Here is a 57,671-nt window from a genome sequence, read left to right on the forward strand (position 1 = left end):
TCGATCGCGGGGTCGTCGGAGCAGAGGAAGAGCAAGCGCTTGTTGGGGGGGCGGGGGCGGTCCGGCGGGTGCGGCCGGGTGCGCCCATACCGCCACGGGTCCACAGTGGACCGCGGCTCGGCGCCGACCCAGTAGTGCCGGTGCCGGAACGCGGTCTTCGGCACCGGGACCAGGGGTCCGGGCGGGATGACGGCGCTCCAGTCGACGTCGGCGCCGCGGGTGAACAGCTCGCCCAGTGCGGTGAGCGCGGTGCGCACTTCCGGCCGGTTCCGCCGCGTCAGCGCCACGCCGGCGACGCCGAGGGGGCCCAGCAGCCCGGTCAGCACCCCGCCGGGGCCGAGTTCGAGGACCGTGCCGGCGTCCAGCGCGCCGACGGCGTCGGCGAACCGGACGGGCTCGCGCACCTGGTCCACCCAGTACCGCGCGGTCTCCGGCAGCGGTCCCCCGGTCATTCCGGAAATCACCGGGAACCGGGCGGGGTGGTAGGTGAGCCCGGCGGTGACCGTGGCGAACTCGGCCAGCATCGGCTCCATCAGCGCGGAGTGGAACGCGTGGCTGACGTCGAGGTACTTGGCTTCCACGCCGAGCACGCGCACGGCGTCCGTCACGGCGTCCCGCGTTCCGGAGAGCACAAGGGACTCCGGGCCGTTCACCGCGGCCACCGACACCTCGTCGAATCCGCGGACCGCTTCTTCGTCCACCGGAACGGAAGCCATGACGCCCTCACCGGCAGGCAGGGCCTGCATCAGCCGGGCGCGCGCGGCGACCAGCACCGCCGCGTCGGGCAGCGTGAGGACGCCCGCGGCGCACGCGGCGGCGACCTCGCCGATCGAGTGGCCGACCACCGCTCGCGGCCGCAGGCCCCAGGACGTGACCAGCTCGAACATCGCGAGCTCAACGGCGAACAGGGCGGGTTGCGCGCGAACGGTAGCGTCGAGGTCCTCGCCGCCGAGCACGATCTCGCGCACCGAAAAGTCCAGGTGGCGATCCAGTTCGGCGCACGCCGCGTCGAACGCGTCCCGGAACACCGGGAACGTCTCGTGGAGCTCGCGGCCCATCCTCGGCCGCTGCGAGCCCTGCCCGGCGAAGGCGAACGCCACGGCCCCGTCGCCGGCCTTGCGTCCGCGGGCACCAACCAGCGCGGCAACGGCCTCATCAGGACGATCGGCGACGACGGCCAAGCGGTGTTCCCACACCGATCGCGTGGCAGCCAAGGACCGCGCGGTGGCGACCAGCGGCGCCCCGGCGAGGTGGCCGGAAAGGCGGGAAGCCTGGTCCACCAACGCTTCCTCGCTGCGAGCCGAGAGCACGAGCGGGACCAGCGCATCGGGTTCGGGCTGCGGCTCGGCGGTGTCGACGGCTTCGAGGATCACGTGCGCGTTCGTGCCGGAGACGCCGAACGAGGACACCCCCGCCCGCCGGGCCGGGCCCGTCCACGGCACCGGATCGGTCAGCAGCTCGACCGCGCCGGCGGTCCAGTCCACCTTGCCGCTCGGGTGTTCGGCGTGCAGGGTGCGGGGCAGCACGCCGTGCCGCATCGCGAGGATCACCTTGATCACCCCGGCGACCCCGGCCGCGGCCTGGGTGTGCCCGAGGTTGGACTTCACCGAGCCCAGCAGCAGCGGCCGCGCGCGGTCCTGGCCGTAGGCCGCCAGCAGTGCCGTCGCTTCGATCGGATCGCCGAGCACGGTCCCGGTGCCGTGCGCTTCCACGGCGTCCACTTCGGACGGTTGCAGTCCGGCGTTCGCCAGTGCCTGCCGGATCACGCGCTGCTGCGCCACGCCGTTGGGCGCGGTGAGGCCGTTGGAGGCACCGTCCTGGTTGACCGCCGAGCCGCGCACGATCGCCAGCACTGCACGGCCCGCGCGCACGGCCTCGGACCGCCGCTGCACCACGAGCACGCCGACACCCTCGGCCCAACCGGTCCCGTCGGCCTCGTCGGCGAACGACCGGCATCGGCCGTCCGGGGACAGCCCGCGCTGCCGGGAGAACTCCACGAAGACGTCCGGAGTGGTCAGCACGGCCGCCCCCGCGACAAGAGCCATCGCACACTCCCCCGCCCGCAGCGCCTGCACTGCCAGGTGCAATGCCACCAGCGAGGACGAGCAGGCGGTGTCGACGGTGACGGCCGGGCCCTGGGCACCAAGCACATAGGACAGCCGCCCGGACAGCACGCTGGAGGCGGTGCCCGTCAGCAGATAGCCCTCGGCCTCGGCCGCACCGGCCCCGTACCGCTGGGCCGAAGCCCCGACGAACACGCCCAAGTCGCTGTCGCGCGTCGTCACCGGGTCGATCCCGGCGTCTTCCAGGGCTTCCCACGAGGTTTCCAGCAGAAGCCGCTGTTGGGGATCCATCGCCAGCGCCTCGCGTGGGCTGATGCCGAAGAACCCGGCGTCGAACGCCCCGGCGTCGGCCAGGAACCCGCCGTGCCGGGTGGCGGAGGTGCCCGCCGATCCGGGGGCGAACAGGGATTCCAGGTCCCAGCCGCGGTCGTCCGGGAACTCCGTGATCGCTTCACGGCCATCGGCCAGCAGCTCCCAGTACCGCTCGGCGCTGGTGATGCCGCCCGGCAGGCGCACGCCGAGCCCGACGATGACGATCGGGTCGTCGTCGGCCGGTGCGGGCCGCGTCTCCTCCGGCGGGATTTCCGCCGAGGTCAGGCGAGTGCGCAGCGCTTCGGCGAGCGCGGCGGCGTCGGGGTGGTCGAAGGCGATGGTGACCGGCAGCGTGACGCCGGTCGTGGCGGCGATCCGGGTGCGCAGCTCGACCGAGGTCAGCGAGTCGAACCCGGCGTCGCGGAACGCCCGGCGCGGGGCGATGTCTTCGGGCGAGTCCAGGCCGAGCACGGCCGCCGCCTCCCGGCGCACCAGCTCGACCAGCAGTTCGCGCTGCCGCACGGGGTCCAGCCCGGTCAGCGTGCGCTCGAGCTCGGTGGCGGGCGCCGCGTCCACCGGCGCGGCGGCCCACCGGTTCAGCAGCGGGCTCGGCCTGGCGGCGGCGAACATCTCCGTGAAGCGCGGCCAGTCCATGTTCGTGACGACGGCGGTGGCGCGCCCGCTGCGCAGCACGGCGTCGAGTTCGGCGAGCGCCCGCTCCGGCGCCATGGGCAGGATCGCCCGGCGCCGCAGCTGCTCGGCGGCGTCACCAGTCGTCGCCATGCCGCCGTCGGCCCAGGCGCCCCAGGCGATCGACGTCGCGGTGAGCCCGCGGGCGCGCCGGTTCTCGGCGAGGGCGTCGAGCTGGGCGTTGGCGGCCGAGTAGGCGGCCTGCCGGGCCGATCCCCAGGTCCCGGCGATGGAGGAGAACAGCACGAACGCGTCCAGGGACCGGTCGCCCAGCACCGCGTCCAGCACGGCCGCGCCGACGGCCTTGCCCGCCAGCACCTCGGCGAACGACTCCCGGTCGTGGTCGAGGACCGGGACCAGGTCCCCGGCCACGCCCGCGGCGTGCACCACGGCGTCCGGCGGGTACTGCTCGACCACCGCGGCGACCGCGGCCCGATCGGCGACGTCGCAGGCCACCGGGAGCAGCCGCGGATCGTCGCTGGTCCCACCACTGCGGCTCAGCAGCACCGCGCGGTCGGCGCCGCGGTCCAGCGCCCAGCGCGCCACCCGCAGACCGAGCGCGCCGGTGCCGCCGGTGACCAGCACGGTGCCGCGCGGGGTCCAGCCAGGACCGTCGTCGACGGCGGTCGACGGAACCAGCCGCCGGCCGAAGGCCCCGGTGGCGCGGACCGCCACCTGGTCCTCGTCGCCGCCGAGCACACCGAGAACCGCGCCCACCGGCGTTTCGGGCGGCAGGTCGACCAGGCCGCCCCACCGGTCCGGGTGCTCCAGCGCGACCACGCGGCCGAGCCCCCACACGGCGGCCGCGGCCGGTTCGGTCATCCTGTCGGACGGGCCGGTGGCCACGGCACCCCGGGTCACCACCCAGATCGGGCCGGAGCCCGAGCGCAGCGCGTCCTGCACCGCGGTCAGCACGAAGAAGGGGTCGTTCGAGACGACCAGCACACCGTCGGCCGACCCCTCGGTGACGGCGTCGAGCCCGGCGGCGGCCAGGGCGTCGGCGGCCCCGGGCTCGCCCACGACGAGCCAGCAGCCGCCTGTCCGCGGGCCGGGAACCAGGCCCTCCCAGGTGATCTCGTACCGCCACGGGCTCGTCTCCCGCCCCGCGGCACGACCCGGCGGCAACCAGTAGCGCCGGTGCTCGAACACCGTGGTCGGCACCGGCACGGTGGCCGCCTCCGGGATCAGGACGGTCCAGTCGACTCGCCCGCCGTGCTCGAAGACCTCCGTGAGTGACCGCCGGAACCGCCGCGGGCCCCCGTCGTCCCGGCGGAGCGAGCCGAGCACGGCGGCGTCGTGGTGCCCGGCGTCGTCGAGGGTTTCGCTGATCGCCGAGGCCAGCACGGGGTGCGTGCCGCATTCGAGGAACAGGGAGAACCCGTCGTCGGCGAGCGTCCGGACCGCGTCGGCGAAGCGGACGCGCGAACGCAGGTTCCGCGCCCAGTAGCCGGGCTCGAGGTCGCGCACCCACTGGTTGTCCACTGTGGAGAGCCACGGGATCTTCGGGCGGCGGGCGGTGACTCCGGCCAGCGCGGCGGAGATCTCGCCGGCCACGGCGTCAACCTGGCTGGTGTGCGAGGCGTAGTCCACCGCCACCCGGCGGGTCCGGACACCCTCGGCCGCGTACCGCGCTTCCAGGGCGTCGAGCGCGGCCGGCGCCCCGGCGAGGACGACCGACCGCGGTCCGTTGACCGCCGCGATCTCCACGCCCTCGGGCAGCTCGCCGGGTGACGCCGAGACCGACAGCATCCCGCCGCGCCCGGCCAGCCCGGTGGCGATCACCTGGCTGCGCAACGCGACCACCTTCGCCGCGTCCGCCAGCGACAGCACACCTGCGACGCAGGCCGCGGCGATCTCGCCCTGCGAATGGCCGGTCACCGCGTCGGCGTGGAGCCCGTACGACTCCCACAGCGCCGCCAGCGACACCATCACCGCCCACGACACCGGCTGCACCACGTCGACGCGGTCGAGTTCGCCACCGAAGACGACGTCTCGCAATGACCAGTCCACCAGGGGCGCAAGCGCTTGCGCGCACTCGTCCATCCGCGCCGAGAACACCGGCTCGGACTCCCACAGCTCGCGGCCCATGCCCACCCACTGGGCACCCTGGCCGGGGAAGACCAGCACGGTCTTCCCGTCCCCGGCACGGGCTCCTTCGACCGTCCGCAGCTCGGCGACGGCGTCCGAAGTGGACTGCGCGAAGACGACGGCCCGGTGCTCCCACAGCGTCCGGGTGGACAGCAGCGAGCGCGCGACGCCGGTCAGGCCGGGCTGTTCTTCGTCGAGGAAGTCGGCCAGGCGCGCGGCCTGCGCGGCCAGGCCTCCGGCGGTGCGCGCCGACACGACGAGCGGCACGGGTCCGGCCGGAGTGGGCGGTTCCGGGCGCTCGGCGGCCGGGGCCTGTTCGAGGATCACGTGCGCGTTGGTGCCGGACACCCCGAACGAGGACACCCCGGCCCGCCGGACCGGCGTCGCCCACGGCGTCGCCGAGGTCAGCAGCTCGATCGCGCCGCTCGTCCAGTCGACCCGGTCGCTGGGCCGGTCGACGTGCAGGGTGCGCGGCAGCACGCCGTGCCGCATGGCCAGCACCATCTTGATCACGCCGACGACCCCGGCCGCGGCCTGCGTGTGGCCGAGGTTGGACTTCACCGAGCCGAGCCACAACGGCCGGTCACGCTCCTGGCCGTAGGCGGCGAGCAGCGCCGTGGCCTCGATCGGGTCCCCCAGGACGGTGCCGGTGCCGTGCGCCTCGACCGCGTCCACTTCGGACGGTTCGAGCCCGGCGTTGCGCAGCGCCCGGCGGATGACCCGCTCCTGAGCGGGCCCGTTCGGCGCGGTCAGGCCGTTCGACGCGCCGTCCTGGTTCACCGCGCTCCCGCGCAGCACGGCCAGGATCTCCCGGCCATCGCGCCGGGCGTCGGAGAGCCGTTGCAGTACGACGACCCCCACGCCCTCCGACCAGCCGGTGCCGTCGGCGGCCTGCGCGAACGACTTGCACCGGCCGTCCGCGGAAAGCCCTTGCTGGCGGGAGAACTCCACGAACACGTCCGGGGTGGCGAGCACGGTCGCGCCGCCCGCCAGCACGAGCGAGCACTCCCCCGACCGCAGGGCCTGCGCGCCGAGGTGGAGCGCCACCAGCGACGAGGAACAGGCCGTGTCGAGGGTGACCGCCGGGCCGTGCAGGCCCAGCAGGTAGGACACGCGGCCGCTGGCGACGCTGCCCGCGCTGCCCGTGCCGAGGAAGCCTTCGAGCTCGGCGGGCTGCGGACCTCCGGCGTAGTCGTGGTACATCAGCCCGGTGAAGACGCCGATTTCCTTGCCGCACAAAGCCGTCGGGTCGATGCCCGCCCGTTCCAGCGCCTCCCACGACGTTTCCAGCAGCAGCCGCTGCTGCGGATCCATCGCCAGCGCCTCACGCGGGCTGATGCCGAAGAAGCCCGCGTCGAAGTCACCCGCGTCGTGGAGGAAGCTGCCGCGCCGGGTCAGAGAGGTGCCGGTCCCGTCGCCGAACAGGCGGTCCAGGTCCCAGCCGCGGTCGACCGGGAAGTCCGACACCGTCTCCCGTCCTTCGGCCAGCAGGTCCCAGAACGCCTCCGGCGTCGACACCCCGCCGGGCAGGCGCAGGCCCATGCCGACGATCGCGATCGGCTCGCCGGCGCCGTCGGCTGCCTTCTTCAGCCGTTCGTTCTCCTGCAACGAGGCGCGCAGGGCCGCCACGAGCCGTTCGTTCTGCGCCGCGGCATCCATCACAGGTCTCCCAACGCACGGCGGATCAGGGCTTCCGCGTCCATGTCGGCGAGTGCCGCCGCTTCGTCCACGACCGGTTCTTCGGTCACCGGCGCACCGAACAGCTCAGCCTGCAGCCGGTCGCCGAGCGCGGCCGCGTTCGGGTGGTCGAACACCGCGGTCACCGGCAGCCTGGCCCCGGTCGCGGCGCCGAGCCGGTTGCGCAGCTCGACCGAGGTCAGCGAGTCGAACCCCAGCTCCCGGAACGCGGTGCCCGCCTCGATCGGACGCGCCCGGCCGAGCACCACCGCGGCTTCGCGCCGGACCAGGTCGGTCACCGCCGCCCGCTGCCGCGGTTCGTCCAGTTCGGACAGCCGGTCGAGCAGATCCGTTTCCGGCGAAACGGTTTCGTGCCGGTCGGGCACGAGACCACGCCACAGCGGAGAAAGCGCACCGGAGCGCAACGCCACCCGGTCCGGGAGCACCGGCACCACGACCGGGGCGTCCAGCCGCAGTGCGGCGTCGAACATCCGCATGCCGAGCGCGTTCCCGATCGGCGCGACCCCGGCCCGCACCATGCGTTCCCGCTGGGCGCCGGTGAGGTGCCCGGTCATCGCGCTGGACTGTTCCCACAGGCCCCAGGCCAGGGACATCCCGGCCCCGCCCGCGGCCCGCCGCCGGGTGATCGCCGCGTCGAGGAACGCGCTCGCGGCGGCGTAGTTCGCCTGCCCGGCGTTGCCGAGCACCCCGGCGGCCGACGAGAAGACGATCAACGCCGTGCCCGAGTCCCGGGTCAGCTCGTCGAGGTGTGTGAAAGCGTCGACCTTCGGCTCGAACACCCGGTCCACCGCGGCCGGGTCCAGCGCGGTGACGAGCCCGTCGGCGAGCACTCCGGCGGCGTGGACGACGACGTCCGGCGTGGTTTCGGCGAGCAACGCGCGAACTTGATCGCGGTCGGAGACGTCGCAGGTGCGGGTTTCGAAGCGGTCACTCGTGCCGCTGCGCGAGGCCAGCACGATGTCGCGCACGCCGTGTTCGGCGGCGAGGTGCTCGGCGACGAGCGTGCCGAGGGTCCCGGTGCCGCCGGTGATCAGCACCTTCGTGCCCGCGCCAAGCAGGCTGTTCCCGCGCGCCCCGGCCGGGGCCAGCCGGGGCGCGAAGAACTGTCCAATCCGGACGCCGACCTGGTTCTCCCCCTGGGCGTGCGCGGCCGCGGCGATGGCGGCGGGGTCCGCCCCCGGTCCGTCCAGCAGGACCAGCCGTCCCGGGTGCTCGACCTGGGCGGCGCGGACGAGCCCCCACACCGCCGCTTCGGCCGGGTCGGTCAGCGCCTCGCGGGTGACGACCACCAGCCGCGTGTCTTCGCTGTCGGACAGAAGCTCTTGCACGGCTCGAAGTGCGCCGGTCACCGCGTGCCGCGCCCGGACGGCGTCGGCACCCGGTCCGGGATCGACGTGGTAGACCCGCCAGTCACCGGCTTCGCTCGGAGACAGCGCAAGCGGTACCCAGTCGAGCCGGAACAGCTCCACCGACCGCAGGTTCCCGACCTCGACCGGCCGGCTGGTCAGCTCGGCCAGCGTGAACACCGGGCTTCCCTCGAAGTCGACGGCCGTGACCTCGCCGCGGCGGATCCGCACGCGCAGCTCCCGACCGGCGCCGTGCAGGCTGAGCCCCTGCCAGGCGAAGGGCAGCTCGATCCGGCCGTCCTCCCGGGCGGTGCCCAGCGCGGCCGGGTGCAGGGTGGCGTCGAGCAGCGCGGGGTGGATCGCGAAGCCGGTCGCGTCGATGTCGATGGGCAACGCGACCTCGGCGAACAACTCGTCCCCGCGGCGCAAGAGCGAACGCACCCCCTGGAACGCCGGTCCGTACTCGTAGCCGAGACCGGCGAGCGTCGCGTCGAGGTCGTCCACCGGTTCGGCGTCCGGCGGTGGCCACGCGAACGTCTCGCCGGTGACGCCGGACGCGGTGAGCGTGCCGGCGGCGTGCCGGGTCCAGCGGCCGTCCGCGTGCTTCGCGTGCACGCTCACCGGACGTCGGCCGTCCTCCTCCGCGCCGATCACGACCTGCACCGGCACCGCGGCCGCGTCCAGCACGAGCGGCGACTCGACCACCAGTTCCTCGAGCACCGGGCACCCGGTGACCCGGCCGCCCTGCAGTGCCAGTTCTGCCCACGCCGCCCCGGGCACCACGACCGCCCCGCCGATCGCGTGGTCGGCCAGCCACGGCTGCGCTTCGAGGGACAGCCGCCCGGTGAGCGCGCCGCCGCCGGTCTCGGGGTGCTCGGCGAACGCGCCCAGCACGGGATGCGGCACCGGTTCGAGCCCGGCACCCGTCACATCTGTCGCGGCCTTGGCCGCGGTCCGCCAGTAGCGTTCCCGCTCGAACGCCGTCGTCGGGACGTCGACCAGCGGCGCTTCGGGCACCACGCGGCGCCAGTCGACGGGCCCGCCGTGCACGAAGACCTCGGCCAGGGACCGGACGAACCGGCCGGGGCCGCCGTCCTCCCGGCGCAGCGATCCGACGGCGACCGCGTCCGGCACGGTCTCCAGCACCGCGGCGGTCAGCACCGGGTGCGAACTCGCTTCGACGAACAGGTCGAACCCCTGGGCGCCCAGTTCGGTGACGGCCGCCGAGAACCGGACCGGTTCCCGCAGGTTCCGCACCCAGTAAGCGGTGTTCACCTCCCCGACCCACTGGACGTCCACAGTGGACATCCACGGGATCTCGGGGACCGTGGCCTTCACCTCGCCGAGCCGGGCCAAGATCTCGTCCGCCACTGTGTCCACCTGAGCGGTATGCGAGGCGTAGTCGACGTCGATCCGCCGCACCCGGACACCGTCTTCGCGGTACCGCCGCTCGACCTCGTCGAGGACCGCGGAGGCGCCCGCCAGCACCACGGATCGCGGCCCGTTCACGGCCGCGATCTCCACCCCCTCCGGCACGTCGCCCGGGGCGACCGCCACCGACAGCATGGCCCCGTGCCCGGCCAGCCCGGCGGCGATCACCTGACTGCGCACGGCCACCACCCGCGCCGCATCCTCCAGCGACAGCGCACCGGCCACGCACGCCGCCGCGATCTCCCCCTGCGAATGCCCGACGACCGCATCCGGCGTGATCCCGCACGAGCGCCACAACGCGGCCAGCGACACCATCACCGCCCACGACACCGGCTGCACCACGTCGACCCGATCCAGGGCACCACCGAACACGACGTCCCGCAGCGACCAGTCCACAACGGACGACAGCGCCTGCTCGCACTCGGCCATCCGCGCGGCGAACACCGGCTCGGACTCCCACAGCTCCCGGCCCATGCCCACCCATTGCGCGCCCTGCCCCGGGAAGACCAGCACCGGCCGGCGAGCACCGGCCGCGACGCCGGTGAGCACGTCGGCGGTCGGGCGTCCCGCGACGAAGTCGTGCAGTGCTTCCTCGGACAGCGCGACGGCCCGGTGCGGCCACGAAGGCCGTCCGGCGGCCAGGCTGAACGCGGCCGCCTCGGGGTCGTCCAGTCGGGCGATCCCGGCCGCCTGCTCGCGCAGTGCCGCCGCGCTGCGGGCCGAAACGACCAGCGCCGGGACTGCGACGGGCTCCGGCTGCTCGCGCACCGGCGGCTCCTCGATGATGACGTGCGCGTTGGTGCCGGAGACTCCGAAGGACGACACCCCGGCTCGCCGGTGCTCGCCGGTCCAGGGCACCGCCGAGGTGAGCAGTTCCACCGATCCGTCCGCCCAGTCGACCTTCCCGCTGGGCCGGTCGACGTGCAGGGTGCGGGGCAGCACGCCGTGCCGCAGGGACAGGATCATCTTGATCACCCCGGCCACGCCGGCGGCCGCCTGGGTGTGCCCGACGTTCGACTTCACCGAACCGAGCCACAGCGGCCGGTCCCGCTCGCGGCCGTAGGTGTTCAGCAGCGCTTGGGCCTCGATCGGGTCGCCCAGCGCGGTGCCGGTGCCGTGCGCCTCGACGACGTCCACTTCGGACGGTGCCAGTCCGGCGTTGGCCAGCGCCTGCCGGATCACCTTCTCCTGCGCCGGGCCGTTCGGCGCGGTCAGCCCGTTCGACGCGCCGTCCTGGTTCACCGCGCTCCCCCGCACCACCGCCAGGATCTCCCGGCCTTCGCGTTGGGCGTCGGAAAGCCGTTGCAGCACCAGTACTCCCACGCCTTCGGCCCACGCGGTGCCGTCGGCCGATTCGGCGAACGCCTTGCACCGGCCGTCCGGGGACAGCCCGCGCTGGCGGGAGAACTCCACGAAGACGTCCGGCGCCGCCATCACCGTGACACCCCCGGCCACGGCCATCGAGCATTCGCCCGACCGCAGCGACTGCGCCGCCAGGTGCAGCGCCACCAGCGACGACGAGCACGCCGTGTCCACGGTGACCGCCGGGCCATGGGTGCCCAGCACGTACGACAACCGTCCGGAAAGGACACTCGACGCGGTGCCGAGCAGCTGGTAGCCGTCGGACTCCGCCGTGGTCCCGTAGGCCTGCGTGGCGGCGCCGAGGAACACGCCGACGTCCTTCGTGCGCAGGCTCGTCGGGTCCACTCCGGACCGTTCCAGCGCTTCCCACGCGGTTTCCAGCACCAGCCGCTGCTGCGGGTCCATCGACACCGCCTCGCGGGGCGAGATGCCGAACAGCTCGGCGTCGAACCACGCCGCGTCGTGCAGGAACCCGCCGTGGCGCGGGGTGCAGCCGTCCACGCCGAACAGCCGGTCCAGGTCCCAGCCGCGGTCGGCCGGGAACTCCGACACCGCGTCGACGCCGTCGGCCAGCAGCGTCCAGTAGTCCTCCGGTGTCGCCACCCCGCCCGGCAGCCGGACCGCCAGGCCGACGATCACCACCGGGTCGTCGTCCACTGTGGACGTTTGCACCGCGGCGACCTCGGCCGCGCCGGTGAGCCGGGTGTGCAGGAACTCGGCCAGCAGCACCGGGTTCGGGTAGTCGAACACCAGGGTCGCGGGCAGCGTCAGCCCGGTCCGGGCGGCGAGGCGGTTGCGCAGTTCGATGGCGGTGAGCGAGTCGAACCCGGCGTCGCGGAACGCCCGGGTCTCGTCGACGGCCGGGGTCGCGAGCACCGCGGCCGCCGCCTCGCATACCGCGCGCCGCAGAGAAGGCAGGTCACGCGGGACGTCGGGACGCTCCTCCTCCGGCGCGCCCAGCGCGGGCAGGCCGTTCCCCGACGGCTTCACGGCGACCAGGGCGGCGTGCTCCGACGTCACCGCGAGATCGAGCAGCCGCAGCCCTTCCGCGGCCGACAGCTTGCCCACGCCCGCGCGTTCCAGCCGCCCGGTGTCGGCGGCGTCGAGGCGTCCGGTCATGGCGCTCTCGGGCGCCCATTGCCCCCAGGCCAGCGACACGGCGTGGCGGCCCGTCGCCCGGCGGCGCGCGGCGAGTGCGTCGAGGTAGGCGTTCGCGGCGGCGTAGTTGGCCTGCCCGGCCGAGCCGAGGACACCGGCCGCGGAGGAGAACAGCACGAACGCGTCGAGGTCGCCGGCCAGCTCGTCGAGGTGCGCGGCCGCGTCGGCCTTGGGCCGGAGCACGGTGTCGAAGGCGTCGTCGTCCAGGGCGGTGATCGTGCCGTCGTCGGTGACGCCGGCGGCGTGCACGACGGCGGTGACGGGCACTTTCGCGAGCAGCGCCCGCACCTGCTCGCGGTCGGCGACGTCGCAGGACACCATCGTCACCGTAGCCCCGGCCGCCTCCAGCTCGGTGCGCAGCGAGGCGTCCTCACCACGCCGGGACGCCAGGACGACGTGGCCGACGCCGTGGGTCGTGACCAGGTGCCGGGCGACCAGCGAGCCGAGGGTGCCGGTGCCTCCGGTGATCAGCACCGTGCTGTCGCGCCGCCACGGCGTGCCGCCGGTCGCGGCGACCTCCCGCAGGTGGGGCACCAGCACCTCGCCGCCGCGGATCCGGAGCTGCTCGGCGCCCCCGCCCAGCGCCCGCCGGAGGACGTCGGCCTCGGTGCCGGGGTCCAGGTCGGCGAGCACGAACCGGCCCGGATGCTCGGTCTGCGCGCTGCGGACCAGGCCTCCCACCGCCGCGGCGACCGGGTCGACGTCGGCGTGCTCGGTCACGACGACCAGCCGCCCGCCGTGCGCGTCGGCGAGGAACCGCCGGACGGTGCCCAGCACCTCGGTCAGCACCGCGCGGAGGTCACCGGCCGGCGCGCGCCAGATCTCCCGCTCCGAAACGGCGGGTCGGCCGTCGACGGCGGCACCCGGGTGGCCGGGTTCCCACCGCACCGCGTGTAGCGGCGGTTCCGGCCGGACGCGGCCGTCGGTCAGCCAGTAGTGCTGCCGGTCGAACACCGTCTTCGGCACCGGGACGAGCGTGCGCGGAAGGACGGCGGTCCAGTCGACGTGGTGCCCGCGCGCGAACGCGGTCGCGGCGGCGGTCAGCGCGCTCGCCACCTCGGGCCGCCCACGGCGGGTCAGCGGCACGGCGACGACGTCCGCCAGCACCCCGGACAGGGCGCCGCCGGGCCCGAGTTCCAGCACGGTCGTGACCGGGCTCGCGGGGGCACCGGTCATGGTCGTCATCGCGTCGGCGAACCGCACGGTGCGCCGCACCTGCTCGACCCAGTAGTCCGGGGTGCACGCCTGCTCGTCGGTCAGCCGCTCACCGGTCACCGTGGACACCACGGCGACGCCGGGAGCGCGGTAGGTGAGCGACGCGGCGACCTCGCGGAACTCGGCGAGCATCGGTTCCATCAGCTCGGAGTGGAAGGCGTGGCCGACGCGCAGCCGCCGTCCTTCGACGCCGAGCTGCTCGACGGCCCGGGTCACGGCCTCCTCCGGACCGGACAGCACCACGGAAGCGGCGTCGTTGACCGCGGCGACGGACACCCCGGCCAGGTCGGGAACTGCGCTTTCGGGCACCGGCACGGAAACCATCGCACCGCCGGCGGGCAACGCCTGCATGAGCGCACCACGCGCGGCGACCAGCCGGGCCGCGTCGGGCAGCGACCACACCCCGGCCACGAACGCCGCGGTGAGCTCCCCCAGCGAGTGCCCGGCGAGCGCCCGCGGCCGGATGCCCCAGGAGGCCACCAGTGCGGCCATCGCCACCTCGACGGCGAAGAGCCCGGCTTGCGCACCCAGCGTCCCGTCGAGCCGGTCGCCGTCGAAGACGGCTTCGCGCACGGAGAAGTCCATGTGCCGGTCCAGCTCGGCGCAGACCTCGTCGAACGCCTCGGCGTACACCGGGAACCGGTCGTACAGCTCCCGGCCCATCCCGGCCCGCTGGGTGCCCTGGCCGGGGAAGACGAACCCGATGCCGCCGTCACCGGCCCGGCCGGTGATCACGTTCGCGCGCTCGAAGTCGCGCAGGCCCGCGATCGCCTCGGGCACGTCGGCGGCGAGCACCACCGCGCGGTGTTCCCAGCGGCTCCGCGTGGTGACGAGCGCGCCCGCGGTCGCGGTCAGGTCACCCCGATCGGCCAGGTGGCCGGCGACCGCGGCGGCCTGCGTCCGCACCGCGCGCTCGGACCGGCCGGTGACGACGACCGGCACCAGGTCCAGTTTCGGCACGGTGGGGGCGGTCCACCGCGGCGGCTGTTCGAGCAGGACGTGGGCGTTCGTCCCGGAGACGCCGAACGACGACACGCCCGCCCGGCGGGTCTCCGCCGCCCAGGGCACCGCCGAGGTCAGTAGCTCGATCGAACCGCCTGTCCAGTCGACCACCTCGCTCGGCCGCTCGGCGTACAGCGTGCGCGGCAGCACGCCGTGCCGCATCGCCAGGACCATCTTGATCACGCCGACGACCCCGGCCGCGGCCTGGGTGTGCCCGACGTTCGACTTGGCCGAGCCGAGGAGCAGCGGCCGGTCCCGCTCGCGGCCGTAGGTCGCCAGCAGCGCCTGGGCCTCGATCGGGTCACCCAGCACGGTTCCGGTGCCGTGCGCCTCGACGACGTCCACTTCGGATGGTTGCAGTCCCGCGTCGGCGAGCGCTCGGCGGATCACCTTCTCCTGGGCCGGGCCGTTCGGCGCGGTCAGCCCGTTCGACGCGCCGTCCTGGTTCACCGCGCTGCCCCGGACCACCGCCAGGACCTCCCGGCCGTCACGATGCGCGTCAAAAAGCCGTTGCAGCACCAGCACTCCGGCGCCTTCGGACCACCCCGTGCCGTCGGCGTCCGCGCTGAACGACTTGCACCGGCCGTCGGGCGCGAGGCCGCGTTGCCGGGAGAACTCGACGAAGACCTCGGGCCCGGCCATGACCGTTACCCCGCCGACGACGGCCAGCGACGTCTCCCCGGAACGCAATGACTGAGCAGCCAGATGCAAGGCCACCAGCGACGACGAGCACGCCGTGTCGACGGTGAGCGCGGGGCCCTGTGTGCCCAGCACGTAGGCGAGGCGGCCCGAGATCACCGCTGGCAGCCCGCCGGTCAGCAGGTAGCCTTCGGCGTCGCCAGGCGTCATCGCGCTGGGTCCGTAGGGCTGCGGTGTCGCGCCGACGAACACGCCGGTGTCGCTGTCGCGCAGCGAAGCCGGGTCGAACCCCGCGTCCTCCAGCGCTTCCCACGCCGTCTCCAGCACCAGCCGCTGCTGCGGGTCCATCGCGAGCGCCTCGCGCGGGCTGATGCCGAAGAACCCGGCGTCGAACGCGCCGGCGTCGGTCAGGAACCCGCCGCGCCGGGTGTAGGTGGTGCCGGTGGCGTCGGGGTCGGCGTCGTAGAGCGCGGCCAGGTCCCAGCCGCGGTCGGCCGGGAACTCCGACACCGCGTCGCCGCCGTCGGCCAGCAGCCGCCAGAAGTCCTCCGGCGAAGTGATCCCGCCGGGCAGGCGGACGCCCATGCCGACCACGGCGATCGGGTCGTCGTCGCGCTCGGCCCGCGCGGTCGCGGTGGCCCGTTCTCCGCCGGACAGCCGCTCGCCCAGGTGCTCGGCCAGCCGCCGGGGGGTCGGGAAGTCGAAGGCGACGGCCGGCGGCAGGGCCAGGCCGGTCGCGGCACTCAGCCGGGCGCGCAGGTCGACCGAGGTGAGCGAGTCGAACCCGAGATCACGGAACGCCCGGTCCGCGCCGATGCCGTCCGGCTCGCCCAGCACCGCGGCGGCGTGCGCGCGGACCAGCTCGAGCAGCTGGTCCCGGTCGTCGAACCCGGCGAACTCGGCGAGCCGGGCCAGCGGCGCCGAGCCGAGCGGCACGCCGTCCGGGCCGAGCCAGTAGCGGCGGCGCTCGAACACCGAGGTGGGCAGCGGCACCGGCGGCGCGGCCGGGACGACGGTCGTCCAGTCCACCCGGCCGCCGCGGACGAAGTGCTCGGCGAGCGAAGTGCGGAAGCGGCGGCTTCCGCCGTCGTCGCGGCGCAGGGTTCCGCACACCGCCGCGCTGACAACGTTGTCGGCCACGGCGTCGGAGAGCACCGGGTGCGAACTGACTTCCACGAACAAGCCGAACCCTTGATCGGCCAACGCGGTCACGGCGTCGGCGAACCGCACCCGGCTCCGGAGGTTGCGGAACCAGTAGTCCGCCGCCACCGGCTCTTCGACCCACGCAGCATCCACAGTGGACATCCACGGCACGGCGGGCGTCCTGGCCGTCACTCCGGTGGCGGCGAGCACTTCCGCCCGGACACTGTCCACTTCGGAACTGTGCGAGGCGTAGTCCACGGAGACGCGCCGGACCCGCACTCCACGTTCGCGGTAGTCCCGCTCCCAGCCGTCCAGCTGCGCGGGTGTCCCGGCGAGCACGAGTGCGCGCGGTCCGTTGACGGCGGCGATCTCCGCGCCTTCCGGCACGTCGTCCGGCGCGACCGCCACCGACAGCAGCCCGCCACGACCGGCCAACCCGGCGGCGATCACCTGGCTGCGCCGGGCCACCACCCGGGCCGCGTCCGCCAGCGACAGCGCACCGGCCACGCAGGCCGCGGCGATCTCCCCTTGCGAATGCCCGACCACGGCGTCCGGCCGCACGCCGTGGGCGTCCCACAACGCCGCCAGCGACACCATCACCGCCCACGACACCGGCTGCACCACGTCGACCCGGTCCAGACCACCCCCGAAGACGACGTCCCGCAGGGACCAGGCCACGAACGGCGCCAGCGCCCGCTCGCACTCGGCCATCCGGGCCGCGAACACCGGCTCCGCGTCCCACAGCTCCCGGCCCATGCCTGCCCACTGGGCGCCCTGGCCGGGGAAGACGAACACGGTCTTCGCCCCGGTCAGCGCCTCTCCGCTGAGCGCGGCCGGATCGCGCAACGCCGTGGCCGCTTCGGTGGTGTCCGCGGCGAGCACCACCGTGCGGTGCCGGTGCAGCGTCCGGGTGGTCAGCAACGACCAGGCCACCGGCGCGAGATCACCGTCCAGCTCCGGCGCGAGCCGCAGCGCCTGCGCCCGGACGGCGGTGCGGGTGCGGCCGGACACGACCAGCGGCAGCACGCCGTGCTCGGCCGGTGCGGGCGGGGGTTCCGGCGCGGCCGACTCGATGATCACGTGGGCGTTGGTGCCCGAGATGCCGAACGACGAGATCCCGGCCCGCAGCGGCCGGTCGGCCGGCTCCCAGGGCTCGGCGGCGGTGAGCAGCCGGACCCGCCCGGCCGTCCAGTCGACGCGGTCCGAGGCGGTTTCCGCGTGCAGGGTGGCCGGCAGGGTCCGGTGCCGCATGGCCAGGATCATCTTGATCAGCCCGGCGACGCCCGCCGCCGCCTGCGCGTGCCCGAGGTTCGACTTGACCGAGCCGAGCCGCAGCGGTGTCTCGCGTTGCTGCCCGTAGGTGGCCAGCAGGGCCTCGGCCTCGATCGGGTCGCCCAGCACGGTTCCCGTGCCGTGCGCCTCCACGGCGTCCACTTCGGACGGTTCCAGGCCGGCGTCGCGCAACGCTCGGCGAATGACACGCTCCTGCGCGAGGCCGTTCGGCGCGGCCAGCCCGTTGGACGCCCCGTCCTGGTTGACCGCGCTGCCGCGCAGCACCGCCAGCACCGGACGGCCGGCTTCCCGCGCGGCCGAAAGCAGTTGCAGCGCAACGACCCCGGCGCCTTCGGCCCAACCGGTGCCGTCCGCGTCCGCGGCGAACGAACGGCAGCGCCCGTCACCGGAGAGGCCGCCTTGTCGCGCGAACTCGACGAACACGCCGGGTCCGGCCATCACCGTGGCCCCACCGGCGAGCGCCAGCGTGCACTCCCCGGACCGCAGCGACTGCGCGGCCAGGTGCAGCGCGACCAGCGACGAGGAACACGCGGTGTCAACGGTGACCGCGGGCCCCTCCGTGCCCAGCACGTAGGCCACCCGCCCGGAGGCCACACTCGGCGCGACCCCGGTCAGCACGTGGCCTCCGGTCTCCTCGCCGCTTTCGTGCATGCGGCCGCCGTACTCCGGCGGCATCAGGCCGAAGAAGACACCCGTTTCGGTGCCGCGCAGGGAGGCCGGATCGACGCCGGCTCGTTCGAGCGCCTCCCACGACGTCTCCAGCAGCAGCCGCTGCTGCGGGTCCATGGCCAGCGCCTCGCGCGGGCTGATGCCGAAGAACCCCGCGTCGAACGCCCCGGCGTCGGCCAGGAACCCGCCGCGGAACCCGGCGTCCGGCCAGCCCCGGTCCGCCGGTGCGCCGGTCACGAGGTCGGCGCCGCCGGCCAGCGCGGCCCAGAACGACTCCGGCGAGTCGATCCCGCCGGGGAACCGGCACCCCAGGCCGACGATCACCACCGGGTCATCGTCCAAGGAAGCGGGTCCGGCCGTGATTTCCGCCGGTGCGTCGGCGCCGAGGTACTCGATCAGCCGCGCGGGCGTGGGGTGGTTGTACAGGGTGGTGCTGGTCAGCCGCCGGTCCAGGGTGGTGTCGAGCCGCGCGGCCAGCTCCACCAGCATCGACGAGTCGAACCCGAGGTCCCGGAACGGCGCGTCGAGCTCGAGCCGCGCGGGATCGCGCACCCCCAGCACCGCGGCGATCTCGCGCCGGGCCGTCTCCGCCGGATCGGTGGTCACCGGGGTTTCCGCGACGGTTTTGTCGTCGAGCCAGTGCCGTTCCCGTTGGAAAGCGTAGTGCGGCAGGGACAACCGCCGTCCACTGTGGACCGGCCACGGCACCGGAACGCCGTTCGCGTACAGCTCGCCCAGCGAGAGCAGCAGCCGGTCCGGACCGCCTTCGCCGCGGCGTAGCGTCGGCACGGTCACTGCGGTGCCGCCCTGTTCCAGCGCGCAGTCCCGGATCCCGGCCAGCAGCATCGGGTGCGGGCTGACTTCGACGAACACGTCGCGGTCGGCGCCGAGCAGCGTCCCGACCGCGGCGCGCAGGTCCACCGGCTGCCGCAGGTTCTGGTACCAGTATTCAGCGTCGAGCAGGCCGATCGGCTCGTCACCGGTCACCGTCGAGTAGAACGGGACCGCCGGGGACATCGGGCGAAGTTCGGCCAGGGCGGTCTTCAGCTCGTGTTCGATCGGCTCGACCGCGGCGGAGTGCGAGGCGTAGTCCGCCATGATGCGGCGGGCCCGCGCTTCCGGTTCGCTGACCGCGACGAGTTCGTCCAGCGCGTCGAGGTCCCCGGCGACCACGACGGACGCCGGTCCGGAGATCACCGCGACCGACAGCCGCCCGCCCCAGCGCTCGAGGCGCGCGCGGACTTCGTCGACCGGGAGCCCGAGCCAGGCCATTCCGCCGCGGCCGGTCAGCGCCCGCGCGGTGATCCGGGAGCGGGCCTCGATCAGCCGCGCGCCGTCTTCGAGCGTCAGCGCCCCGGCGACGCAGGCCGCCGCGACCTCACCCTGGGACTGCCCGACCACCGCGGCGGGCTCGATCCCCCGCGAGCGCCAGAGCGCGGCCAGCGCCACCATCACCGCCCACATCACGGGCTGGTTGACCTCGGTCAGCTCCATCGACGGCGCGCCTTCGACGTCGCGAAGCACGTCGAGCAGCGACCACCCGACCAACGGGCGCAGGGCGTCGTCGCAGCGGCGCAGCTCGTCGGCGAACACGGGCGAGGTGTCGAGCAGCTCCGTCGCCATGCCCGGCCACTGGGGGCCCTGACCGGGGAAGACGAAGACGATCCCGCCCGTGCGCTCGCGCGCGGTGCCGCGGACGATCGTCGGCGCGGAAAGTCCCGCGGCCAGATCTTCGAGCGCGGTGACCAGTTCATCCCGGTCGTCGCCGACGACAACGGCCCGCCGCGGCAGCGCGGCCCGGGACACCAAGGAGCCCGCGATTTCGTGACGGCCGGTTCCGGGGTGCTGGTGCAGGTGTTCGGCCAGGCGGGCGGCCTGGTCGAGCAGCGCGCGTTCGGTGTGGGCGGACAGCACCCACGCCGCCGGTCCGTCCGGTTCGGGCTCCGGAGCGGGAGCGTCCGGTGCGGGTGCGACGACGACGTGCGCGTTGGTGCCGCCGATGCCGAACGAGGAGACGCCGGCGTACCCGGGCGACGGCCACGGCGTGGTCTCCGTGACCACCCGGAGCCGCCAGTCGCCGAACCGGATCGCCGGGTTCGGGCGCTCGAAGTTCAGGCTCGCGGGCAGGCTGCGGTGGTGCAGAGCCAGCAGCGTCTTGAGCAGGCCCGCGATCCCGGCCGCGCCCTCCAGGTGCCCGATGTTCGTCTTCACCGAGCCGACGAGCAGTGCGGTGCCGCGGTGCGGGGCGTGCGCGGCCCCGAGTGCGGCGGCCTCCACCGGGTCGCCCGCGGCGGTGCCCGTGCCGTGCAGCTCGACGTACTCGACCTCGGCGGGCGCCACCTCCGCCCGCCGGTAGGCGTCCCGCAGCACCCGCTCTTGAGCGGCCGGGCTCGGCGCGGTCAGGCCGGGCGCCGGGCCGTCGTTGTTGACCGCGGTGCCGCGCAGGACGCCGTAGATCCGGTCCCCGTCGGCTTCGGCCTGGGCGAGTGGCTTGAGCAGCACGAGACCGCCGCCCTCACCGCGGGCGAAGCCGTTGGCGCGGGCGTCGAAGGTGTGGCACCGGCCGTCCGGCGACAGCGCGCCGAGGCGGGTGAGCGCCTCGGTGGACTCGTCGGCCAGATTCAAGTGCACCCCGCCCGCGATCGCCAGCGCGGACTCTCCGCTGCGCAGGCTTTCGGCGGCCAGGTGCACGGCGACCAGCGCGGACGACTGGCCGGTGTCCACGGCCAGGCTCGGCCCGGCGAGCCCGAAGAAGTGCGACAGCCGGTTGGCCAGCAGGGCGCGGCTCGTGCCGGTCAGCCGGTGGTGCCCGACCTCGGCGCCGAGCCGGGCGGCGAGCAGCGCGTAGTCGTCGGCGGTGGCGCCGACGAACACGCTCGTGCCGCTCCCCCGCACCGCGTCCGGCGCGATCCCGGCGTCTTCGAACACCTCCCAGCCCAGCTCCAGCAGCAGGCGCTGCTGCGGGTCGAGCTCGCGGGCCTCCCGCGGGGAGACGCCGAACAGGGCCGCGTCGAAGCCGGCGACGTCGTCGAGGTAGCCGGCGCGCGACGCGGTGGCCGGACGCCCGGGCGGCGCCGCGCCGAGCACGTCGATCCCCCCGGCCAGCACCCGCCAGAACGCCGCCGGGTCCGCGGCGCCGGGAAACCGGCAGGACAGGCCGACCACCGCGATGGGGAACACGGCAACTCCTCACGATCGGGACCGGTTCGAGGTCTGCCGCGGCCCTCGTGAGTGGTAAGTAGGGTTCTAACCCTCCTGAACACTCACGACCAGCTGCGGCAGACCGGCCTGGGCTAGTCCTGGGCGTCGAGCCCGGCGGCCTCCAGCGGGGCCGCGTACGGCGCGATCACCCGCATCAGCTCCGCTTCCCACGCCGTCGGGTGGATCGCCGTGGTGGCCCGCGCCGGCGTCTGCCGGGCTCTCTCGATCCCGGTGAGCAGGGCTTCGGTGGTCGCCTTGCCGTTGTAGCGGTCCACCAGCCATTGGCGGCCCTCGGCGCGGATCCGGTCCGCGTCCGACCGGTGCACCAGCTCGAGGGCGGTGTCGGCCAGCTCCACGGTGCGCAGGCTCGGCACCGGCCACGCGGACGGCGCTTCGAACAGCTCGTCACCGCCGCCGAGGCCGTACCCGGTGACGAGGCAGCCGCTGGCCAGCGCCTCGGCGACCGGCAGGCCGAACCCCTCGCCCTCGGGGGCGCCGAGCGCGACGAACACCGACGTGTCGGCGAGCACCCGGGCGACCTCCTCGTGCACAAGGCCCCGGATGTCCCGCAGCTCGACCCCGGCGCTGCGCGGGTCGTTGCGCAGGATCTGCTTGAGCAGGGCACTTTCCGACGGTCGCTTGCGCGACATCCACGCGATGCTGGGCTTCTTCTCCACCGGCCGGAACAGCTGCGCGTCGATCGGGTTCGGCACCAGCACGGGCGGCGGCAGGTCGGGCACCGCGCGGCTGATCACCTCGACGCCGTCGCGGGAGATCGTCCACAGCGTGGGCGGCACGCTCCAGCCCGGGTACGGGTTCAGCTCGGGGCAGGTCAGGAACATCATGAAGTGGCCCTGGACGAAGATGACCGTGCGGCCGCCGGGGGCCGGGTCGTGGCCGGGCAGGATGGTCAGCTCCGGCACCACGAGCAGGTCGTCGGCCGCCAGCTCCAGCTCCTTGCCGGACAGCGTCGGCACGGTGTCATCGAACCAGTTGTACCGGAAGCCGGGGGTCGGCGACCAGCGGTAGGCGTCCACACCCGCCGCCGCCAGCAGCGCCACGTGCTCGGTCAGCAAGCGGTTTCCGCCGACGGGGTACTGGACCTCGAACCCGGCGTAGACGACTCGACCAGCCAACTCCTGCTCCGTTTCCGGGCCCCGGAGCGCATCCGGCCACGGCCCAGCTCGTGACGAGGGCACGCCGAAAACGCCGGCGACACTGCCGGCTGCGAAACGGCGGCCGACCGGGCTCCCGCACACCGCGGCGGGCGGCTCCCGATCATCCGGACACTAACCCGCGACGCCGAGCGAAAGCAATGGTCTAGTCCAGACCGGCATCCGCCCCGGCTTCGGATCCCGTCGCCACCTGCCCGGCACCGCAGCGCGCGAAAGCTCTACCACACAACGAATCACGACCAGCCGAACATCGGAACGAATCATGATCACCCGATCAGCGGCTTGGCGGGACCGAGTCGGGAATGAAGATGTTGCGCAGAGTTGCCCGAGGAGCCGGAGATTGGACCAACAGCTCCGCATTATCGCCCGGATCGCCGCAAGTCTCACCTCGAGCGTCACCGAGGGTGCAGCAGCTCGGTCGATCGACAGGAAATCGGACAACCCGCAGCCGGGTACCCGCCGACGCCACGATGCGACACCGGTTCCCGTCGACAATACGTCCACATTGGACACTCAGGCGGTACCTGCCGCAAATCCGCGGCGCGCGCCGTCCGCTCTTCTCCCTTACTGCGATCTTCCGGTGACGCCGTTGATTTCCCTTGCGCGGAAAAGAGACGGTGACGCCATGACGCTGCTCGAACTCGACGAACCCGCCGCCCGGCTCCGCTCCGCACGCTCGGTGCTGCGCGTCCAGCTCACCCTCGCCGCGGCGGTCTGGGCCGGCTGGCTCGCGCTCGGCGGGACCCAGGCGTTCGACGCGCTGCGCCGGCAGTGGGCCGTCGCCGTCACGATGGTGTTCGGCTCGCTCGTCGGCGGCGGCACCAGCGAAGGCGGCGGCGCCGTCGCGTTCCCGGTGTTCACCAAGATCCTGCACATCCCCGCCACCGACGCCCGGATCTTCACCTACGCCGTCCAGAGCGTCGGCATGACCGCCGCCAGCCTCGTGATCCTGTGGATGCGCGTCCCCGTCGAACGCCGTGTCCTGCGCCTCGGCGTCCCCGCCGGCGTCGCCGGCGTCGTGCTCGCGAGCACGGTGCTCGCTCCGCTGCTGTCCCTGCCCCAGATCCGGACCTACTTCACCGTCCTGCTCACCAGCCTCGCGCTGGCCCTGCTCGTGATGCAACGACGCGGCGGCCACGCCCGCAACCCGTTCATCCCCGTCACCGGCCGGCTCGAAACGAGCGTGGTCGTGGCGGCCGGGTTCACCGGCGGGATCGTGAGCGGCCTCGTCGGGGTCGGTGAGAACACCGTCATGTTCATCGTGCTGGTGCTGCTGTTCCGGGTGTCGGAAAAGGTCGCCACCCCGACGACGGTGATCCTGATGACCGCGGTCTCGCTGGCCGCGTTCGGCTCCCACGTGTTCCTCGTCGGTGACTTCACCGGCCCGGTCGTCGACTACTGGCTCGCCGCGACGCCGATCGTGGTCATCGGGGCGCCGGTCGGCGCGGTGATCTGCGCCCGGCTGACCCGCACGACCATCCGGCGGATCCTGCTCGCCCTCATCGCCGTCGAGTTCGTCAGCACACTCGTGCTGGTCCCGATGACCACGGCGACCAGGCTCACGGCCGCGGCGGTGCTGGTGCTCGTCACGATCGCCTGCTGCCTGCTCACCAGCGTGCGGCGCTATTCGCCGCCACGGCAGAGCCAGCCGGCGGGTTCACCGGGCTGAGCGATCGGCCGCGGCCGCGCGTCCGGCTAGCATCATCGACATGGCTGCCTTCGACATCGGCGTCACTGTCCGGATCACCGGTAAGACGATGACCGGGAACGTCGGCACGGTCGTCCACTTCGACACCAAGCAGGAGAAGTACCTGGTCCGCGTCGGCGGGACCGCGCAAGACTTCTTCTCCGCCGAGGAGCTGGAAGAGTTTTTCGGCTGACGGGCAGGGCGCCGATCCGAGGCGGGCCGGTGCCTTGAGCTCCCGCATCGGCGGGGCGGCGAGCACCTCCGGCCTTCTTCGGTGATCCGCACCGGCCGGCAGCTCGATCCCCGGCGAACTCGCGGCGCAACCATCCCACCCCGGGCGGTCGTCACCCGGCTCATCGCGTTGACCGAGGCGGAGATCACCGGTGCACCTGCCACTGGTCATTGGCGTGCACCACGGTGCGGGACAGGCTCGGGCAGAGGAAGTTCGCCGTCGAAGAGTTGGACATCACCGAGGTGTTGCCGGCGCCCGCGGCCTGCCAGGAGCCGTTCAGCTTGATCTTGTAGCTGCTGCTTTCGATGGTCCGGCTGCCCAGCGCGGTGCAGTAGGCCGCGGTGGTGCTGCCGCTGGCGTAGACCTCGAAGATGTTCCAGCTGCGGTTGTCCCGCGACTGGTCGGTGCCCCTCTGGGAGTAGAGGGTGTCCCACCGGTTGGCGCGGTAGTTGAACAGCGACGCGGTCCACGTGTTCGTGCCCGCGTCGGTCTGCTCCACCTTGCCGCGGTAGGAGTCGTGCCCGTTGACCGAGGTCACGTAGTTGGTGCGGAAAGTGGTGTCGATGTCGACCGACTTGGCCACGTTCACGCTGACGCACCAGTCCCAGGCCCAGACCTGCCTGGCACCGTTGTTGTAGGCGGTCACCAGTTCCACGCACGACTTCGGGGCCTTCATCGTCGGAGCGTAAAGAGTGTCGCCGGAGACGGTCAGGTCGTTGTAGGCCGACTGGATGGCGTCCTGCCCGGTGACCGCGCTGCCCCCGGTGTAGACACCCCAGTCGTCGTGGATGCTGACGTCCGGCGCGCGGCGGGCCGCCTGGCCGGTCCGGATCTCCCGGAACCGGTCGGCGGCGGCGACCTGGGTGGTGCCGTCGACCGCACCGACCACGGAGGTGCCTTCCGCTGTCTGGGGGACGGACGCGGCCACCGAGGTGGCCGACGCGCCGAGCAGCACTGCGGTGGCGAGCACGATAAGGGTCTTTCGCATCGGAACTCCTTGCCTCGAAACGCATCGAACGGCACGAAAGAGGGCGCGCGGGACCACACGGATCAGGGGGCCCGGGCTTCGGAGACGGTCTTGCCGAGGGCTACTTCTCGCGGGAGAACGCGGCGATCATCGCGTCCGCGCCGGGCGGGTTGAAGGGCTGGCCCAGGGTGCGCATGATCGAGTTTTCGCTGGGCCGGTACATCCCGGAAGCGCAGTACCTGGCCCCCGCGTATGCCCCGACCACTCCGCCGTCGGGCGACGGTTTCCCCAGCCACGCGTACCACTTCACCGCCTGCGCCTTCATCTGCGCCGCTGTGTACGTGGAAGCGTTCGGTTCGCGCGGTTCCCGGGGATCACAGGTGCCGTAGTCGTATTCGTCGGTCAGACCGCCGATGGAGTGACCGAGTTCGTGGGCCACGATCTGGTTCGACTGGGCGTTACCGCCGGAGGACGTCGCCACTTCGCCTCCCGCACCGCCGTACTTCGTGGTGTTGGCCAGCACGATGACCTGGTCCACGTCGGGAGCAGCGGCGGCGTACTGCTCGGCCTTGGTTTCGTTGACGCACAGGAGCCGTTCGACGTTTCCGCACCAGAAGTACGCGCCCAAAGCGGTGGTGCGGCGCACACCCTTCGGATCGTTGGTGACCCCGCTCTCCGGTGAGACGACGTCCACTCGCCAGATGTTGAACCGGCCGCGGTAGGACTTGTAGGGCTCGATGGCGAACAACGCGGCGACGCTGGTCCGGACGTGCTGTGCATAGGTCGTCAGCTGGCTCGCGGTGTAGCCGTCACCGACAAAAACGAGATCCAGCGTGCTCGCGCTGGGGCCGTGGGTCTCGACCGGCGTCACGGCACTGCCGTCGACGCCGAGGGGGGCGGCCGTGCGATCCGACGAAGGTCTCGTGACCGGCACGCGGTGAATGCCACCGGCGGGATCGAACACCTCCATCGAGGTCGTGAAGTTCGCCGGAGTGGTCGCGCCGGCCACGCCCGGCAGGAGGAGGGAGAGGAGGACGGCGGCCGCCGCCGGCCGCGGAACCCGGTGTCGCATGCGTGCTCCCTGGGGACGGGGGAAGTACGTCCGACGGTGCCGACTTTCGTCGCTGCCGGGACCTCCCAGTTGTCCATAACGTCCAGGTGATGGAGATCGAGCTGCGGCACCTGCGCGCGCTGTGCGCGGTGGCCGATGCCGGCAGCATCACCCGCGCGGCGGCGGTCACCGGCACCAGCCAGCCCGCGCTCACCGCGACGGTGCAGCGGATCGAACGTGCCTTCGGCGGTGTCCTGTTCCTGCGCGGCCGAAACGGCGTGACACCCACCGCACTCGGCGACCGCGTGCTGGAGCACGCGCGGGTGATCACCGCGTCCGCCGGCACGATGATGACCGACGTCGAGCAGTGGGTGGCGCGTGGTTCGGCGGAACGGGTGGCCGTAGGCGGCTTCGCCGGGTCGATGGTGATCGACTTGGCGGAACGTCTCGGCCGGGGCGAGGAGGAAGTCTCGGTGATGACCGAGTTCTCTCCCCTCCGGCTGCTGAACCTGCTGGCGGCCGGGCAGCTCGATGTGGCGGTGGTGGCCGACTACCCGGGGTACCACCTCGCCGCGCCGCCGGGGGTGTTCCTGCGCAAGCTCGCCCTGGAACCGGTGTTCGTCGCGCTGGCCGCCGACCACCCGCTGGCCACCAGGGCGCGGCTGGCGTTGCCGGACCTGGCTGCCGAGCGGTGGGTCCTCGGCCCGTCCGACGGTGCGGGCTGGCCGGAGTCGTTCGAAAAAGCCTGCCGGCGAGCCGGGTTCCGGCCGAACGTGGCGCATCGCAGCGCGGACGTCGCGCCGCTTCGGCGCCTGATCGTGACGAACCGGGTGTTGTCTCCGTGCCTGCCGACCTTCCCGGAGTCCGCCGAGATCACGGTCAGGTGGCTCGAGCGGGATCCGCTCTGGATCCGGTACCTGATCGGCTGGCGAGACGACGGGATCTTCGGTGAGCGACCGGACGAGCTGTTCGCCGAAGCCGTCGCCGCGCACCGGGCCGGGATCGGCGCCAGTGCGGTGTACCGGCGGTGGTCGGCCTGCCGTGGACGTTGATAATCGAGGGAGGTACCGGGCAATCCGGCGCCCCTAACCGCTTTTCAGGGCGTCGCGGCCACCGACTTTGCGCGCTACTGACCCCGGCCCGGCCGCACCGCGCGCCCACGGAGTCACCCACACCGAGCCGTTCTTCGTGCTGCTCAACGGCGACTCCCTCGACGAGCTGACCCCGCCGTGGCAAGGACTGTCCCAGGACGGCACCGTGATCGCCGACCTCGGCCCCGCACCCTTCGCGCCGGTCTACGGCATGGTCACCGACCGGTTCGGCATCACCTGGGTCTTCGGCCTCACCCAGGGCGGCTGATCCTGGTTCGGCCGTCAGCCGGTGGCGAGCCGGGGGAACAACGCCTCCGCCGCGACGCGGTCGACATCAGGGAACCGCTCCGCGCCAGGGCCGTCGTAGGCGGTCAGGTACCGGTCGAACTCCCCTCGCCACTCCTTGGGCGCGAACGGGAAGTCACTGCCGTAGAGGACATGCCCGGGCTCGGCAAAGGCGAACAGCGACGGCAGCGACGTCGCGGCGGCGGACAACGCGGTGTCGAAGTAGAACTTCCGCAGGCCGGCCAGGATGTCCTCCGGGGTCGTGCCGGAGTTGAACATCGCCGCGCCGGCGAACCGGTGCGCGGCGAACGGCAGGAAACCCCCGGCGTGCGAAAGGATGATCCGCAACTCCGGGTGCCGGTCGAACACCCCGTGCGCCACCAGGTCGAGCGCGGTGCGCGTGGTGTCGAACGGGAAGTCCAGCAGGGGGCTCGGCAGGCCCTCGAGCCGGGCGATCAGCGGCTCGGCGGGGTGCACGAACACCACGGCGCGGCGCGCGGCCAGCTCCGTCCACAACGGCTCGTAAGCCGGGTCGCCCAGGTACCGGCCGCGGGCGTTGGACAGCAGGACGACACCGTCGGCGTGCAGCTCGTCCAAGGCACGCACCGCCTCGGCGACCGCGCCGTCGAAGTCGGGCAAGGGGAGCACCGCGAAGTGCCCGAACCGATCGGGAGTGTCCTTGACGAGCTCGGCCTGGAAGTCGTTGACCGCGCGAGCCAGGTCGCGGGCCGCGGCGTCGTCGCCGAAGTGCACGCCTGGCGCGCTGATGGACAGCATCCCGGTGGCGATGCCCGCGTCGTCCATCATCGCCGTCGCGGCGCTCGGGGTCCACGCGGGCGTCGGCCACCCGCCCGCGGTCATGCCGCTGCTTTCGAGGGCATCCCGATAGCGGGCGGGAAGGAGGTGCTGGTGGACGTCGATCCGGTCACCCATGATGCCTAGCCTCCTAATAACTAGGTTGCTAACTATTTCTTTGCTAGGCTAACTCGCATGACGACGACCGGCAACCAGCCCCCCACGACCGCGGAGGTCGACGAGCTCGTCCAGGCGGCCGACGCGGTCTTCTTCGCCATGCGCAAAGCCCGCTCGGCGGGCGCGGACCGCGACGGCGGGCTGTCGCTCCCCCAGGTCACGCTCCTCGAGCCCCTGGCCGCCGAGCCGGAACTACCGGTCGGCCGGCTCGCCGCCGCGGCCGACGTGACCGTCCCCACCGCCACCCGGATGCTCCAGCAGCTGGAAACCGCCGGAGTCGTGGTGCGCCGCCGCTCACCCGAAGACGAGCGCAAGGTCCTGGTGACGTTGACCCCGGAAGGCAGCGAACGGCTGACCCGCCTGCAGAACCGCCGGCGCGAACGTCAAGCCGAAGCGTTCGGCGTGTTCTCCCCCGCGGAACGCCGGCAGCTCGTCACCTTGCTCCACAAGCTCGTGCCGGTGATCACCCTCAACTGACTTCACGCCCGGCGCGAGGCGTTCGGCCGAACGCCGGAACCGCGAACGGGCGCCGACCGCCTCGCACGAACAGGACCACCATGTCCGAGCCCGCACCGCCCACCCAGGCCGGTCGTCCGGGCTGGTGCCACAGGTGCGTGCTGCCGTGACTCGACACCGAGGCCCGCAGCTCGGCCCGGCTGCCGTCGCGGTACTCGACGAGCAGGTCCGGCAGATGCCTGAGCGTGCGAACCGGATAGTCGGGCCGAACGGTGACCGAGGCCGCTCGCCAGCCGGTCCGCAGCACGGCGCGGTGCCGTCGTCGCCACCGGGAAGAAGCGACGACGGCGAACCCGGCCGCAACGAGCAGGCACAGGCCGAGGAACCAGAACAACGCCGACAAGCGGGAATCCATGCCGTCTTCCAGCGTCGTACGCACCCGCGACGGGTTCGCCGGGTCGTAGATCACCGTGAGAGTCCGGCCCTTGATGTAACGCCGTCCCGAGTTTACCGGGATGGTGGCGTAGCGCAGGTCGCCCCGCACGTCGTAGGACACGCGGAGTGCGTTCGGGTGCTCGTCGAACCACAGCACCGTCCCGGTCACCCGGACACCGTCGTCGAGGAGCTGCCGGGCCGGGTGCTCGTAGACGATCAGGCCGGCGAACACACCCCCGGCCGCGACCAGCCACAGCACCGCGATGGCCAGCGCGCGGAGACCGAACTTCCGAAGCTCGGCACCACGGGCGGCCGCATCCGACAGTGCCTCGTCTTCCTCTCGAGGCAACCAGGCCGTGTCGCCGTCCATCCGTCGACAGTAATCGATGTCACGAGCCGACAAGGCATCCCCCGCCCGGGTAAGAACGACCTCCGGCCGGCAGGAACTTGTTACAAATAACGGTCGATACACGATCATCCTGTAGACGATGAGCGGGAAAGGGAGGCGCGTGACAAGCGAACGGCGAGCGCGGCTGGTGCCTGCCAGCCGCGAAGTCAGCATCTCCGACGAACGCGGCGCCGAAGTTCTGCGCTACCGCGGAATTTGCGTCGTCCACCTGGAAGGCAACGAGCCGGTGAAGCAAACTTGGCTCCCGCTCGGCGCCTCCCCCAGCTTCGCCGACGACGAGGCCTTGATCGCGACCTGGCACGCAGCCCTGCGGTGGTGCCAGGACTGCGCTTGAGACGGCTCGCTGGTCAACAACACCGGGCACATGCCCACCGGCGCGATCCAAGAAGTCACCGCCGAGCAAGCCCGTGCGCAGATGGACGTCGACCGCTTCGGTGCGCTGCGGACCACCCGCGCCGTGCTGCCCGGGATGTGCGAGCGCCGCTCCGGCCGGATCCCGCAGGTCTCCTCGATCGGCGGGCTCGTCGCCTACGCCGCGTTGGGCATCTACTAGGTCGCCAGTGGACCCTGGAGGCCATGAGCCCGAGGTCGAGGCCCACGGCATCCACGTGACGCTGATCGAGCCGATCATGTTTCCCACCGGCCTGGCCGAGGCCTCCCCGCCGACGGCCTCGACGCGCTGCGCACGGAGTTCGCCGGCCGGCTGGCCGGGCTGCAGGAGTGGGACCACCTTTCCCGCCTCGCCCAGGGCAACCCGGCCAGGAACTGACCGCATGACCGACACCGTTCACGAGCAACTCACGGCTATCGGCGGACCGCGCCACTGCCTGAAGGTGTTGACGCGCAGCCTTTCCGCGCCCCTCAAAACCAGCACCCAAAGTGACGAACTTGCAAGCTTTCACCCGTTGAGGGCACGCGTGCCGCGTCCTCGCGGTGGCACGATGGTCGATCGGTGGGGGATACCGTGACGCGAAAACGGAAAGCCGCGTGCCCGCATTCCGTATTTCGAGTCCGGCCGGGGTCTACGCGAAAACCGGCAGGGGGAAACGAGAATGGAACAGCCGATCACGCTCGACGTAACCGCCTCCGACGTGCACGCCGAAGGCGCCCGCCTACGGGAACGGGGGCCGGTCACCCGGATCGAACTCCCCGGCGGCGTTCCGGCCTGGGCCGCTACCGGGAACGATGTCCTACGCCGGCTGCTGGCCGACCCCCGGGTGTCCAAGGACGCGGTGCAGCACTGGCCCGCGTTCACCAACGGGGAAATCGCCGAAGACTGGCCGCTGCGAATCTGGGTTTCGATCCGGAACATGTTCACCGCCTACGGAGCCGACCACCGGCGGCTGCGTTCCCTGATGGCCGCCGCCTTCACGGTCCGCCGCACCGAGGCGCTCCGCCCGAAAGTCGAAGAAATCACCCGGGACCTGCTCGACGCCATCGAGGCGGATTCCGGCGACGCGCCCGTCGACCTGCGGGCGCGATACGCCTACCCGCTGCCGATCGAGGTCATCTGCCGGCTGTTCGGCGTCCCGGACGACAAACAGGCCGGAATCCGCGAAGTAGTGGACCGCTTCTTCGACAGCGCGATCACCGAGCAACAGGCGCAGGCCAACGTGGCGGCGGCATACGCCCTGTTCACCGAACTGATCGCGCAGAAGCGCGCGGCGCCCGCCGACGACCTGACCAGCGCCCTGATCGCCGCGCGCGACGACCAGGACGGCGCGCTGACCGAAACCGAGCTCGTCGACACGCTGATGCTGATGATGACCGCCGGCCACGAGACCACGGTGAACCTGCTCGACCACGCCGTCACCGCGCTGCTGACCCACCCTGATCAGCTCGCCCTGGTCCGGTCCGGGCGACAGTCCTGGACCGCCGTGGTGGAGGAGACGCTGCGCTGGCAGGCGCCGATCCCGTACACGCCGCTGCGGTACGCGGTCGAGGACATCGAGCTGGACGGCACGGTGATCCGGCGCGGCGACGCGATCCTGGTCGGCTTCGGCGCCGCTGGGCGCGACCCCGCCCACCACGGCGACACCGCCGACGAGTTCGACATCACCCGTCCGGCCGCACCACACCTCACCTTCGGCTACGGCGTGCACCGCTGTCCGGGCGCGCCGCTCGCCCGGCTCGAAGCCGAGGTGGCGCTCCCGGCGCTGTTCGACCGCTTTCCGGACCTGACCCTCGCCGTGCCACCGGAGGAACTGACCACCCTGCCGACGTTCCTGTCCAACGGGCACACCAGCCTGCCCGTCCACCTCCGGCCCCGCACCTCGCCGACACCGGAACGCCTGCCTGCCCGGCGATGAGGCTGACCACCCTCAAGCCGCGCAGACGACACCCGGCCGAGATCAGCGTAGACATCAGCCATCAAAACAAGCGATGCGCGGACGACGCGGCCGCGACCGCCGCGTGTTCTTCCGGAGTATTCAGGCGCGCGGGCTGAGCGGCCGTAAGAATCACGCAGGTCTACCGCGACCTGGGCCCAGTGTGTGTCCGAGACCGAACCCCGGGGCGCCCTGGACCGAGCACCTTCGGCGACCCGTGACCGCACCCCTCGATATGGTGTCCACCGCCATGTCCGAAGCGCGCCAGGCGTGGCCGGCGCACATTGCCCCGACTCCTCCGGTGGCCCATAGTTGCGGAGTTCTCCCAATGTCGTGAGGAGCCCGTCGTGCGCCTGCTCAGCCTGGTGGTCGCTGCGGCCATCGTCGCCGGTGTGGAGGTCGCCGCGCCGGTCTTACCGGTTGCTGCCGCCGATCCCGTCTACCTGGCCAAGGAGGCGACGTTCGGCACCGTCGCCAACGGGTGGGACAAGGTGGAGCGGTACCGCGACACCACAGCGGGATTCGCCGACGAGCAGTACCCGCCGGACGGGCGGGGCAACCAGGACGGGCAGCGGCTGACGTTCTTCGGCGGGGTGGCGCAGCCGTCCTCGTCACGGTTCCTGCTCTACTCCGCACCCGGCTGGTCGACCGGCGCGAAGGCCACGCCCGTGCTGCTGGTCCACGGCGCCAACGACAACCCCGACCGGGCCTGGGCCAATCCGAACGAATCCGGCGGCTTCGGGTGCGGCTCGGCGACCTGCCCGTCGACCGGGCTGATGCAGTACCTCGGCTCGCGAGGGTACCGGGTGTTCGCCATCGGCTTCGCGCACAAGCAGGGCGAGAACCGCCAGCAGGCACAGCAGGTCGGCGACGCGATCGCACTGATCAAGTCACGGCTGGGCGTGAGCCAGGTCGACCTGGTCGGCTGGAGCAAGGGCGAGCTGTCCACCCGGATGTACGTCTCCTCGGTGAAGCCCCCGTGGGGACGGGCCTACGCCGGCGACGTGCGCAAGCTGATCACCCTCGGCGGGCCGAACGGTGGTTACGACTACCCGTTCGCGCACGGCTACGCGCACGACCTGTCGATCTGGCCGGAGTGCGGCGTCAACATAAACGCGCCGAGCCCGCACACCAGGATGACGTGTTACGGCAGGTACACCTACCACCCGGAACTGTCGATCACACCCACGGCCGGCTGGGACACCTACCCCGGGCAGCGGCAGATGCTGGCCCGCTTCGACGGCACGTTCGGCGTGGACGGCTCGCAACAGGACTGGTACACGACCTACTACGGCGGCCAGGGTTTCTACACCGACGGGACGGGCATCCAGGCCGCGATCAACGCCGGGTCGATGATCTCCACCATCCAGTCCGCCGGCACCCCGGCAAGCGTCTCGGTGTACCTGCTGGCCGGTGGCTCGCCCACCATCGTCGGCGTGTTCAACGAGAACCGCGGCCCGAGCGACGGCATCGTGTTCACGACCAGCGCGTTGGACAGCACCGGCATCGGCCACCTCGCCGCGACGGCACTCGTCGGTTCGGTGAACCACTTGCAGCTGGGCTGGGCGTCGGCGTCGATGTCCCAGGTGACCAGCTGGCTGGCGTGAAAGGGACGGCAGTGACCACACTCCTCGACGGAATCACCTCGGCGAAGGTGCCGACCGACCGGCTGACCGCGCATGTGCTGGAGGTGGCGGGCCGCGAGCACGGCGAGCCGGTCGTGTTCGTCCACGGCAACGTCTCGTCTTCCGCCTTCTGGCAGGAGCAGATGCTCGACCTGCCGCCGCGGTACCGCCCGATCGCGGTGGACCTGCGCGGCTTCGGCGGCACCGACCCGTTGCCGGTGGACGCGACGCGGGGCGTGCGCGACTACGCCGACGACGTGGCCGCCACGCTGGCCGCGCTGGGCGTCGACGCCGCGCACCTGGTCGGCTGGAGCCTGGGCGGCGGCGTGGTGCTGCAGCTGCTGCGCGAGCACCACGGGCTCGCGCGCACCGTGACACTGGTCAACCCGGTCTCGCCCTACGGCTTCGGCGGCACCAAGGGCGCGGACGGCGAGCTGGTCGACGCGGCGGGCACGGGCTCGGGCGGCGGTGGCGCCAACCCCGACTTCGTCGCCCGGCTCAAGGACGGCGACACCTCGGACGAGTCGCCGTTCTCCCCGCGACAGGTGCTGCTGGCCTTCTACGTCAAACCGCCGTTCCGCCCCGCCCGCCTCGACGACTTCGTCGAGTCGATGCTCACCACCCGGGTCGGCGACGATCACTACCCCGGCGACTTCACCACGACCGACGCGTGGCCGGGCGTCGCGCCGGGCACCCGGGGCGTGCTCAACACCCTGGCACCCGGCAACTTCCGCCTCGACGATCTCGACGCGATCGAGCCCAAGCCCCCGATCCTCTGGGTGCGGGGAGCCGACGACCAGATCGTGTCCGACACCTCCCTGTTCGACCTCGCCCACCTCGGCCGGCTCGGCGCCGTGCCCGGCTGGCCGGGCGAGGACACCCACCCCGCGCAGCCGATGGTCACTCAGACCAGAGCCGTCCTCGACCGCTACGCCGCGGCGGGCGGGCACTACCGCGAGGTGGTCATCGCGGACACCGGGCACAGCCCGCACATCGAGAAGCCGAAGGAGTTCTCAGTGGCACTGCTCGAGGGGTTGGCCAAGGGCTGACAAGCATCCGACACCGCCGCCTTGGCGGGATTACGATCGCTCCACGTACCTGTTGAAGGGGCTGGTGCGGCGCGAGATCCGTACCCGGAAGACCGATCGGCCGCCGGCGTTCCGGGACGGTCCCGGAGCGCGCCGACCTGCTTGTCCCCGCTGCGCCACACTCCGGGCCGAGAGCGACGACCTGCGCCGGTGCCGCGACCGCATCGCCGCCTCGAACGCGCACCCGGCCGCGGGCAGTCCAGGAACGCCGACGCGCCCCACAGACCTCGGATCACCCCGGCGGTGGCCCGAACCGATTGTCCCCCGGCCGGTGTCATGCAGCCGACGTACCCCAGCGGCGGCGAACGGCAGCAGCAAGGGCAGGTAGACGAGCGTGCCGACGATCTTGACCCAGTCCTCGTCGACGGCGACCTCGACGATCCCGATCACCCAGACCAGCGGTACGTAGACCGCGAAGACGTACCAGAAGTCCGGCCGCGAGGCCCGGCCCCGGAACCGGAAGCCCAACCGGAACGCGCGGGCGACCGCGGCGGCGAAACCGGCACCGGGTGCCTCACCCCGGGTCACGCGGACCGCCGGGCGAGGTCGACCGCGTGGCAGTAGCGCCGGACGGCGGGCTGGTACAGCAGCACCAGCCCGGCGACCGACACCACCACGGCGGTGAGGTCGATCAGCGCGTGGACCGGGGATTCCCCGAACCCCAGGACGCCGAAGGGCAGCATGATGGCGTAGATCGGCACGAGCACGACGGTCAGCAGGAGGCGCCCGGCGGACCTGCCTTCGAGGGCGCCGAGCGCGCCCGCGACGTAGAGGATCAGCAGGACCGCGCCGGGGGCGGCGGCGACGTGCCCGAAAACGGGCATCCACAGCACGGCCGCGGCGAACGCGAGGGTGCGGGCGTGCCCGACCTCGCGCGGCCGCCGGGCCCGGATCTCCTCGACAGCACCGTTCTCCTTCTCGGACATCGCTTCCAGGATGGGGCCGCTTCCCCGAGCCCCTGTCGGGTGGCGGGTCGCCGAGACTGCGAGGCCTGAGCAGCGCGTTCTCGATCGGCCCGCTGCCGGCGAGCGGCGGCGCGATTTGGCTGACCAACGTGATCGCGTTCGCGTTGTGGTACTGGGAGTTCGACCGGGGTGGCCGGCGCGAAAAAACTCGAGCTCCTGGTGGAATCCGAGCTCGCCCGACACGCGTCCATCATCTTGTTCTGCGAAGGCAGCGGGCCCGCCAGCACCGGGTCGAGGTCCTCTATCGGGCGCCACTGACGGGCGTCTCCCACGACAGTGGCAGCCGGAACGGGATCGAGACGGGCTGCCCCGCCGGGACCGCAGTTCCTGCTGCACGACCTGCCGATCTCGGCGTCCGCGTGGCCACCCCGGATGTGCACCTGCCCGGTGATAGGCAGGCCGCGCGCGGCGTGCGGCGAGTCCAGCACCGTGTCGACGGACAGGCTACCGATGCCGGAGCGGCTCAGCATCCGGTTGAACATGCGGTGAACGTCGTGTTCCAGTGTCGTGGGGTCTTCCCGGTCCGCCCAGCCGCCGGGCGTCCGGAACCACCCCCCTGCCCGGCTGAATGTCCCCCGCCGGCCGGCTGGTTCCACACCCGTTCGTGGGCTCGGCCGCCCGGACGAGCCGGAACTTGCGTACGGTCGCGGCTATGTCAGGGGACCAACACCTGCTTGTCGACGAGGTCGCATGTGGACTGACCGCCGCCGAGGTGGCCGAACGGGTCGCCGCGGGCCGGACCAACGACGTACCAGCCCGGGTGAGCCGCAGCGCCGGCGAAATCGTGCGGGCGAACGTGTTCACCCGGATCAACGCGATCTTCGCGGTGCTGGCCGTCATCATCTTCTCGACCGGCTACCTGCTCGACGGGCTGTTCGCCGGCCTGATCGTGGCCAACAGCGTCGTCGGCATCGTCCAGGAGCTGCGGGCCAAGCGGACCCTGGACCGGCTGGCGATCGTCGGCCAGGTCCGGCCACGAGTCCGCCGAGACGGCGTCAGCCGGGACCTCGCGCCGGCCGACGTGGTCGCCGACGACGTGATCGAGGTCGGCCCGGGCGACCAGATCGTCGTCGACGGCACCGTCTTGGCGGCCGAAGCCCTGGAAGTGGACGAGTCGCTGCTCACCGGCGAATCGGATCCGGTCGTGAAGCACCCGCACGACCCGGTGATGTCCGGCAGTTTCGTGGTGGCGGGCAACGCGGCCTACCGCGCGACAAAAGTCGGGCGGGAAGCCTACGCGGCGAAGCTCGCCGAGGAGGCCGGACGGTTCACCCTCGCGGACTCCGAGCTGCGCTCCGGTATCGACACGATCCTGAAGGTCATCACCTACCTGCTCATCCCGGCCGGCGGGCTGTCGATCTACAACCAGCTCGCGGGCTCGCAAGCCCTGCCCGACGCGCTTCGCGGAATGGTGGCCGCACTTGTCCCGATGGTGCCCGAGGGGCTGATCCTGCTGACTTCGGTCGCGTTCGCGGTCGGGGTGGTGCGGCTGGGCCGGCGGCAGTGCCTGGTCAACGAGCTGCCGGCGATCGAGGGCCTGGCGCGGGTGGATGTCGTGTGCGCCGACAAGACCGGCACGCTCACCGAGAACACCATGCGGCTTTCCGAGGTACGTCCGTTCGGCGAGCCGGACGGCGCCCCCGAACTCGTGCTCGCCGCGCTGGCCGCCGCCGACCCCCGCCCGAATGCGAGCCTCCTGGCGATCGCCCAGGCGTGCCCGCCGACGCCCGGCTGGACCGCGCAGGCGGTCGCGCCCTTCTCCTCGGCGCGCAAGTGGAGCGGTGCGGGCTTCGGCGACCACGGCGACTGGGTGCTCGGCGCCCCCGACGTCCTGCTGGCCGCCGGCTCGGCCGAGCGCGCCGAGGCGGAACGGATCGGCGCGCAGGGGCTGCGGGTGCTGCTGCTCGGCCGGGCGGGTGCCGCGGTCGACGCTCCGGAGGCGCCCGGCGAAGTGGACCCGGTCGCGCTGGTGGTCCTGGAGCAGACGATCCGCGATGACGCCCGCGAGACCCTGGACTACTTCGCCACCCAGGGCGTGGCGGTCAAGGTGATCTCCGGCGACAACGCGGTCTCGGTGGGTGCGGTGGCTCGCGCCCTGTCCCTGCCCGGGGCCGACGCGCCGGTCGATGCCCGGACCCTGCCCGCGGATCCCGAAGCGCTCGCCGCCGAAGTGGAGCGCGGCACGGTGTTCGGGCGGGTCACGCCCGCCCAGAAGCGGGCCATGGTCGCCGTGCTGCAGTCGCGGGGGCACACGGTCGCGATGACCGGCGACGGCGTCAACGACGTCCTCGCGCTCAAGGACGCCGACGTCGGTGTCGCGATGGGTGCGGGCAGCCCGGCGACCCGGTCGGTGGCCCAGCTCGTCCTGCTGGACAACGCGTTCGCCACCCTCCCCCACGTCGTGGGCGAAGGACGGCGGGTGATCGGGAACATCGAGCGGGTTGCCAACCTGTTCCTCACCAAGACCGTCTACTCGGTACTGCTCGCTCTCATCGTCGGCGTCCCCGGCTTGATCGGCCTCACCGCCGTGCCCTACCCGTTCCTGCCCCGGCACGTGACCATCGTCGGCTGGTTCACCATCGGCCTGCCCGCGTTCGTGCTGTCCCTGGCCCCCAACAACGACCGCGCCCGCGGCGGCTTCGTCGGCCGGGTCCTGCGGACGGCGATCCCGGCCGGGGTGGTGATCGCCGGCGCCTCCTTCACCGCCTACCTCCTGGCCCATCCCGGCCACGGCGGCGGCGAGACCACGCAGGTCCAGGCGAGCACCACGGCGCTGATCACGCTGATGGCGCTCGCCTTGTGGGTGCTCGGCATCATCGCCCGGCCCTACACCTGGTGGAAGGCCGGCCTGGTCGCCGCGATGGCCCTCGTGTCCGGCCTGCTGTTCGTCCTTCCGGTGACAAAGCGGCTGTTCCTGCTCGACCCGGGCAACACCGGCCACACCCTCATCGCCCTCGGCTGCGCCGCCGCGGGCGTGGTCCTGATCGAACTCGGGCGGTGGATCGGCGGCCGGCTCGCGACCAACTGACCGCGCGTCCTCACGGTGAGGAAGTCTTCGTCGGCTTCCATCGCCTCCTCGACTGTTTTATCTTGGCACAGCAGGGTCATCACGGATCTCGGAGCCGCGGAACCCCTGCTGTTTCACCTGATCTCCTTGAGCACGTGGTCGATGTTCCCGGCCAGCGAGAACCGCAGGGTCAGATCGATCGCGTCGCGCCAGGCCGTGCCGTCCGCGTTGCCCGAAGCACGTAGCCGGCACGGGATGTCGCCCCGTTCCAGATCGAGTACAAAGGCGTCCACGGTCACACTGCCTGCCGGTAAGGCGCCCCGCCCGTATTCCGGGGGTATCGGGTCCCATCTGGTCGGTTCGTACGCCACCACCCGCACCGCGACGAAGTACCGCACCTGGAGCCCGGCGTCGAGCAGCATCCGCAGCTGGGTGACGCGCTCCGGTTCGTTGATGATATCCAACCGGGTGCTGTACCCGGTATCGACCGGGATCTGCCGGCTGCCCAGCGGTCCGGCCGGGCCGGTCAGCCGGAGTCCTCGCGCGAACAAGCCGGGGTCCACGAAGAACGTCCCAGGCTCGGTGGCCGGGTTGTGCTGCCGGTCCGGGGCGGTCAGGTCGGCGGCCAGGAGGAGTTCCGCGTTGTCGCCCGCGTCCGCCGAGACTCGGGCGCCCTCGGGGATGTCGGCGTGGGGAAGCGACGTGGGCACTGGATCCAGCGGCCGGTCGCAGGAGTTGGCCTCCGCGCTCGCCTTCGGTACGGCGAATCCGGCTAGTTTCGCGCGCACGGCGTCGTAGCGACTCTGGTATTCCCGGAGCACGCCGTCGAAATCCGGCGGAGGCGAGGGCTGGAATCCGCCGCTGTCGCAACCAGCGAGCAGAGCAGCGGCGCAGACCAGCGCCGCGAGTCGCCGATACCGTCCGCTGTGGAACCTCACGGAATCACTAAGCCTTTGTCTCGCAGAGCTTCTTCCACACTCAGGCACTCGATCTCCCGATCGATACCGGCGGAGCGCACACTCGGACGATGCTCCACCGCCAGCGCTTCGCAGGTCTGCTCCAGCAACGCGTCGTAGGCCTGCCGGGTGCCGTCACGCCGCACCCGCCGGAACGCGCCGCGCACACGCAACAACAGCCGACCTCCCGGTGTCGGAGCCGACACAATCAAGCCGTACAGCAGCAGATTGGCCTTGGTACCGGTCCGATCTTCGCCATGAGGCATTCTATGACGGCCGATCCTGGTGTGGAACCCCGGTCAGGCGACCAGCTGTCCAGATTGGCGCGTAGCTGTAGTCTCCGTCGACAACGACCCGGTCGCGGTCACCCGGAGCGGGCTTCTTCTGCGCGAGGATCCCGCCATCACGGCTATCGACGCCGACCTGCGCCACCCCGACACCCGCGCGCCGCTCGACCTCGACCAGCCGATCGTGCTGCTCATGATCGCGGTCCTGCACTTCATCCCCGACCGCGACGACCCCGCCGGCCGGGCCATCCGCTCCTACCTGCGCCGTCGGCACATCCCGGCGACCATTCCGGAGCGGCGTGACCAGCAGGCGAACCGGCTGCGCCGCGGTCAGGCCGGTGGACGCCCACCGGCCTTCGACCGAATCGCTTACCGACGCCGCAACATCGTCGCGACCGGCTGCCCAGCCCTTGCCAACCAGAGACTCCGCCATCACCAACGCCAGACGAAGATGAACGTGCGCGGGCTCCGGCTGCCCCTGACAGTCTCGACCGAGGGCACATCGCTCCTCCGTGTAACGCACGGTTCCCAGCCACAGATATTCATGCCCGTGAGCAAAACCGGAGCGACTCCCCGCGGGCTGCCGTGACCGATCTGCGTGCGGCGGGCTCGCGGGCGATCCTCATCGGCACCGGGTGCGCCACCGGCGGTTCTGACGCGGCCGGGCTCGGTGAAGTCCCGGCGGTCGCGGCCACCGTCACCGACTTCGCCGCCGTGCTGGTCGACCGGTGCGGGATGATGGAGGACAACGTCCGGGTCGTCTTGGACCCCGCCCTGCCGTTCGGCGTCGGCGACGCACTCGCCGAAGAGACCCGGCGCGCGGAAGACGCGCTGCTGGTCTACTTCTGCGGCCACGGGCTGGTCAGCCTCGACGGCACCCTCTACCTCGCCACCGCCGCCACCGACACCCGCCCCGGCTACCTGACACACACCGCCGTCGCTTACGCCCAGGTGCGCGACGCTGTGCTGGAGAGCCCCGCACGTGTGAAGATCGTGATCCTGGACTGCTGCTACTCCGGGCGCGCCTTCGCGACGCTGGGGGACACGGCCGGTCCCGAGGCGACCGGCCTCTCGCGCATCCACGGCGGCTACGTGCTGACCGCCGCCGGTGCGAACGAGGCGGCCCTCGCGCCACCGGGCGAGCGGCACACCGCGTTCGGCGGGGCGCTGATCCAGCTGCTCAGCGAAGGCGACCCGGACGGCCCACGGGAGCTGACGCTGCAGCACGTGCACGCTCACCTGCGCGAAATGCTGCCCGCCCGCGGCTTTCCACGTCCTCGCCGCCTGGCGACCGAGGCGGTGGACGGCTTCGTCCTCGCGATCAACCCGGCGTTCCGGCTCACCGACACCAGCATCGACACCGAACCGGAAAGCACCGCCGGTGACGACGTATGCCCCTACCGCGGGCTCGCCGCGTTCGACACCGACGACACGGCCTGGTTCTTCGGCCGCGCCGAGGAAACCCGCATACTGCTGGACCGGATCGCGAAGGCGCGTCCGGGCGACCCGCCGCTGGTCCTGGTCGGTCCCTCGGGTGTGGGCAAGTCGTCGCTGCTGCGCGCCGGGGTGGTGCCCGACGCCGGCCGGACCGCGGAACCCCGCGTCGCGGTCGTTCTCACCCCGGGGCCGCGGCCGCTCGCCGCACTGTACGAAGCCCTCGCCGGCCACGGAACCGGGTCGATGCTGCTGGTCGTCGACCAGCTCGAGGAAATCTTCACCGAGTGCACCGACCGCCAGGAACGCGACAGCTTCGTCGCGGCCCTGACCGGGCCGAGCCGCGACGGGTTGCTCGGCGACGCCGTCGTCCTGCTGGGCCTGCGGGCCGACTTCTACCGCCACTGCCTGGCCTACCCGCAGCTGCGCCGCGCCCTGGAGACCGGCCAGGTCCTGCTCGGCCCGCTCTCGGGTGCCGAGCTCGCGACGGCGGTCCAGGCGCCTGCGGCGGCTGCCGGGCTGAGCCTGCAGGCCGGGTTGGTGCAGATCGTGCTGCAGGACGTCCACGACCAGGCCGAGGCCCTCGCGGCGGACCGGGGCACCGAGCTCGACCTGCAGCAGGGCGAGGTGCTCCCGCTGCTCTCACACGCCCTGCGCGAGACGTGGGGACGCCGCCAGGGCGGACTGCTGACCGTGACCGGGTACGCCAACTCCGGCCGTGTGGCCCGCGCCGTGGAAACCTCGGCCGAGCTGGTCCACGACGCGCTCGACGAGCCGGACCGGATGGTGCTCCGCGCACTGGCGCTGCGACTGGCCGCGGTACGGGACGGCATGGCCATCACCCGCCAGCTGGTGGCGCGGGACGAGCTGATCGACGAGGTCGCGCCCGAAGCCCGTCCCGCGGCCGAGCACATCTTGGACGCCCTGGTCGCCAGCGGCCTGCTGACCACGGACGGGAACACGGTCGGCCTGGCGCACTCCGCCGTCCTGCGCGCGTGGCCGCGGCTGCGGACATGGCTGGAGGACAGCCGCCAGTCACTGCTCGTGCGCCGCCGGCTGGCCACGGCGGCGGAGCGCTGGTTCGACGAGGACCGGCGGCGGCGTCTGCTGTACCGGGGAACGCAGCTGACGGTCGCGGTCGCGCTCACCGTGCAGGACAGCGCCCCGCTACCCGCGCGGTCGCGGGCGTTCCTCGACGCGAGCACGGGCCGCCGGCGCCGTTCCCGCCGAGTGACCGCCTTCGCCGCGGGTGTCCTCGTCCTCGCCGCCGGTATCGTCTACGGGACCGCCCTGAGCGACCAGGGGTGCCCGTCCGGGCTGCAGTCGTCCAGCAGCATCACCTTCGGCGACGAATGCGTCGGCGTGACGGCCGGACAGTACGTGTTCCGGCCGGAGCTGGCCGCCGTCGAGCAGCGGATCGCCGACGAGAATGCCCGCGTCGAGTCCGGCGGCGGGCCGGCCGTCACGGTGGCCGTCATGGCCCCGATCCCGGTCGGCGCCGGCAACGGCGTCTTCACCGTCGACTCGGTCCGGCGCCAGCTCGAAGGGGCTCACGCCGCGCAGGTGGCCGCCAATCGGCTCGAGCTGAAGGTCCGGCTGGTGCTGGCCAACGAAGGGGCGTCGGAAAGCGCCTGGGAACCGGTGACCGGCCGGCTGGCCACGATGACTTCCGGCCCGGCGCCGCTGGTGGGGGTCATCGGCATGGGCGTCAGCTCACCGGAGACGCTCCAGGGTGTCCGCGCGTTGGAGGACCGGGGCCTGCCCGTCGTGGCCTCGCTCGTGACAGCCGACGACTTCGGCGACGTCCTGCCGAACCTGCTCCGGGTCCGGCCGACCAACACGCAGCTGGCCGCCGTCATCGCCCGGTACGTCGGCAGAAAGGGCATCAAGGGCGACACCGCGCTGATCGGCGACACCGACGCCGGCAACCTCTACGCCCGTTCGCTGCGGAAGGACATCGAGACCCGCGTCGGCCCCGTCCTCGGGCCGCCGACCTCCTACAACTATGTCGGCTCGCGAGGCTACCGGACTCACGTATTCGAAACAGTCGTGCGAGACCTCTGCGTCCAACGGCCCGAGGTGGTGTTCTTCACCGGGAGCCAAGGAGATCTCAGCAGTTTCCTCGACGCGACCGCGGACCTGCCGGGCGTCTGCGGTCCGCTCGAGGTGATCACCACAGAAGCCGGGGAAGTGCTCCTCGACCCGGCACGGCGTTCCCGGCTCGCGGCCGCGCACGTCGCGGTCACGACGTTGGTCCCGGCGGGCTGGGCGGCGCCCTCCGGACCGCCGCCCGGGAACCCGCCCCGTTACCAGCGGTACCGGGACGACTTCGCCGGGGCGGGGTTCGACCCGGCGGGTGCCGCCAGCGGAGACGCGATCTCGACCCACGACGCACTGATGACGCTGGTCACCGCGGCCGGCGCCGCGCGGTCGGCCGGGCCGGTGAACCCGGCCGCCGTAACGGCCCAGCTGGGCAACCTCCACGGCTCGTTGTCGGTGCCCGGCGCGGAAGAGAACCTCGATTTCAGCCGGCAGGGCGTACCGGCCCGCAAGACCGTCGGGATCGTCCGGTACGCCGACGGGAAGCCACCGCAGACCATCGACGTCGACCACACCGAATAGGAGTCCGAAGTGGACCTGACGATCCGGATCACCGCCGGCGACGCCGTTGTGGAACTCGGTTCCCTGAACGACTGGCTGTCCGCCGACGAGCGACTCCGCGGCCGCACCCGCGTGCTCGCCGCGGCCGGCGAGCCGGGCACCCTCGCCGCCGGCCTTCCGGAGGCGCTGGCGGTGGCGCTCGCTCCAGGCGGTGTAGCCACCGCGGTCGTGACGGTGCTCGTCACGTGGATCCGGCACCGGACCGGATCGGTGAAGATCACCGGCACCCGCCCGGACGGTACGACGTTCGCCCTGGAGGCCACGCACGTGAAGGACCTCGACGCGGCCGCGATGCGTGCGTTGACCGCCGAGATCACCGACACTCTCGAATGACTGCAGTGCCGATGTATGCAGCTGTCGATTGAGGTGGAGCAGGAGGGCATGTAAGTGGCTGAGTACAGAGCAGTTTGGGTGAACGACTGGGTTTCGGACAAAAGCTCGGGCGAGACGGTGGTCAACGCGACCAACGTCATGAATCAGCACGCCTCTGAAGGGTGGGAGCGGGCCTTCTCGTGAAGAGTCTGCGGCACGGTGCGCGCGGCTCGCAGGTATGCTCGGCGGGTGGCAGCTCGATGCGGACTCGCCGCTCGACGATGTCGGCCTTGGGCTTCAAAGTTTTGGTGCGCAGATCTTTGAAGACAGTCCAGGCGAGGGTGGCCGTGCGAACGATGAGGGAACCCCCAGATTGTCTCTAAGGTCTGCAGATCGAGATCTGCTGCTGACCGGGGCCAGGTGCGCCGGACCGGGACCTAGGTGCGAGCGAGCGCCGGCCGGTCCTGCAGCTCCTCGGCGATGGTCAGAGATTGGCGGTACCACTGCTCCGCCTCCTCCAACAGCCCCCGCAACTGCGCGACCGTGCCGAGCTGGTGATGCGAGCGGCCATGCCCGGCTGATCCTGCAGCGTGGAGAACGGGCTGCCGGTGGCGCAGACCTGGGTACCGCTCGGCGCCTCGCCCAGCTTCGCCGACGACGAAGCCTTGATCGCGACCAGGCGCGCCGCGTTGCAGTGGCCGTCCTGGGCCGGCGATCTTGCCCTCGCGGCCCGACCGCGCGACAACTTTTGTGCCCGCCGGAGTGAGGTGAACCGATGAGTGCGGGAAGTACTTGCGAGCATCGGCATCCGCAGCCTGCTCCTCGGATCTTCACCACGCCCACCCGTGGGCTCGACCTCAGCGTCAGTCACTGCGCGCAGTCGGCAACGGCGTCCGGTGGTGATCCGGCTCGACATTTGTGGCCGACAGGCGATCAGCCCGTGTCATGGAGGCGGGCCCGGTCATCGAGGGGGGAGGTAACGACCGGGCCCGCGCGGAGAACATACCCAGTTCCAGGGCCAAAAATGCGTCATCTCCGGAACTTCCTCCACCTGGATGCGAAACGGGCGTCACGGTGCTGCGGGCGGGTCGAGATCGGCCACGCTCTGGGCGGACGCGACTCGGCTACCGCTGGACTCTCGTCGCCGCGGTCCACGCCCACACGGCCGGACCGCGCTCCGTTCCTATGACTGTTGATCACCTTGAATTCGAGAAGTCAGCTCGCCGTTCCGGTGATCCGGCCACCGAGCACGGTCGCCGATCAGGGCGGTTCGGTGAGCCCGGTCCGGGACGTCCGGCCGAGGTGGTCCTGGAGCCGGGCGTGGCGGAACTGGTAGACGGCGCCCGCCTGGCGCAGCACCCCGCGGTGGTAGGCGTCGTCCAGAAAAGCCGTCACGGCCCAGGGCAGCCGGCCGGTAAGCGGCAGCCAGACCCGCGACAGCAGCACCCACTGCCCCCAGGCGGTGAAGGCGAGGACGTAGGAAAGCCCTCCGCCGAGTCCGCTGACGGCGCCGATGAGCAAGCCGGTGGACAGCGGCCAGCGAAGAGGTCCCAAGGGCTCTTGCAGCAGGTCGACGACGAGCCGCCCGCCGAAGGCGATGGCGAGGGTAACCGTCGGGGCGAGCAAGAGCACCTGCCGGAGCGCAGTCCTGCGGTTCGCGGCCAGCAGCCCGAGTGGGGTGGCGGCGGAGCCGACGTCCAGCGGGGTCTCCAAGGTGGCCATGAGGCAGAACACGAACCCGGCCGCCAGCCCGAATACGAGACCATAGAAAAAGACCCTGAACAGCGACTTCTCGGCCATCGTGGCCAGGTCGGGCGGAAATCCGAACAGCAGCCCGCGCACGGTCGCGCTCACCGGCCCGTAGCCGAGCCCGATCACGAAGCCGCCCAGCAGGCTGGTGCCGAACCGGGCGGCGTAGGCGCGCGCGAGCCGCCGTCCGGTGCGGTTGCGGCGGCCCAGCAGGCGCAGCTGCACGCGGGAGGGCTCGAACACCATCCCGCCGTAGGCGACCAAGAGCCCGTACACCAGCCCGAAGGCCAGCCCGGCCGTCGGCCCGATCAGGAGTCCGTCCAGCATGCCCTCGCGAACCGCGACCGCGATCCCGGGGCCGAGCAGATCCGCCGGGACGAAGACCAGCCAGCTGGCCAGGACCAGGGCCAGCGCGGCGGCCGAGGTGACCGCGAGGACGCGCGACGAACGGTGCAGTGAACGGCCCAGCTGCCACCACGCCAGGTCCCGGCCACCGAACCGGTCGACGTGCCGGGCAAGGTGGCCCAGCCATCGCTGGGCGCGCTCCGGATCCCAGCCCGGCTGCCGGAGTGGGCGGGCGCCGGCGCCCAGGTGCGGCGGGCGCCGCCGGTAGACGGCGGGCACGAACCCGGCCAGCAGGTGGTGTTCGAGGGCTTCCGGCGCCGGGAACCGGGTCGTGTCCAGCAGCGCGCCCGGATCCCGGCCGGGCACGTCGCTGTACACGGCCCGGGCCAGGGCCACCATCAACGGCGTCGTCAGCGCCGCGGCCAGGTTGACCGCGGCCGCGCTCTCCGGCCGGTCGCGCAGCTCGGTCAGCACGGGCTCCCACACCGTCCCGGCGCCGGAAGCGCCGCGCGCCCGGCGGGTGGTGCGCGGCAGGTAGTCGGCCAGGTCGCCCGGGGTGAGGTCGACCAGCTGGATCCCGGCCGCCGCGCTCGGCACGTCGGTCGCGGCGACCGCGCCCGCGTACTCCTCGACCCGGCTGGTCAGCAGGAACGGCAGCGCGGTGACGCCGAGGGCCTCCATCGCGGCCGCACGCAGGCCGGCGGCGAGCTCGTCGAATCCGTCCAGCACCGGCAGGACGTATCCACCGTCGACCAGCGTGGCAGCCAGCGTCGGACGGCCCGGCGGGCTTTCGGCCAGGTTGGGGCAGTCGGGGTAGTCGTGCGGCAGCCGCTCGATCAGCCAGTCCCGCAGCGTGGCGGTGGCCGGATCCCACGAGCCGAGACTGAGGACCATCGGCACCGGGTCGGCGCTGGTGCGGGCCCGCAGGTAGTCCAGCACGAACCGCAGCGCCAGGATCGTCTTGCCGGAGCCGGCGCGCCCCAGCACCACCAGCCGCCCCGACGGGATCCGCCGGTAGACGGTCGCCAGCTCGTCCGGGTCACCGGCCAGGTCCACCGGAGCCGAGGTGCCCCCGGGCCGGACGCGGTGGACGTTGTCCCAGCCGTCGGTCAGCTCCGCCGGGGCCGGTTGCCACCGCACGGGCAGCGGAAAGGGGTCGTGGAGCCGGCGTTGCTCCTCTTCCCGTCGCCAGCGGGAGCCGACCACGTGCGCCAGCTGGTCCGCGGCGTCGGCCAAGGCGCGCCGCGCCGGCGAGTCCGCCGTGCGCTCCGCCGGGGCGGAGGGGCGGTCCAGCGGGTCGTCGACGTCGGCCGGGTCCGGTGGCGCGCCGAACTCGGCCAGCAGCCGACGCTGCTCGGCGGCCGTCGTGCCCAGGGCTTCGGCGAGGAGCTTCACCGTGCCCATCCGCGGATCGATGGGCTTGCCGTTCTCGAGCCGCCGGATGGTGCTCACGCTCACTTCGGAGCGCTCGGCCAGCTGCTCCTGCGTCAACCCCGCGTGACGGCGCATCGCCCGCAGCAGAACGCCTGCCCGACTGGACACCGCGATGGCCCCCCACCGTGAGTGCGGATCTCGTCACGGGGAGCCTACCGCGATCACCGGTCATCTCTGACCGGCTGCTGCGCTGTTGCTCCGACCTGCGCTGACGCCATCCTGAGCGAGCACCACGCCTCGGCGGCCGATCGCCGCCGGGGAAGCTGATCGGTGCCCGAAATCTCCCCGGTCGGGCGGTGGGGGGCCACCCGGCCGGGGTCCCGGCACCGGCAGCAAGTCCACCCCGTCAACGGCCGGGAAGGACCATCCGGGCCTTCCCGGCCACGGAAAAGGAGGAGCATTCGTGAGCAGGATTTCCGGCCGGTGGCGGGCCGGCGCGGTACTGGCCGTCGCCATCGCCGCGGCACCGGTCGCGCCCGCGTCGGCGACCACGGCCCACGCCGACACCCAGGCCGTGCTGAACGGCTACCAGGCCCACGCCGGACCGGGCGCGGCCGTCTACGCGGGCAATGCGGCGGGATCGTGGCACCTATCCACGGGCAGCGCCACGATCACAGCGCCGGCGCGTCCTATCGGCCCGGACGAGCGCTTCCGCGCCGCCAGCCAGACCAAGACCTTCACCGCGGCCACCATCCTGCAGCTCGTCGACGAGGGCAGAGTCGAGCTCGACGCGCCGATCGAGCGTTACCTGCCCGGCGTGGTCGACGGCAACGGCTACGACGGCACCCGGATCACCGTCCGGCAGCTGCTCCAGCACACCGCGGGCATCGCCGACCCGAACCTGGTCGACTACGCCCGCAACACCGTCGGCCTGCTCCGGCCCGACGGCAGCGTCGCGCTTCGCGACCTGGTCCGGGTCGGGCTCCAGACCGCTCGGCCGGCGTTCCCGCCCGGCACCGGCGTGGTCTACTCCAACCTCGGCTACCTGATCAACGGCCTGCTGATCGAGCAGGTCACCGGCACGTCCGTGGGCGAGGCGATCACCAGCCGGATCATCGACCGGCTCGGCCTGGCCCGGACCAGCTTCCCGCAGCCGGGTGACCGGTCCCTGCCCGCTCCGTACGTCCCCGGGTACCGCGGGGTGCGGGCCGGGCCGTTCTTCTTCTGGACCGAGACCACCTCGGCCCCCTTCGCCGCCGAACCGTCGATCGAAAGCTCGGCCGGCGCGATCGTCTCGACTCAGGCGGACCTGTCGGTGTTCTACCGCGCACTGCTCGACGGCAGGGTCGTCTCCCCGGCCGCCCTGGCCGAGATGCGCCGGACCGTCCAGGTCCCGGTCCACGATCCGGCCTACGTCGGCCTGGGCCTCGGGCTTCAGGCCATCACGCTGTCCTGCGGCGGGGTGGCCTGGTACCACAACGGCCTCGCCGTGTCCGGCTACAGCTCGTGGACCGCGGCGACCGACGACGGCCGCTACGCCTCGATGGTGACCAACGCGTTCGAGGAAACGAACCTCCGGCCCTCACCCGCCGACGTCGTCGACTCCGCGCTCTGCGGCAGCCGGTAACCCGCCGGGCAACCCTTCGAAGGAGATCAGCTGTATGCGCAACCGGACGACCACCCGTGTGCTCACCGCCGCGCTGACGATCACTTTGACCCTCACCGGCGCCGCTGGTGAGGCCGACGCCCGAGCCGCGCCCGGGAAACGCGTCTTCAACTCCCTGCAGATCATCTTCGGGCTGGACCGGCCCGACGACTTCTGCACGATCGGAGCGGTCGGCACCGACCGGTACGCGCGGACCATCGCCATCTCGGCGGGGCACTGCCTGAGTGATCCCACCGGGCAGTACGGCGATCGCGACATCCCGGAGAACGTCCAGCCGGTCTACGACCGCAACGACACCGCGTTCGGCCCCATCGGGTACGTCCGGTACTTCAAGGACCGGAAAGGCTCGATGACCGGCGATCCGGTCAAGGACTACATGATCATCGAGCTGGTCCCGGCGGTGACGCCGTCCGCCCAAGGACCGTACCTGAAGGAGACCGGGGAACTGGAGGTTCCCGGCGGGCCGCCCAGTCCCCACGCGCTGAACCCGCCGCTGGACGACGAACGCCTGCTCGGCGCGGCACTGAACAACACCAACGAGCTGGTGGTGTCGGGCCAGCTCGGCGTCTCCTACGGCCGCGTCACCGCCAACGTCCGTGGCATCTACCAGTCCTGGGCCCAGCACAAGGGTGGCGACTCGGGCGGACCGGCGATCTGGCACGTTCCCGGGACCGCCTATCCCGCCCAGGGCAACGGTTTCCAGGCGGCGGGCCCGTGGGCGGGCATCACCAAGGCCATCGTCCTGGGTGTTCCGCCGTACGTCTACACCAGCTCCGCGAACATCCTCGCCGACCTCCGCGCCCGCGACACCGCTCGTCCCGGTGTCTACGGCGCAGGTTTCCACGTGACCACCAACCCGTGACCACGCCACCGAGAAAGCGAACCGTGAAACGCATGAGAGTCCCCTCGCCCGGCCCGCGAATCCGGGCCCGGCTGGCGGCCGCCGCAACCGGGCTGGCGGCGGCGGTGAGCCTCCTCGGCGGCCCCGCCGCCCACGCCGACCCTGGCGCTCCGCCAACCTTGACCGACGGCTACGGCCTCACCCAGGTCGGCCCGGCCGAAGGCAGCCCGACCAACTTCGTCGTCACCGTGACGACGCCGGAAGTGGCCGGGCCGCACCACATCCGGATCATCGTCCCGAGCAGCTACTACACCGATCTCGGCCGCCGCTTCCCGGTGTTCTACTTCCTGCACGGCGTCGGTGACGACCCGGGTAAGCCGGGGCTGGCCTACCCGGCGCTGCTGGCCACCCAGCAGATGATCACGGTGATCCCGGACGGTGGCTTGCGCGGCTGGTACACCGACTGGGTTCGCCAGGACACCGCCGCCGGCGCTCAGAAGTAGGAAACCTTCCACGTCAACCAGGTGGTGCCGTTCGTCGACGCGAACTTCCGCACCGTCGCGGCCAAGGCCGGGCGAGCCATCGGCGGGCTGTCGATGGGCGGCTTCGGGGCGCTGAACTACGCCGAGAACCACCCTGAATTGTTCAGTCAGGCCGTGTCGCTGTCCGGCGCGCTCGACCTCGGCCTCTACTGGGTCCGCACGGCGATCCGCGGCACTCTGTCCAACACGGGATTCGCCCTGTCGGGCACCTCCGGCTCCGGCGACACCACGGGCGGCAGCACTTTCGGCCCCGCCGTCCCGACCGACTCCGTCTTCGGCCCGCTCAACGAGGCCGGTGACCTGTCCGCGGCCCTCGCGCACAGCCCAGTCGTCAAGGCCGACAGACTCGGCGGCGTCGGCATCTCGCTCTACACCGGCTCGGGTGACGGCAATCTCGCGAACCTCCTGCTCGACGAGCCCGCGTTCGCCGAAGCCGTCACGGAAGCCGCCCAGCGCGGCATGAAAACGGCTCTCGACAGGCTCGGGCACCCCCTCTACGCGGTCGACTACGGCAACGGCCGTGGCTGGGGGCCGAACTGCCAGGGCAAGCACGCCTCCGGGTGCTGGGCGCAGGACCTGGTGGACTACGTGCCGCGCTTGGAGCAGGCCTTCGCCGGTACCACCTGACCACGGAAACAGCCAGGCACGCCACGGGCAGCCCGCGAACGAGAAGGGGAGATCGAAATGAAGAAACGGCGAACACCGGCCCTGCTGGCCGGGCTCACGGTGCTGGCGGGGCTCTCGCTGGTGGGAGCGCCCACCGCGCAGGCGACCGCCTCCTGCGACGGCACCTACACCATCGTCGTCGGCGGGACGGGGAGCCGCTGGTGGAACGACGGCTTCACCGGCAACATCCAGCAGCACGTCGGCTACCCGAGCGACATTCCCGACGGGGCGAGCGCCCGCGCGGGCGTCGACGAGCTGAACCGGCTGGTCCGCGACCAGCGTGGCGCCTGCCCGGACCAGCACGTCAAGGCGATCGGGTACTCGCTGGGCGCCGCGGTGGTGCACACCTGGGTCACCGAGAACTGGCCGACCTTCGGCAACGTGAACGCCGTGCTCGTCGCCGACCCCAAGCGCAAGGCGCCGCCGGGAACCGACGGGGGCAGCGTGCCCTTCGGCGGGATCGTCGGCCCTCCGCTGGCCGGCGCCGACCGGTTCTTCGGGAACGTGCCGGTCAAGTCGATCTGCCACTGGGACTACGTCTGCGACGAGTCCGCGGGCATCTGGACCTACCCACACAACCACCAGGTCAACTACCCCGAGGACTTCAACGCCGACCACCACAACGACGACGCGAACGAGCAGTGGTACAACGGCGCCTGGTACCCCTGGTAGGAACAAACGCGGCCACCGGGACGAGCGCGTCGCAGCCCCGGTGACCGGCTCCCGGCGGCGTCCCGCATCGCGCGCCTGCGGCCCGTTACCGCGGTCGATCTGCGGGAACTCGGCGGAAAGCGATGCCGAACCGCCGGCTCGCATTGCTGTCGAACATCCCCCGCGCGGGTGTTCATGATCTGCACTCCCGTCACGCAACGCTGACGGGCAGGTTTCACCGACGTGCGCGGTTCAAGGAGCCGCGCGCGGGGATCAGCGTCCTCGACGGCTGGGGAGCCCGAGGTCGCCACCAGGGGATGCGGGGTGCCGGGCTCGCGTAGGGGGCGAGCCCGGCACACCGCCCGACTTCCCGCCGACGACTCTTCTCGCCGGCGAAAACCTCGGTACCGCAACCTTTCTCGGACACCTCGCCGACGCGTCGACGGCGTAACAACCGGGAACGGCGGGCCGACATCGGCGTTGCGGCATCCGCCGCGGGACCAGAGACCGGCGGCGGCTTTCCTCCCCCGAGACTGCCGCCGCCTCAGGCGCTTTCCTCGCCCTGTCCACACCAGCTGCACAGCACGTCGCGCGCCGAACGACGCGATCGCGGCTCTTCGCGGAATGGGACCCGGACATCCGGCCGGCAGGTCCCGCTGCGAGCGACTCGCGCCACAACGAAAGGAGAATTTATTACAGATGGCGGCTCATGCGCGATGATGTTGTCGACTACGAGGCCGGCAGGCCAAGCCTGGGCATAAAAGACCAGCGGCCGACGCGGATTCTTGCACCACTCGGTGCCACTGCCGAACCCCGCGTACCGTGTGAGCGCACGCGCTGACGCCGGATCAATCAGGTCTCGCGCGGCAACGCCCGCCTCAGCCACACCGCCCACGGCGGCCACGTCGCAGGAACAGCTGAGCGGGCCGACTGGCTCACCGCACACACATCTGGTCGTGCTCCGGGCCCCGTCCGGCGCCGGCAGGCCCACAATCGCTACCGCGACCCGCGCCCGACTCGGCCGCGGCGTCGCGCTGGTCCAGCAGGACCTACCGCGCCGCGACGTCGCCCCGGACGTCAAGGTCCTCTACGCCGACAACGACCCCGTCGCGGTCGCCCAAAGCCGGCTGCTGCTGCGCGGAGACCCCGCCACCACGGTCATCGACGCCGATCCACGCCGCCCCGAGGCGATTTCGACCAGCCGATCGCCCGGCTGATGATCGCGGTCCTGCACTTCATCCCCGACCGCGACGACCCCGCCGGGATCATCGCCGCCTACCGCGCCGCCCTACCTCCCGGCAGCTACCTCGCCCTGTCGCACTCGACCGACGAGACGTCCCCGCCCGACCTGCGCGAGCAGGTCCCCACCTGCATCGACCTCTACCAGCACAGCGCCAGCCCACTCGCCGCCCGCACCCGGCACGCGCCGGCCCAGTGGCTCGAGGGCCTCGTCCTCGTTCCGCCGGGTATCACGATCGCCGACCAGTGGAACCCCGACGCTCCTGTGCGCTCGGGTCCCGAGCATGATCCGGTCATCGGCGGGCTCGCCCACCTCCCCACCCAGCACCGGCTCCGATACCGGCGGATCGCGCATGGGACGGTGACGCGCCGGGTACCACCACGGCGTGATCACCTGGGAAGAAAGACCCACCTTCGGTCTTCTGGAAGACCTCACCCCGAAACCACTACCGCTGCCGCGATCCACATCGTCCATCGGCGCCGACCTTCGCACCCTGCAAGCCGCCGGCGCGCTCGAGCTTCCCCAGCCCGGAACCGGAGGGCTCGCCGGCCGGTGGGCGGCGCTGGCCGCGCTCGGCCGGATCGACCTGACGCTGGCCCGGCTGGCCGAGGGTCACGCCGACGCCGTCACGATCCTCGGCGAAGCAGGCCGGGCCCCTCAGCCCGGCGCGCTCTACGGCGTCTGGGCGGCGAAGTCCGCCGGCACCGGCGCCATCCTCGAGGACGGCAAACTCAGCGGCACCGTACGGTTCTGCTCCGGGCTGTCACTGCTGGACCGCGCGCTGGTGGCCGCCGGTGACCGGCTCGTCGAGGTCGACCTCACCGACCCCGGCGTGCAGCGCCACCCCGACACCTGGCAGGCCGTCGGGATGGACGCCTCCGACAGCGGCGACGTCGTCTTCGACGGCATCCTCGTCGCCGCCGACGCCCTCATCGGCCCCCCGGACTGGTACCTCGGCCGCCCCGGCTTCGCACTCGGCAGCGCCGGCGTCGCCGCCGTCTGGCTCGGCGGCGCGGCCGCGATCACCGACACGATCGTGGCTCACCTGCGTGACACCGGACGTGCCGACGACCACCAGCTCGCCCACCTCGGCGCGATCCACACCGCGATCCGCACCGCCGAAGCGCTGCTCCTGCAGGCCGCGGGCACCATCGAAACCGCCGCCGACCCCTGGCACGTCGCGTGCACCTGCCGCGCCGCAGTCGAGCACGCGGTACGCGAGGTCCTCGACCACGCGCCCCGGCTGACCGGCGCCGGCCCGCTGTGCCGCGACCGCAGGTTCGCTCAGCGGATAGCCGACCTCGAAGTCTACGTTCGCCAGCACCACGCCGAACGCGACCTCGCCGCATTGGGCCGGCAAGTCCTCGACGCCGCAACAGGCACGTAACAGGTCACGAGGCCAGGCCGCGTTTGCCAGAGCCCGCGTCGCGCGCTGACTGTCACGCTGGGCCGCCCGCCGCCGAGGACGAGTCCTGGCGCATTACCGCCGCGCCCGCCTCCCTCGGCTGACCTCACCCCGGCCGGCGCTCTGGAAAACGTCCGGCAGAGTGAGGCCCCTTACGCGCGCTCCATGGCCGCCCGGATCACCCGCGCGGTCGGATCCGGCGCGCCCGGATCGCACACCCGGTCGGTGAGCAGGAAACCCGGCAACTCCACGTCATGCTCCTCGGTCAGCCGGAAGGTCCCGCCGAGCACATCGGGATCCCAGCCGAGAGCGAGAGCGCGCTCGATCAGGCCACGGACGTCGGCACGCGACGGGTAGGAGCCGTCCGTGTCGGCCGGGGTCCACTCCACGCTGGTGGCGGTCGAGAGCAGGTCAGCCTCCAGGGCGCGGCCGGTCTTCCCGGCGCCCCAGGCGCGCACCCGGACACACCGGTGCAGGTCGACACCGTCACCGGCGACCTGGCCGATCGTGGCCCGCCACGTGTAGGTCCGCTCCCCGACGCGGAGTGTCCGCAACCTCGTTCGCACCCCGCCACCTTAAGGCCCGGAAAAGCCGATGGGGCCACTTGTCACGCCTCACGTGGGGCCACAGCGTTGACAAGCGGGTGGCGTGCGCGCACCATGAGCCCACTCTGATGTTCTTTTATGAGCGCTTAAGGCATTAAAAGCTCAGTTTCAAGCATTCAGTCTGCACAAAGAGCAGCCGCCGTTGCTCGCTCGGCGCCGTGGAGGACACCGGTCCTTCGTGTCGCCGGAGCGGCGCCATCCGGATGTGGAGCACGAGATGATGCGGAACTCACGGGCCTTCGGGCTCGGCTCGGCGGTCGCGCTGCTCACGGTGGCCCTGAGCGCCGGGGCGGCGCCGGCCGCGGTCGCGGATCCGATCGCCGCGAACACCAGCACCGCGATCGGCGTGAAGCCGATGATGGGCTTCAACAACTGGGCCAGGTTCACCTGCGCCGCGCAGGCCCGGCTCGACGGCACCCGCGACGGCTACTCGTTCCAGCAGTTCATGCAGGACCAGGCCAAGGCGATGAAGGACACCGGACTCGTCGCCGCCGGATACACCAACCTGACCGTGGACGACTGCTGGCTGCAGCGCACCGGCGCCGGCTACCTGCACGGAGCGTCCACCTGGGGCGGCAGCTCTCAGCCCGGGTTCGACTTCGAGCTGACGAACTACGCGAACTACGTGCACACACAGGGCATGGACGCCGGCCTGTACAGCACGTCGGGGATCAACACCTGCCAGGGCGTGCCCGGTGGCGTGCAGGGCCACGAACAGGCCGACGCGACCTCGCTGGCGTACTGGGGCATCGACTCCCTCAAGCTCGACAACTGCGGCACCACGTGGAGCAACCGGCGCCAGGAGTTCACCGCCACGGCCACCGCGCTCGGGTCGGCCACCGCGAACAACTCCCGCAAGATCCTCTTCAACGAGTCCGCGCCCGCCGGCGCCGGCCCGGACTCCGCCACCAAGTACGACGCGATGGACTGGGTCCGCGGGCTCGGCCAGATGTGGCGGGTCAGCCCGGACATCGCCGTCTGGCACAACCCGGGCGCCTCCGCCTGGGACTGGCCGCACGGCGCCGACTACTACGAAGGCGGGGTGCTGCAGAACTTCACCGACACCGTCGCACTCGCCCGCTACAACGGCCCGGGCAACCACAATGACGCCGACATGCTCCTGATCGGCGACAACAACCAGCTCACCGCGGCCGAACAACGCAGCCAGTTCGCGCTCTGGTCGGCCATGGGCTCCCCGCTGATGATCAGCACCGACGTCCGGAAACTGGCCGCCGATCCCGCCGCCTACGCCACCCAGCTGAGCATCCTGAAGAACGCTGACATCATCGCTGTCGACCAGGACACCACCGCGGGCGGCTACCTGGCCTCTCGCCAGGGCACTTCCACCACCGCGGGCATCGACGTGGTCGTCAAGCCGCTGGCCGGCGGCGCTCGCGCGGTCGTCGTGCTGAACAAGAACGCCGCGACGACCAGCTACACCCTCGACCTCGCCCGGGCCGGTTTCGGCAACCTCACCTGCTCGCGCACCGCGAAAAACCTGTGGAACCACGCGAGCAGCCAGGTGACCTCCGCTCTCACCGCCACGATCCCGGCCCACGACAACGTCATGTACACGATCGCCCCCGGCACCTGCGGCGCGGCCTTGCCCACCGGTCAGATCCAAGCCGCCCAACCGGGATTCCAGCAGAACGCGTTCTGCCTCGACGCCCGCGGCGGCGCCACCGCGGGAACGACCGTCGGGTTGTACGCCTGCACCGGCAACAACAACCAGCAGTGGCAACGTGGCCCCGCCGGTCAGCTCGCCTCGCTCGCCAACCCCGCGCTCTGCGTGTCCGGCGACACCACCGGCCTCAAACTCGCCGGCTGCACCACGTCCGACACTCGGCAAAGCTGG

General features: G+C 72.2%; 33 protein-coding genes and 3 pseudogenes (1 of these 36 running past the window's edge). 22 read left to right on the top strand and 14 right to left on the bottom strand.

Going from position 1 to position 57,671, the window contains the following annotated elements:
- The 3 genes from ACZ63E_RS26250 to ACZ63E_RS26260 form a co-directional block, all read right to left on the bottom strand.
- Positions 1–6,782, bottom strand: a 6,782-nt coding sequence (locus tag ACZ63E_RS26250; protein WP_465339094.1) for a type I polyketide synthase, incomplete at its 3' end; no start/stop codon positions are given.
- A 29-nt stretch (positions 6,783–6,811) separates the two neighbouring features.
- On the bottom strand, positions 6,812–21,289 hold the full coding sequence (locus ACZ63E_RS26255; protein WP_465338761.1) for an SDR family NAD(P)-dependent oxidoreductase: 14,478 nt from the start codon (positions 21,287–21,289) through the stop codon (positions 6,812–6,814).
- 113 nt (positions 21,290–21,402) lie between these two features.
- Complete coding sequence (locus ACZ63E_RS26260) at positions 21,403–22,446, bottom strand: glycosyltransferase (protein ID WP_465338762.1); 1,044 nt, start codon at positions 22,444–22,446, stop codon at positions 21,403–21,405.
- A 664-nt stretch (positions 22,447–23,110) separates the two neighbouring features.
- On the opposite strand from ACZ63E_RS26260, the gene ACZ63E_RS26265 reads away from it, so the two are divergent.
- Both ACZ63E_RS26265 and ACZ63E_RS26270 read left to right on the top strand, forming a co-directional pair.
- On the top strand, positions 23,111–24,154 hold the full coding sequence (locus ACZ63E_RS26265) for a sulfite exporter TauE/SafE family protein (protein ID WP_465338763.1): 1,044 nt from the start codon (positions 23,111–23,113) through the stop codon (positions 24,152–24,154).
- 40 nt (positions 24,155–24,194) lie between these two features.
- Positions 24,195–24,365, top strand: a complete 171-nt coding sequence (locus ACZ63E_RS26270) for a hypothetical protein (RefSeq protein WP_465338764.1) — start codon at positions 24,195–24,197, stop codon at positions 24,363–24,365.
- A 184-nt stretch (positions 24,366–24,549) separates the two neighbouring features.
- Here ACZ63E_RS26270 and ACZ63E_RS26275 read toward each other — a convergent pair whose 3' ends face one another.
- Positions 24,550–25,392, bottom strand: a complete 843-nt coding sequence (locus ACZ63E_RS26275) for a hypothetical protein (RefSeq protein ID WP_465338765.1) — start codon at positions 25,390–25,392, stop codon at positions 24,550–24,552.
- Positions 25,393–25,492: 100 nt separating this feature from the next.
- The gene (locus ACZ63E_RS26280; RefSeq protein WP_465338766.1) at positions 25,493–26,443 is read right to left on the bottom strand and encodes a M64 family metallopeptidase; all 951 of its coding nucleotides are present in this window, start codon (positions 26,441–26,443) and stop codon (positions 25,493–25,495) included.
- Positions 26,444–26,532: 89 nt separating this feature from the next.
- Here ACZ63E_RS26280 and ACZ63E_RS26285 point away from each other — a divergent pair, with 89 nt between their 5' ends.
- Together ACZ63E_RS26285 and ACZ63E_RS26290 are read left to right on the top strand one after the other, a co-directional pair.
- Positions 26,533–27,474 carry a LysR family transcriptional regulator gene (locus ACZ63E_RS26285; protein WP_465338767.1) on the top strand — a complete coding sequence of 314 codons (942 nt, stop codon included), beginning with the start codon at positions 26,533–26,535 and terminating at the stop codon, positions 27,472–27,474.
- A gap of 67 nt (positions 27,475–27,541) precedes the next feature.
- The gene (locus ACZ63E_RS26290; RefSeq protein ID WP_465338768.1) at positions 27,542–27,781 is read left to right on the top strand and encodes a VOC family protein; all 240 of its coding nucleotides are present in this window, start codon (positions 27,542–27,544) and stop codon (positions 27,779–27,781) included.
- 14 nt (positions 27,782–27,795) lie between these two features.
- Here the strand turns inward: ACZ63E_RS26290 and ACZ63E_RS26295 are convergent, their stop codons facing one another.
- Positions 27,796–28,731 carry an amidohydrolase family protein gene (locus ACZ63E_RS26295; protein ID WP_465338769.1) on the bottom strand — a complete coding sequence of 312 codons (936 nt, stop codon included), beginning with the start codon at positions 28,729–28,731 and terminating at the stop codon, positions 27,796–27,798.
- A gap of 57 nt (positions 28,732–28,788) precedes the next feature.
- Between ACZ63E_RS26295 and ACZ63E_RS26300 the strand changes: the two genes are divergently transcribed.
- On the top strand, positions 28,789–29,247 hold the full coding sequence (locus ACZ63E_RS26300; protein ID WP_465338770.1) for a MarR family winged helix-turn-helix transcriptional regulator: 459 nt from the start codon (positions 28,789–28,791) through the stop codon (positions 29,245–29,247).
- Here ACZ63E_RS26300 and ACZ63E_RS26305 read toward each other — a convergent pair.
- Positions 29,240–30,031 carry a DUF3592 domain-containing protein gene (locus ACZ63E_RS26305; RefSeq protein WP_465338771.1) on the bottom strand — a complete coding sequence of 264 codons (792 nt, stop codon included), beginning with the start codon at positions 30,029–30,031 and terminating at the stop codon, positions 29,240–29,242. The two genes, ACZ63E_RS26300 and ACZ63E_RS26305, sit on opposite strands and share 8 nt — an antisense overlap.
- A gap of 139 nt (positions 30,032–30,170) precedes the next feature.
- Between ACZ63E_RS26305 and ACZ63E_RS26310 the strand changes: the two genes are divergently transcribed.
- From ACZ63E_RS26310 to ACZ63E_RS26330, 5 genes are all read left to right on the top strand, one after another.
- On the top strand, positions 30,171–30,404 hold the full coding sequence (locus ACZ63E_RS26310; RefSeq protein WP_465338772.1) for a hypothetical protein: 234 nt from the start codon (positions 30,171–30,173) through the stop codon (positions 30,402–30,404).
- Between the two features lie 9 nt (positions 30,405–30,413).
- Positions 30,414–30,623, top strand: coding sequence for an SDR family NAD(P)-dependent oxidoreductase (locus ACZ63E_RS26315; RefSeq protein ID WP_465339095.1), 210 nt, complete (start codon positions 30,414–30,416; stop codon positions 30,621–30,623).
- Between the two features lie 499 nt (positions 30,624–31,122).
- Positions 31,123–32,379, top strand: coding sequence for a cytochrome P450 family protein (locus ACZ63E_RS26320; protein WP_465338773.1), 1,257 nt, complete (start codon positions 31,123–31,125; stop codon positions 32,377–32,379).
- A 365-nt stretch (positions 32,380–32,744) separates the two neighbouring features.
- Positions 32,745–34,004: an esterase/lipase family protein gene (locus tag ACZ63E_RS26325; protein ID WP_465338774.1), complete on the top strand. Its 1,260-nt coding sequence runs from the start codon at positions 32,745–32,747 to the stop codon at positions 34,002–34,004.
- 11 nt (positions 34,005–34,015) lie between these two features.
- The gene (locus ACZ63E_RS26330; RefSeq protein WP_465338775.1) at positions 34,016–35,071 is read left to right on the top strand and encodes an alpha/beta fold hydrolase; all 1,056 of its coding nucleotides are present in this window, start codon (positions 34,016–34,018) and stop codon (positions 35,069–35,071) included.
- Between the two features lie 30 nt (positions 35,072–35,101).
- Here the strand turns inward: ACZ63E_RS26330 and ACZ63E_RS26335 are convergent, their stop codons facing one another.
- From ACZ63E_RS26335 to ACZ63E_RS26345, 3 genes and pseudogenes are all read right to left on the bottom strand, one after another.
- Positions 35,102–35,638 carry a DUF805 domain-containing protein gene (locus ACZ63E_RS26335; protein WP_465338777.1) on the bottom strand — a complete coding sequence of 179 codons (537 nt, stop codon included), beginning with the start codon at positions 35,636–35,638 and terminating at the stop codon, positions 35,102–35,104.
- Positions 35,635–36,036 carry a hypothetical protein gene (locus ACZ63E_RS26340; protein WP_465339105.1) on the bottom strand — a complete coding sequence of 134 codons (402 nt, stop codon included), beginning with the start codon at positions 36,034–36,036 and terminating at the stop codon, positions 35,635–35,637. Before ACZ63E_RS26340 ends, ACZ63E_RS26335 begins: the two co-directional genes overlap by 4 nt.
- Before the next feature lie 440 nt (positions 36,037–36,476).
- Positions 36,477–36,557 (bottom strand): annotated as a pseudogene (locus ACZ63E_RS26345) (hypothetical protein); the annotation flags it as partial.
- Between the two features lie 170 nt (positions 36,558–36,727).
- Between ACZ63E_RS26345 and ACZ63E_RS26350 the strand changes: the two are divergent.
- The gene (locus tag ACZ63E_RS26350) at positions 36,728–39,103 is read left to right on the top strand and encodes an HAD-IC family P-type ATPase (protein ID WP_465338778.1); all 2,376 of its coding nucleotides are present in this window, start codon (positions 36,728–36,730) and stop codon (positions 39,101–39,103) included.
- Positions 39,104–39,216: 113 nt separating this feature from the next.
- On the opposite strand, the gene ACZ63E_RS26355 is transcribed toward ACZ63E_RS26350, so the two are convergent.
- Together ACZ63E_RS26355 and ACZ63E_RS26360 are read right to left on the bottom strand one after the other, a co-directional pair.
- Positions 39,217–40,020, bottom strand: a complete 804-nt coding sequence (locus tag ACZ63E_RS26355; RefSeq protein WP_465338779.1) for a hypothetical protein — start codon at positions 40,018–40,020, stop codon at positions 39,217–39,219.
- Positions 40,017–40,304 (bottom strand): hypothetical protein, encoded by a 288-nt coding sequence (locus ACZ63E_RS26360; RefSeq protein ID WP_465338780.1) that lies wholly within the window; start codon positions 40,302–40,304, stop codon positions 40,017–40,019. The genes ACZ63E_RS26355 and ACZ63E_RS26360 overlap by 4 nt, the downstream gene beginning before the upstream one ends.
- Positions 40,305–40,323: 19 nt before the next feature.
- Here ACZ63E_RS26360 and ACZ63E_RS26365 point away from each other — a divergent pair, with 19 nt between their 5' ends.
- The 3 genes from ACZ63E_RS26365 to ACZ63E_RS26375 are packed head-to-tail and all read left to right on the top strand — an operon-like array spanning position 40,324 to position 44,753.
- On the top strand, positions 40,324–40,914 hold the full coding sequence (locus ACZ63E_RS26365) for an SAM-dependent methyltransferase (protein WP_465338781.1): 591 nt from the start codon (positions 40,324–40,326) through the stop codon (positions 40,912–40,914).
- On the top strand, positions 40,911–44,381 hold the full coding sequence (locus tag ACZ63E_RS26370) for a caspase, EACC1-associated type (RefSeq protein WP_465338782.1): 3,471 nt from the start codon (positions 40,911–40,913) through the stop codon (positions 44,379–44,381). The genes ACZ63E_RS26365 and ACZ63E_RS26370 overlap by 4 nt, the downstream gene beginning before the upstream one ends.
- Before the next feature lie 9 nt (positions 44,382–44,390).
- Positions 44,391–44,753: an effector-associated constant component EACC1 gene (locus tag ACZ63E_RS26375; protein ID WP_465338783.1), complete on the top strand. Its 363-nt coding sequence runs from the start codon at positions 44,391–44,393 to the stop codon at positions 44,751–44,753.
- 1,239 nt (positions 44,754–45,992) lie between these two features.
- Here the strand turns inward: ACZ63E_RS26375 and ACZ63E_RS26380 are convergent.
- Positions 45,993–48,368 (bottom strand): helix-turn-helix domain-containing protein, encoded by a 2,376-nt coding sequence (locus ACZ63E_RS26380; protein WP_465338784.1) that lies wholly within the window; start codon positions 48,366–48,368, stop codon positions 45,993–45,995.
- Between the two features lie 295 nt (positions 48,369–48,663).
- On the opposite strand from ACZ63E_RS26380, the gene ACZ63E_RS26385 reads away from it, so the two are divergent.
- The 7 genes and pseudogenes from ACZ63E_RS26385 (at position 48,664) to ACZ63E_RS26415 (ending at position 55,193) form a co-directional block, all read left to right on the top strand.
- A complete protein-coding gene (locus ACZ63E_RS26385; RefSeq protein WP_465338785.1) occupies positions 48,664–49,827 on the top strand; it encodes a serine hydrolase domain-containing protein in 1,164 nt (387 codons plus the stop codon).
- Positions 49,828–49,861: 34 nt separating this feature from the next.
- Positions 49,862–50,728, top strand: a complete 867-nt coding sequence (locus ACZ63E_RS26390; protein WP_465338786.1) for a hypothetical protein — start codon at positions 49,862–49,864, stop codon at positions 50,726–50,728.
- Between the two features lie 32 nt (positions 50,729–50,760).
- Entirely contained in the window at positions 50,761–51,210 is a 450-nt protein-coding gene (locus ACZ63E_RS26395) for a hypothetical protein (RefSeq protein ID WP_465338787.1), read from the top strand.
- A gap of 12 nt (positions 51,211–51,222) precedes the next feature.
- Positions 51,223–51,876 (top strand): annotated as a pseudogene (locus ACZ63E_RS26400) (alpha/beta hydrolase-fold protein); the annotation flags it as partial.
- Between the two features lie 57 nt (positions 51,877–51,933).
- Positions 51,934–52,587, top strand: a complete 654-nt coding sequence (locus ACZ63E_RS26405) for a cutinase family protein (RefSeq protein WP_465338788.1) — start codon at positions 51,934–51,936, stop codon at positions 52,585–52,587.
- Between the two features lie 935 nt (positions 52,588–53,522).
- Positions 53,523–54,058: pseudogene (locus tag ACZ63E_RS26410) on the top strand (SAM-dependent methyltransferase); the annotation flags it as partial.
- 133 nt (positions 54,059–54,191) lie between these two features.
- Positions 54,192–55,193, top strand: coding sequence for an acyl-CoA dehydrogenase family protein (locus tag ACZ63E_RS26415; protein ID WP_465338789.1), 1,002 nt, complete (start codon positions 54,192–54,194; stop codon positions 55,191–55,193).
- A gap of 170 nt (positions 55,194–55,363) precedes the next feature.
- Here the strand turns inward: ACZ63E_RS26415 and ACZ63E_RS26420 are convergent, their stop codons facing one another.
- Positions 55,364–55,777, bottom strand: coding sequence for a hypothetical protein (locus ACZ63E_RS26420; RefSeq protein ID WP_465338790.1), 414 nt, complete (start codon positions 55,775–55,777; stop codon positions 55,364–55,366).
- A gap of 259 nt (positions 55,778–56,036) precedes the next feature.
- On the opposite strand from ACZ63E_RS26420, the gene ACZ63E_RS26425 reads away from it, so the two are divergent.
- Positions 56,037–57,671, top strand: the 5' portion of a protein-coding gene (locus tag ACZ63E_RS26425; protein ID WP_465338791.1) for a ricin-type beta-trefoil lectin domain protein. The gene runs 162 nt beyond the window's last position; only the first 1,635 of its 1,797 coding nucleotides appear in the window; its start codon is at positions 56,037–56,039; its stop codon lies beyond the right edge, outside the window.

This window comes from Amycolatopsis sp. NPDC104819, assembly GCF_055583145.1.

Excerpts from the sequence above, each read along its gene's own strand:
- ACZ63E_RS26265 (WP_465338763.1), top strand. The coding sequence starts at position 23,111 with ATGACGCTGCTCGAACTCGACGAACCCGCCGCCCGGCTCCGCTCCGCA.
- ACZ63E_RS26270 (WP_465338764.1), top strand. The coding sequence starts at position 24,195 with ATGGCTGCCTTCGACATCGGCGTCACTGTCCGGATCACCGGTAAGACG.
- ACZ63E_RS26275 (WP_465338765.1), bottom strand. The coding sequence starts at position 25,392 with ATGCGAAAGACCCTTATCGTGCTCGCCACCGCAGTGCTGCTCGGCGCG.
- ACZ63E_RS26280 (WP_465338766.1), bottom strand. The coding sequence starts at position 26,443 with ATGCGACACCGGGTTCCGCGGCCGGCGGCGGCCGCCGTCCTCCTCTCC.
- ACZ63E_RS26285 (WP_465338767.1), top strand. The coding sequence starts at position 26,533 with ATGGAGATCGAGCTGCGGCACCTGCGCGCGCTGTGCGCGGTGGCCGAT.
- ACZ63E_RS26295 (WP_465338769.1), bottom strand. The coding sequence starts at position 28,731 with ATGGGTGACCGGATCGACGTCCACCAGCACCTCCTTCCCGCCCGCTAT.
- ACZ63E_RS26300 (WP_465338770.1), top strand. The coding sequence starts at position 28,789 with ATGACGACGACCGGCAACCAGCCCCCCACGACCGCGGAGGTCGACGAG.
- ACZ63E_RS26305 (WP_465338771.1), bottom strand. The coding sequence starts at position 30,031 with ATGGACGGCGACACGGCCTGGTTGCCTCGAGAGGAAGACGAGGCACTG.
- ACZ63E_RS26320 (WP_465338773.1), top strand. The coding sequence starts at position 31,123 with ATGGAACAGCCGATCACGCTCGACGTAACCGCCTCCGACGTGCACGCC.
- ACZ63E_RS26340 (WP_465339105.1), bottom strand. The coding sequence starts at position 36,036 with ATGTCCGAGAAGGAGAACGGTGCTGTCGAGGAGATCCGGGCCCGGCGG.
- ACZ63E_RS26350 (WP_465338778.1), top strand. The coding sequence starts at position 36,728 with ATGTCAGGGGACCAACACCTGCTTGTCGACGAGGTCGCATGTGGACTG.
- ACZ63E_RS26360 (WP_465338780.1), bottom strand. The coding sequence starts at position 40,304 with ATGCCTCATGGCGAAGATCGGACCGGTACCAAGGCCAATCTGCTGCTG.
- ACZ63E_RS26390 (WP_465338786.1), top strand. The coding sequence starts at position 49,862 with ATGCGCAACCGGACGACCACCCGTGTGCTCACCGCCGCGCTGACGATC.
- ACZ63E_RS26395 (WP_465338787.1), top strand. The coding sequence starts at position 50,761 with ATGAGAGTCCCCTCGCCCGGCCCGCGAATCCGGGCCCGGCTGGCGGCC.
- ACZ63E_RS26405 (WP_465338788.1), top strand. The coding sequence starts at position 51,934 with ATGAAGAAACGGCGAACACCGGCCCTGCTGGCCGGGCTCACGGTGCTG.